The following is a 57,540-nucleotide window of genomic DNA, read 5'->3' as shown; positions in this document are numbered from 1 at the left end:
CTCCGATCCGGCAAGCGGAATTCAGACGGCGATGGAAGATCTCGTCTCCGCGCTGAACACGATGGTTTCGGAACTCAACACCGACACCGATCCCACATCCGGAACGCTGAACAACAATCCCGGCGCGCGCGAACTGCGGCGTCAGCTCAATTCGCTGGCGCTCAGCAAGGTCATGCCGAATGCCGCAACGGGCGAACCTTCCACCCTTTCCGACCTTGGCCTCAAGACCAACCGTGACGGCACGTTCACGCTCGACAGCACGCGTCTTTCCGCAACCTTGTCGAGCAGCCCCGCCGGTGCGGCCAAGATGTTCACGACGGGCCTCTATGGTGTCTACGCAACGCTAGATAAGATGTCTCGCGCGGTAACATCGACCTCCAGCGCCAACTCGCTGGGCGGTTCGATTACCAGCATGACGGCTCTGCAGAGCAAGCTTGCAACGCAGAAGAGCGACATCGAGACCAAGCAGGAAGAACTGCGCCAGAAACTGGTCACGCAATACGCTGGGCTCGATTCAAGGCTTTCGAGCTCGAAATCGACACTCTCCTTTCTCCAGGCCCAGATCGACGCCTGGAACGCCAAGTCCAACTAACCCGGAGAGGGAACGATGCTGCTCCACCGCGACCCTTGCGAAGCCTATCGCCGCGTCGATTTCGATGCACGGGTCAAGGGCGCGACGTCGTTGCAGCTGGTCGACCTGTGCCTCGAACAGCTTACCGGCTCGATCGGCCGGGCGATCTATGCCGAAGCCCATGGCGACAATGCCGCCAAGAGCGCTGCGCTCACCCGCGCCACCGCGGCGCTTACTGCACTGCAGCTGGGCGTGGATCCCGAAAACCCGACTGGCCCTGCGCTGATCCACATGTACCAGACCGCGCGCAAGAGCGTGCTCGACAGCGCGGTGCGTTTCGACGCTGCAACGCTTCAGGCGATCCGCGCCGATTTCATCGAGATCCGCGCCGCCATGCTGGGCAGCGCCGGCTGACGCCAGCCCCGGTTTCTCCACACATCTGAATCCCGCGCACAAAAAGGTCCGGAACCGCACGACGAGCGGTTCCGGACCAATAAGACGACGCGTCCAAGAAGGGGGGATAGAAACGCGTCGTCCGGGGTATTCCTGCGACCTTCAGGGCTCCCTCAACTCTGATTGCAACTGGAGAGGATTGCGGCACCGATATCGTCGAGCGGGACTTCGCGCGAAGCGGCATCCAGCGCGATCACGGCGTCCGGCGTTTCGGCAACGAGTGCCGTCTTGCGATCCTGGACGAAGGTCTCCATCCCGGAATCACGCAGCAGCTTCAGTCCCTTGGCGCCGTCCGCGCCCATTCCGGTCAACACCGCGCCAACCGACATGATCGCGGCGCGCGCGATCGAGCCGTAAAGCAGGTTCGCACTCGGCCGCGCACCTTCGACCGGGTCGCGCTGCAGCAGTCGCACCTTGGGTGGCTGACCGGCTTCGACCACCACGTGGCTCTGTGGATCGGCGGCGATATGGATCGTGCCCTGCGTCAGCGCTGCGCCATCGCGTGCAGCCTTGACGTTGCACTTGAGGTCGGTGTCGAGCCGCTTGATGAAGGTTTCGACCAGCATCGGCTCTGCCTGCAGGCACACCACGGTCGGCGGGCAGTTCTGCGGAAAGCCCGAAAGGATCGTGGTCAGCGCGTCGATGCCTCCCATCGAGGCGCTGAACGCCACGATGCGGCCGTTCCATTCGAAGGTCGCACCAGCATCGACATGCTGGCGCTGCCCAGCCTTGCGGTCCTTCACGTTCGAGTTGGCCGCAGCCAGCACGATTTTGCCGAGCTTGCCGACCGTTTTGGCGAACTGTTCGGGCGTCGCCTTCAGCGGCTTGGGGAAGCACTCGACCGCGCCCAGCTCAAAGGCCTTGAGCGACGTTTCGGTGCCGGCCTGCGTCAGCGAGGACAGCATGACAACCGGAAGCGGGTTCTTCTCCATGATCTCTTCAAGGAACTCGATCCCGCTCATGCCCGGCATTTCGACATCGAGCGTGATGACGTTGGGCTTCAGTTCCTCGATCTGTTCACGCGCATCGTCGGCGCTGCGGGCAGCGCCAACGACGCTGACGTTCTTCGCCTGATCGAGAATATCGGAGAACAGGGCGCGCATCGCCGCGGAATCATCGACCACCAGGACGCGTGCATCGTGCATTGGTTACAAGCCCTTGCTTTCAAATCAGTTCAAGGACGTCTGGAGCGACGCCCATGTCCTGCTGATAGCGCTCAACCGCCCAGCAAATTCCATCCCGCCTGATAGGTATCTCACCCTAAGCGGCGGGCAATCCGACCTTTGCCGCTTGGGCGCTAGTCCGCTGCTTCGAAGTGCCGCTCCACGCCAGCCGAATCGTCGGAAGCGTTCGCGGTTGAGGTCTCGCAAAGGGGGAACCCGAACCAATGCCGACGATCACCCTCCCGTCGAGGTGCGACCGCGCCGCAGCCGAAGCGCTGCTGCCCGAGATGGTCGCCGCGCTCGGCTCCGGGCCGCTCCACATAGATGCGCGCGAATGCACGCAGATCGGCCTGGCCATGCTCCAGGTCCTGGTCAGCGCGCGGCACACCGGTGAAGGCGCCATGATCGATCCTTCCGCCAGCTTGCGCGACACCGCCCGTCAGCTGGGGCTTGATGCGGAACTGTTCGATGGCGATCTGCGCGGAGGCGCGCTGTGAACGCCGAAGAAATTCAGGCCATCTTCTTCGCCGAATGCGAAGAATCGCTCGCCGCTGCCGAACAGGGTCTCGCGGCCTGCAAAGCCGGCACACAGGACGCCGACACCGTTAACGCCGTGTTTCGCGGCGTCCACTCGATCAAGGGCGGCGCCGGCGCTTTCGGTTACATCGCGCTGCAGGGTTTCACCCACACGTTCGAGACACTGCTGTCAGACGTTCGTGACGGCACCGTCGCGATCACCGCGCCGCTCGTGGACCTGCTGCTGCGCGCGCTCGATACGCTGAGCGATCATGTCAGCGCTGCCCGCGGGCAAGGCGATACGCCCGACGATGCGGCCCTCCAGGCCGAACTCACGGCCGCCATGGCCGCCAACGCCGGCAGCGCGGATGCACCCGCCACGCACGGTGCCGACGTCGAACCGGAAGCCGCGCCGGAAGCGGAAGCGGGCGCATCGGCAAGCGCGGACGATGATTTCGGCTTCGATTTCGATGCCATGCTCGACGACATTACCGGCGCCGTTGGGGGTTCCGCATCGGGCGGAGAAACGTCCGGGGAAGTGCCGGCCGATCAGGGCGGGTCTGCCGAACCCGCCGTCTGGCTGTTTAAGGTCCGGCCGCACGCGGGATCGATGCGCAACGGCAGCGAACCGCTGCTCATGCTGCGCGAGATGATCGCCCTGGGTGGCGCCTGCATCGAATGCGACATCGACGCGATTCCCCCGCTCGATACGCTCGACATCGGCACTGGCTACCTCGGCTGGACGTTCGGTTTCCCGCCCGAAGCGACCGAGGATTCGGTACGCGAAATCTTCGATTTCGTCGGCGATGAATGCGGCATCGCGGTGGGCGAAAGCGCGCCAATGCCGGCCGTCCAGCTGCCCGCGCCGCGCGCTGCTGCGCCAGCACCGGCCCCTGCCGCGCCTGCACCGGCAACGGCGGCCGCCCCGGCGGCGGCAGCGGCACCTGCCCCGCAGGCTGCATCCCCCGCGCCGGTTACCGCTTCGGTCACCGATCCGGCGCCCTCGCCGAGCGCCGCCCAGCAGGCAAGCGTTCCCGCTCCGCCGGCTCCAGGCCAGTCGATCCGCATTGAACTCGGCAAGCTCGACAAGCTGATCGACGCCGTGGGCGAGTTGGTCATCGCGCAGGCGATGATGGCCCAGCGCCTTGCCGGCGATGGCCTTGCCGTCACCGAAGAACTCGCCGTGCTCGAAGGCCTGACGCGCGACATTCAGGAATCGGCCATGGCGATCCGCGCCCAGCCGATCGGCTCGGTGTTCAGCCGCGTGCCACGCATTCTGCGCGAACTGACCGCCAGCACCGGCAAGCACGTCCGGCTCGAAGTCTCGGGCGAAAGCACCGAGCTCGACAAGACCGTGATCGAGCGCCTCGGCGAACCGCTCACCCACCTCATCCGCAACGCGGTCGACCACGGCATCGAATGCGCGGAAGACCGCATCGCGGCCGGTAAGTCGGCCGACGGCACGCTGACCTTGTCGGCTGAGCACCGTTCGGGCCGCATCCTCATCCGCATCGGGGACGATGGCCGCGGCATCAACCGCGAACGCGTACTGGCCAAGGCGATCGAAAAGGGCCTCGTCGCGCCCGACGTGCAGCTGTCGAAGGAGGAGATCGACGCGTTGATCTTCGCGCCGGGCTTCTCCACCGCGCAGCAAATTTCCAACATTTCCGGTCGCGGCGTCGGCATGGACGTGGTGCGCCAGAACGTGAAGGATCTGGGCGGCCGCATTACTATCGAATCCGAAGAAGGGCGCGGCACCACCTTCACTCTCACGCTACCGCTGACGCTCGCCATCTCCGACGGCATGATCGTCAACGTCGGTGACCAGACCCTGGTCGTGCCGCTCGCCAACGTCGTCGAAAGCCTTCGCCCCGATCCCAAGGAAGTTCAGGGCCTCGGCGCGGCGCGCGCAATGATCAACGTGCGCGGGCGCTTCATCCCGGTCGTGCCGCTGCACCTTGCGGTCGGCGCGCGGGGCGCGGTCGAAAAGGCCGACGAAGGCGTGCTGATCGTGGTCGAAACCGAACGCGCCGGGCGCGCCGCGCTGCTCGTCGACGCGATCTGCGACCAGCGCCAGGTCGTGATCAAGAGCCTCGACACGCATTACCGCTCGGTCGAAGGCGTCGCCGGCGCGACCATCCTCGGCGATGGCCGCGTCGCACTCATCGTCGATGTCGATGGCCTCGTCTCGCGCTCGCTGTCCGGCCAGTCGCTGGCGGAGGCCGCGTGAACCTGACCGCGACCTTCTCCGAGACGCTGCCGGGCATCAGCCCGGACGTCTACGGCCCCGCTGATTTCAAGGCGGTGAGCGATCTTGCGCACCGTGAAGCGGGGATCGTCCTGCCGCAGGGCAAGGCGATGCTGGTCTATTCGCGGCTGGCACCGCTGGTCCGCGCCTCGGGCTGCCAGACCTTCGGGGCCTACGTCATTCGCCTGCGCGAGGATGCGGCCGAGCGCAGCAAGGCGATCTGCGCGCTCACCACCAACCACACGTTCTTCTATCGCGAGGCGCATCACTTCGAACATTTCGAGCAGGACGTCCGCCCGCACCTCTTGTCGCGTCTCGAACGCGGCGACAAGGTGCGCCTGTGGTCGGCGGGCTGCTCCAGCGGCGAAGAGACATGGTCGCTGCTGATGACGCTGCTCGGCCCCGACCGCACCGCTGGTCAGGCAATCGCCCGGCGCGACGTTCGCCTGCTTGCCAGCGACATCGCCACCCACGCCATCGCCAAAGCCGAAGGCGGGACGTACCGCGCCGAAGATCTCAAGCCCGTGCCCGAGCCGCTCCGCCGCGCGTGGACCTCGGTCAGCGGCGAGGACGCCAAGATTGCGCCCGAAGTGCGCGGCCTTGCCCGGTTTCGCACGCTCAACCTGCTCGGCGATTGGCCGATGCAAGGACGTTTCGACGTGATCTTCTGTCGCAACGTGATGATCTATTTCGACAATCCCACAAAGGAACGGCTCGTCGCCCGCTTCGCGCAAATGCTGGTGCAGGGCGGCTGGCTTTACATCGGACACAGCGAGCGGGTCACCGGCCCGGCGCTCTCCGAGCTGTCGCCCATGGGCCCCACGATTTACCGGAGGAATGCGGCATGACCATCCGCGTCATCATCGTCGACGATTCGCCCACCATGCGCGCAATCCTGATGAGCCGCCTCGCCAAGGAGCCGGACATCGAAGTGGTTGCCGCTGCGGCCAATGCCGCCGAAGGTCGCCAGGTGATCCGCGAGTTGGACCCCGATGTGGTCACCCTCGACGTCGAGATGCCGGGGATGAACGGCCTCGATTTCCTCGAAAAGATCATGCAACTGCGCCCGACGCCAGTGATCATCGTCTCGGGTGCGACGCAGAAGGGTGCTGAAACCACCGCCCGTGCGCTCGCGCTGGGCGCGGTCGATTGCTACGCCAAGAGCGACAACAGCACCGGCCTGCCGATGGACGACAACGGCAAGCTTGCGCAGATGATCCGCGAGGCATCGAAGGTTACCTTCCATGCGCGTCCTGCCGCATCGGCCACGCCGGCGGCAGCCGCGGCGCAGCGCCAGTCAGTCCAGCGTATCACGACCGAAGCTCGCGGCTCCCTGCGCGAACGGCCACGTGTCATCGCAATCGGCTCGTCGACGGGGGGTGTGGAAGCGCTGCAAACCCTTCTCGGAGCATTCCCCGAAAACTGCCCGCCCACGCTGGTGGTCCAGCACATCAACGCCCGCTTCGCGCCCGCCGTGGCGCGCACGCTCGATGGGTCCTGCCCGCCCAAGATCGTCGTCGCCGAACCCGACATGCCGCTCAAGGACGGCCACGTCTACATCGCCCCGGGCGATGACCGGCACCTTCTGCTGGGCGGCGCCAACGCCCTGCTGACGACCAAGCTTCGCAAGGGCGAGCCGGTATCCGGCCACCTGCCCAGCGTCGATGTCCTGTTCGGTTCGGTTGCGGAACTGGTCGGTCCGCAGGCCGTGGGCATCCTCCTGACCGGCATGGGCAGCGACGGCGCGCGCGGCCTCCTCGCAATGTCGCAGAAAGGCGCGCACACCATCGCGCAGGATGAAGCGACTTGCACCGTGTTCGGCATGCCGCGCGCCGCGATTTCGCTCGGCGCGGCGGGTGTTGTCGCCCCCATCGGCCACATCGCGCGCCACGCGCTGAGCAAGGCTGCCTGACATGATGATGGAACGCCCCATCGCCGGCGCAGCGGCACGCCCGGTTGAGCGGGTCACCGTGATGCAGGGCCAGGCTGTCGCCACCAGCGATCCCTCGACCGAGTATTCGACCGTGCTCGGCTCCTGCGTCGCCACCTGCCTGTTCGATCCGGAAGCGCGGGTCGGCGGGATGAACCATTTCCTTCTGTCCGAACCGCCGGCCGGATGCGGCAACACTACGGTGGACGAACATTACGGCGTCTACCTGATGGAGCTTCTGGTCAACACGATGCTCGGCAAGGGCGCGCGCAAGGGGCGGCTCAAGGCGCACCTCTACGGCGGCGCCAACGTCAACCGCAACATGATGCGCATTGGCACCGCCAATGCCGAATTCGCCCGAGCCTTCCTGCAGAGGGAAGGCATCGAGCTGGTCCGCGAGGACCTTGGCGGCACTTGTGCCCGCCGCGTCGACTTCCGCCCGGCCTCCGGCCAGGTGCGCTGCCGCACGGTCGAGGATCGCCTCGCACCGCCCGTCCAACCCACCGGCCGTCCGGACAAGTCCACCGGCGACGTCGAACTCTTCTGAGCCTGAAGCGAGCCCGAGAAATGAGCAACACCACCCGCATCCTGACCGTAGACGACAGCCCGTCCATGCGCGCGCTGCTCAACCATGCCCTGACCACCCAGGGGTTCGACGTGGCCCAAGCCGAGGACGGCGTCGCCGCCCTCGACTGGCTCGCATTGAACGAAGTCGACGTGGTCATCACCGACATCAACATGCCGCGTCTCGATGGCTTCGGCCTGATCGAGAAGCTGCGCGAAGGCAGCCGCCACCGCGACCGTCCGATCCTCGTACTGACCACCGAAAGCAGCGAGGAAAAGAAGGCCCGCGCCCGCGCAGCCGGCGCCACCGGCTGGATCGTTAAGCCGTTCGATCCCCAGAAGCTCGTCGCCGCGGTCCGCCGCGTCGCTCACTGACCCATCCACCCGTTGCAGGAGGCCCGCGCCATGATCCGCGAACTCATCACATTCGAAGTCGAAGGCCAGGTCTTCGGGCTCGACATCATGTCGATCCGCGAGATTCGCGCATGGACGCCGACGACGCGGCTGCCACGTGTGCCGCACTATGTGGCGGGCGTCGTCAACCTGCGCGGCACCGTGCTGCCGGTCGTGGATCTGGCCGCGCGTCTCGGCTGGTCGGCAACCGAGCCGACCCCGCGCCACGCGATCATCGTTACTCAGCTGGGTGCGCAAGTGGGCGGCTGGATCGTGGATTCGGTGAGCGACATCGTCACCGTGCCCGACGAAGCGATGCAGCCGCCCCCGCCCACCGCCGGCCACGACACGGTGGTGCCGTTCCTCGAAGGCCTTGCCGCGATCGAGGACAAGATGGTGATGGTGCTCAATCTCCAGGCGCTGAGCGACGGCGCCCAGCTTGCGGAAGCCGCCTGACGGAACGGAAGGAAAAGCCGATGGCCAATCAGGCCACCCACCGTCAGATCGCGGTGGTGCTGGAAGAACTCGCGCAGGAAGTCGAAGCGCTCGGCGCGAGGCTGTGCACCGACATGGACATCGCCATGCGGCATATGGATTCGCTCCAGGGCATCGACCTGATCGCCCAGAAGCAACGCTCGCTTGCGGCGCTGCTCGATGCCGACTGTCCGATGGAGCAGATCGAAAAGATCGCCATCGACGTCCTGCGCGAACGCATGCGGATGCTCGGCACCGCCCACTGACGCGGGCCTCAGGATCAGCGACGGCCCGCTATGCGGGCGTCGTCGCATGCGCGCCTCATGGTTGCGCCCCGACTGTTTTCCTCTTTGCCAGGCTACGGCCCAAAGCGATCATCGGCTTTTCGATGTAAACGTACGAAAGCGAAGCCAAGATCGTCACCACGGCTCCGATCGTTGGCAGGATGCCGATAAACAAAGGCGATCCGAAGTACGACAACAGGCCATGCTGTTTCAACGCGTACAACGTCCCGTAGAGTATCAGTCCGTGGATCAGGTAGACGCCATAGCTGATATCGCCCAGCCACACCGCACTCGGGCGCTTCAGAATGCCAAAGATCGACAGGCCCCCGATCGAAGCCAGAAAGATCAACAGCGCCACCACCAGGGCAAGGGCGTTGTGTGAGTTGGGCACAAATCCGAGCAGGATCGCGGACGAGGCCGCCACGAGATGAAACATCCGCGAGGATATCACCGCTCTTCCCAGCTTATTCTCGTAAATGAAGGCAGAGGTGATCCCGCACAGGAAGTGCAGCATGTACAGCGGCGTCCCATCAAGCTCGCCGCGGATGCCCACCAAGACGATCGCAGCTGCGAGCAGGCCGAGCGAGCCGACGAACATTGATCCCCGGCTCAGCACACGCGACACGGCAAACAGCAGCGGCACGCCGAACAGGTAGAACGCCCATTCGAACTTCAGCGACCAGTTGACACCGGCAATCAGGGTCCAGCTCATCGCCATGCCGTTGATGTCGGGTCGGCCAAGGCAGACAAAGGCCAGCCATTGGACAAACTGCTTCAGCAACTCGGCCGGCGGCACTCTCAGCGTAAAGTCCGACAAGGCGAGCACCGCGGCGAACACGATCACGACGACAATGCTGTACAGCGGCGCCAGACGCGCGATGCGCGAGATGTAAAGCGAGCGCCAATTCAATGATCTGGCCGTACATTTCTCGGTGAACAGAAAGCCGGTGATCATGAAGAAAATGGCAACGGTGGTTTGCCCGAGGTGATTGAGAACCGGATTTCTGCTCCAGTCCCACGCGCCCGTCGTGAAATAGATATAAGCCGTCAGTGCATGATGCGTGACCACACCAAACGCGAGAATTCCGCGCAATCCATCCAGCGAGCCATACCGATCACTGGATACGGTGGTGCTTTGACGAAAGATGTCGATCTTCTGGATGACTCCGGAAAAAATCAGGAGAAATCCGAAAAAGGCAACGAACATCGCCGCCGAAAGCAATGCCGATTCATGGATCGTCTCGAGCGTGTTCACAATCTGGATCTTTTCCATTTTCAATCGCGGCGCATTCGGTACAGCCATCCTGACACGGTCGACCTACTGACCGGGTCCATCTCCACCGTGATGGAGTGGATGAGACTGGCCGGATGAGGCCTCGGCCGGATCGTGACAATGGCCATTGGTGCTTGGGCCACGCACACGTGGTCGCCTGCGAAGCCTACCTCGCTCAGAGCACCGGTTGAACACCATGAATGACGGCCTCCCGTCCCGCTGTGGATCAACTGTGGCGGTTGCACATCGAGCCGCAGCAAAAGGACGAGCTACCATTGTTGCACTGCGGCAGACTAGCAAGGCCCTTTCGATATTTCAGGAATTTTAGCCCCATGTCGTTCGGCCGCCGGTCGGGCACGGTTTGTCGCTCGTCGATGACCACACCCGCTGCCACCGCGAGCAAGCCAATGATTGCCAATGCAATCTTTCCGCAATCTGGCCGCGCCGCTGCTGTTCTCCTCGGCCCTTGCCACACCCGCCTTCGCTGCGGGTGATGCATCGACGAGCGCGCCGGAAACGGAAGCGCCGACCCCGGCGCTCGAATCCGGCAGGACCGTCTTTACCCCCGCTGACTTCGCGCGCTTCGCACCCCGCAACGCGCTCGACCTGCTGCGCGTCGTCCCCGGCTTCTCGATCCGCGAAGCCGAACAGGCGCGCGGCCTTGGTCAGGCGAGCGGCAACGTGCTGGTCAACGGCCAGCGCCTCTCGTCGAAATCGGATGACATCTACACCCAGCTCTCGCGCATTCCGGCAAGCACCGTCGAACGCATCGAGCTGGTCGATGCGGCCACGCTCAAGGTGCCCGGCCTGTCGGGCCAGGTCGCCAACATCATCGCCCGGACCGACAGCTTTTCGGGCCAGTTCCGCTGGGAGCCGCAAGTGCGCCCGCACTATGCCCACCCCCGGCTCTACGACGGCGAAATCTCGGTCAGCGGCCGGCAGGACTGGGTCGAGTATACCATAAGCCTCGTCAACGACGCCAACCGCGGCGCCGCCGGCGGCCCGACCACGATCCGCGACGCAGGCGGCAGGATCGTCGAACGCCGGCACGACGAACTGACCAGCGACGAAGACAATCCCAAGCTCGCCGGCCGCTTCGTCATCGATGGCCCCGGCTCGTCGGTCATCAACCTCAACGCCTCGATCCAGAAGATCTGGTCGCATTACGACGAACGCTCGCAGCGCACCCGCCTGCCCGCCGAAGCGCCGTGGGGCGGTCCCGATCGCCTGCGCCTGATCAAGGTTCGTAACGATACGTGGAACTGGGAAATGGGCGGCGATATCGACTTCGCGCTTGGCCCCGGCCGGCTGAAACTGATCGGCCTCAACCGCGAAAGCCACGAACCCTACCTGCAGACCGTCGTCACCTCCTATGCCGACCAGAGTCCCGCCGATGGCGATCTCTATGCCCAGGTCGGCGATACCAGTGAACGCATCGCCCGCGCCGAATACAGCTGGAAGATGTTTGGCGGCGATTGGCAGATCGCGGGCGAAGGCGCGTTCAACCGCCTCGACAACGTCGCCTCGGTCGGCACGCTCGCCGATGACGGCAGCTTCACCCGCGAACCCTTCCCCGGCGGCACGGGCGGCGTCGCCGAAGACCGCTACGATGCCAGCCTTTCGGTCAGCCGCCCGGTCTCGAAGACGGTCACGCTGCAGTTCGTCGGCGGCGCCGAATGGTCGACCTTGCGCCAGACCGGAGCCGACGGTCTGCAACGCCGCTTCTTCCGCCCCAAGGGCTCGCTCTCGCTCGCCTGGAAGCCGGACCCGACGTTTGACCTGTCGGTCCGCGTCCGCCGCCGCGTCGGGCAACTTTCGTTCTACGATTTCCTAGCCCGCCGCTTTCTCGACAACGGCAACGCCAACGCCGGCAATGCCGAGCTCGTGCCGCAGCAGGACTGGACGCTCGAGGTTGAGGCCAACAAGAACCTCGGCCGCTGGGGCTCGACCAAGCTGCGCTTCATCGGGCGGCAGGTGGAAGACTACGTCACCGTGGTGCCCGTGGGCCCCGACGGCGAATCCGTGGGCAACGTGCCCAGGGCCCGCGTCCGCATCCTGGAAAGCAACACCACGCTGCAGCTAGAACCGCTCGGCTGGAAGGGCGCGCGGGTCGATGTGCACCTGCTGCTGCAGCACACCCGGCTGACGGACCCGGTCACGCTGCGCACCATCACCTACAGCAACATTACCGACCGGCTTGCCGAGATCGAACTGCGCGACGATCTGCCCGGCACCAACTGGGCCATTGGCGGCTCGTTCAACTATTCGCACCAGTCGCTCGGCTACCGCGTCGGCGAATTCGGTCGAGACTGGGAGGGCCCTGTCTTCGCCGGGCTCTATGTCGAGAACAAGAACGTGTTCGGGCTCACCGTCCGCGCCTCGGCCGACAACCTGCTCAACGCCCGCCGGCGCTGGGACCGCGTGGTCTATGCCGGCCGCCGCGACCAGTCGCCGATCCTGTTCACCGAAACACGCAACCAGCTGATCGGACCGCTGTTCACGCTGCTCATCAAGGGCAGCTTCTGACGGGCTGCTGCGCTTTCCCCCTTCGCCCCACCCTGCTAGGGGCGCGCGATGCTTTCGATCCAGTCCCTTACCGTGCGCCTTGGCGGGCGCGAAATCCTGTCGCGCGCCTCGGCTGCCATTCCGCCCAAGGGCAAGGTCGGCCTGATCGGTCGCAACGGCGCGGGCAAGTCCACGCTGATGAAGGCGCTGATCGGCCAGATCGAGCCCGACGACGGCGAGATCGAGATGCCGCGCGGCACCCGCCTGGGCTACATCGCGCAGGAAGCGCCGGCCGGCGATGCCACGCCCTTCGAAACCGTGCTCGCCGCCGACAAGGAGCGCACCACGCTGCTCGAAGAAGCGGAAACCTGCACCGATCCCAACCGCCTGGGAGACGTGCACGACCGCCTGATCGCGATCGATGCCTACACCGCGCCTGCCCGCGCCTCGCGGATTCTCTCCGGCCTCGGCTTCGATGAAGAGATGCAGGGCCAGCCGCTCGACAGCTTCTCGGGTGGCTGGAAGATGCGCGTCGCGCTCGCCGCGCTGCTGTTCAGCCAGCCCGACGTGCTGCTGCTTGACGAACCGTCGAACCACCTCGATCTCGAAGCGACGCTCTGGCTCGAAAACTTCCTCAAGTCCTACCCCGCCACGCTGCTGGTGATCAGCCACGAGCGCGACCTGCTCAATTCGGTGTGCGACCACATCCTCCACCTTCAGGGCGGCAAGGTCACGCTTTACCCCGGCGGCTACGACAGCTTCGAACGCCAGCGGGCCGAACGCGCCGCCCAAGTCGCCGCCGCGCGCGCCGCACAGGAAGCGCAGGCCGAACGGTTGCGCGACTACATCGCCCGCAACAGCGCCCGCGCCTCCACCGCCAAGCAGGCGCAATCGCGCGCCAAGATGCTGGCCAAGATGCAGCCGATCGCGGCGATGATGGAAGATCCCTCGCTGTCGTTCGATTTCCCGGACCCGGAAGAACTGCGCCCGCCGCTGATCACGCTCGATCTGGCAGCCGTCGGCTATGCCGAAACGCCGATCCTGCGCCGGCTCAACCTGCGCATCGATCCCGACGATCGCCTTGCCCTGCTGGGTCGCAACGGCAACGGCAAGACCACGCTCGCGCGTCTGCTCGCTGCGCAGCTGGCGCCGATGGAAGGCGCCATGAACGCGGCCGGCAAGATGCAGATCGGCTACTTCACGCAGTATCAGGTCGAAGAGCTGGCGGGCGATGCCACCCCGCTCGAACACATGACCCGCGCCATGCCAGGCAAGACGCCCGCTGCGGTGCGCGCGCAACTGGGCCGCTTCGGCTTTTCCGGCCCGCGCGCCACGGCGCAGGTCGGCACGCTATCGGGCGGCGAACGCGCCCGCCTCGCCCTCGCGCTCGTCACGCGCGATGCCCCGCACATGCTGATCCTGGACGAGCCGACCAACCACCTCGACGTCGATGCGCGCGAAGCGCTGGTCCAGGCGCTCAACGAGTACAAGGGCGCCGTCCTGCTGATCAGCCACGATCGCCACATGGTCGAACTCACCGCCGATCGCCTCGTCCTTGTCGACGAAGGCACCGCGCGCGAATTCAACGGTTCGATGGAGGATTACATCGACTTCGTGCTGGGCCGCAACCAGCCGAAGGCCGAAGGCAGCGCCGGCGGCAAGGGCGGTAGCGGCAAGCAGGATCGCCGCGCCAATGCCCAGCTGCGCGAACAGTTGAAGGGCCTCAAGAAGACCGTGACCGAGGCGGAAACGCGCGTGGCCAAGCTCCAGGCCGAACTCAGCGAGCTCGATCGCGCGATGTTCGAGCCCGGCAGCGTCAAGGGCGATCTCGCCAAGCTGACCATGGGCCAGCTCTCGGAACGTCGCGGTCGCAAGGCTTCGGAACTGGAATACGCCGAAACCGCTTGGATGGAAGCCAGCGAAGCCTACGAACTGGCGCAGGAGCAAGGTGCATGAGCGTTGCCTTCCGCCGCGAAAGCGACGACGAACATCTCGAACCCAAGTTCGAAGTGCCGATCCCGCCCGGTCCTAACTGGGTCACGCCCACCGGCCTTGCCCTGATCGAAGACCGCGTCGGGCAGTTCGAAGCCTTGGTCGCCGCCGACCCCGACGAGACCGCGCTCGCGGCCGCCAAGCGGGACTTGCGCTACTGGAAGGCCCGCCGCGCCAGCGCCGAGCTCATCGCGCCTGCCGATGGGTCAAGCGTCGCCTTCGGCACGCGCGTCACCTTCCGCATGGGCGGGCAGGAGCGCACCATCGCCATCGTCGGCCATGACGAGGCGGACGCCGGCGAAGGCAAGGTCGCCTTCACCGCCCCGCTCCCGCGCGCGATGATGGATGCGGAAGCGGGCGAACGCGTCGATTTCAACGGCAAGGCCGAAGCCATCGAAGTCCTGAAGGTTGAGCCGATCTGACAAGCGGGCGCACGTCCGCCCCCCTATCCCCGTTCGCCCCGAGCCTGTCGAAGGGCCGCCGTACCCTCAACGGCACAGCGCGGCCTCGCAAACTCAAGTACGATCCTTCGACAGGCTCAGGATAAACGGAAAGAGTGAGCGTCCCGAGGTTCGCGCACGAACCTGACGGCCGAGCCACAGACCTCGCAAATCGATAGGGCTAAAACGCTCCGCAATCAGAACCCCGCCCGCCCTGAGCCTGTCGAAGGGCTGCCCTTCCCCTTGCGGAACAGCGCAGCCCCCAAGCCTCAGAGCGAACCTTCGACAAGCGCGGAAGGACGGGAGCATCAGCCCCCAGCCGTCCTCAGCGCTCGAAGCGCTTGGCCTTGTAGACCTTCTTGCGGAACGGCGCCCCTCCACTGGGCCGTTCGCCGCCGGGACGGTCCCCGCCGTGCGAGCGATCGCCATAGGGACGCTCGCCACCATGCGGACGGTCGCCGTTTGCGCGCTCACCGCGATGCGGCGGGCCGGCGCGGCGGTTGTCGCGGGCCATCTCGCGCGGCGGTTGGGCCGAATGCTCAATGGTGATGCCGCTCTCGTCGTCGCCTTCGACACCCGCCGTGCGGGCCACGGCATGGGCAAAGCGGTCGGCCGCCGCGCGCGGGATCTGGACGAAAGTCTCGTTGGCCGAAATGCGGATCGCCCCGATCTCGCCGCGCGTCACGTGGCCGCGACGGCAAAGCAGCGGCAGCAGCCAGCGCGGATCGGCGTTCTGGCGACGGCCGACGTCGAGCCGGAACCACACCACGTCCTCGAACCCGGGACGCTTGCGCTCGGCCCGCGCTTCGGGGCTGTTGCCGATCAGATCCTCGGGCTGCGGCAGCGCGGCCGAATGCGCGCGGACCAGCGCGATGGCCAGTTCCTCGGCGCTCTTGTGCGCCAGCAGTTCCTGGACCAGCGTGGCGTCGGCCTCGTCGGCCTCCACCGGCTGCAGCAGCGTGCCGAGCAGGCGTTCGCGGTCGGCGGCGCGGATTTCCTCCGGCCCCGGCGCATCGATCCACGCCGCTTCGATCCGCGCCCCGCGCAGCATCATTTCGACGCGGCGACGACGCGGGAACGGCACGACTATGACCGCGGTGCCCTTCTTGCCCGCGCGGCCGGTGCGGCCCGAACGGTGCTGCAGCGTTTCGGCATCGCGCGGGATTTCCACGTGCACCACCAGCGAAAGCGACGGCAGGTCGATGCCGCGCGCGGCCACGTCGGTGGCAACGCAGACGCGGGCGCGGCGATCGCGCAAGGCCTGCAGCGCGTTGTTGCGTTCCGACTGGCTGTGTTCGCCCGACAGCGCCACGGCAGCAAAGCCGCGTTCGACCAGCAGCGCGTGCAGCCGCTTGACGTTGTCGCGCGTCGCGCAGAACAGGATCGCGGTTTCCGCTTCGTGCAGGCGCAGCAGGTTGACCACGGCGTGCTCTATGTCGGCCGGCGCCACGGTCACCGCCTGGTAGGCGATGTCGCCATGCCCGCGCGCCGCATTCATCGTCGAAATGCGCAGCGCATTGTCGGTGTAGCGGCTCGCCAGCATCTCGATCGGACGTGGCATCGTGGCCGAGAACAGCAGCGTGCGGCGGCCCTGCGGCGTCGCGTCGAGCAGTTCCTCCAGATCCTCGCGGAAGCCCATGTCGAGCATCTCGTCCGCCTCGTCGAGCACCACCGCGCGCAAGCTCGACAAGTCGAGCGCGCCGCGTTCGATATGGTCGCGCAACCGGCCCGGCGTGCCGACCACGATATGCGCGCCGAAGTTCAGCGTACGGCGCTCGCGCATCGGGTCCATGCCGCCAACGCAGGTGGCGATGCGCGCACCGGTTTCGGCATAGAGCCACTCGAGCTCGCGGCTGACCTGAAGCGCCAGTTCGCGGGTGGGCGCAATCACCAGCGCCAGCGGCGCACCGGCCTGGGGCAGCACGCCTTGCTCGCCCAGCAGCTCGTCGCTCATGGCCAGGCCGAATGCCACGGTCTTGCCAGAGCCGGTCTGGGCAGAAACGATCAGATCGCGACCCTTGGCTTCGGCCTCGATCACGGCGGCCTGCACCGGCGTCAGCGCCGAATAGCCATGGCCGGTCAGCGCCCGGTCGAGCGCGGAATTAAGTCCTTCGAATGTCATAACAAATGCCTATGGAGCGGGTGTGCGGCCCGATCTTTTCTTGTCGTTGTCGTGGATGCCGCTCCCACCGCGGCAGTGATGCCCTTTGCGCACACGCCCGGGCCATCGTTGCGCTGCCCCCTACAGCAAGTCAGGCGGCTTGGCTTGCACTTTTTTCGGCGATTACAGATCAGGGAGCGTCTGGCTGGCAAAGCCCCAGCCGGCAAGGCCCTTGCCCTTGGCGCGCCGCAGCAGCGTTTCGGCATCGCGGATCGAGTAGGGATGCGCGCTGTCGAACTGGTGGAACTCGCCCCACGCAATCGGCAGCGCGACCGACGCCCCGGCCCGCGCCCGCGCCGAATAGGGGGTGACCGCCGTCGCCCCGCGCTGGTTGCGCAAGTAATCGATGAAGATCTTGCCCACGCGCTTCGCCTTGCTCATCGTGGCGATGAAGCGGTCGGGCTCGGCCATCGACAGCGCCTCGGCAAAGCGCCGCGCGAAGTCCTTGTGCGCCTCCCACGAATGGCCCGGCATCAGCGGCACCACCACGTGCACGCCCTTCCCGCCCGACAGCATGGCAAAGCTGGCAAGCCCGATGTCGGCCAGCCGGTCGTGCAGGTGCCTTGCCGCGCGGCGGACCTCGTCCCAGCCGAGCCCCTCGTCGGGATCGAGGTCGAAGATCATCCGGTCCGGCGCCTCGACATCGTCCACCCGCGCGCCCCAGGTATGGAACTCGATCGTGCCCATCTGCACGCAGGTCAGCAGCCCCGCGGCATCCTCGACGTAAATGTAGTCCTCGGCATGCCCATCCTTCTCGGCGATCGGCACCTGCCGCACGTGATCGCCGAAGCTGCCGCTATCGTGTTTCTGGAAAAAGCACTTCTTGCCGCGCCCTTGCGGACAGCGCACCAGACTCACCGGACGGCTTCCCACGAACGGCAGCATCAGCGGCGCCATCTGGGCGTACCAGTCTGCCAGCATGCCCTTGGTTTCGCCGCTTTCAGGAAAGATCACCCGGTCGCGATTGCTGATCTTCACCTCGGCGCCCGCGTCCCCCTCCTCGGGCGCTGCCTCCACCCGCTCGGGCACGACTTGCGACGCGGGCTTGTCGCCCCGCAGCCCGACGAAACTCGCGTGGCGCACGGATCCCTCGGCGGTGAATTCGGCAAAGGCGATTTCGGCCACCAGCTCGGGTCTGATCCATGTCACCCCGCGCCGGTCTTCGCGCGGCACTTCGGCAGGGGGCGTCTCCACCACCAGCTTGCCCATAGCTGCGGCCAGTTCCTCCATCGCCCCGCCGCCGAAGCCGGTGCCGACATTGCCCTTGTAGACCAGCCGCTTGCTCTCGTTCTGCGCCAGCAGCAGCGAAGCAAACGGCCGTCCCCGCGCGCTCGACTTCTTCCAGCCGATGATCACGAACTCCTGCCGCAGGATGCACTTCACCTTCAGCCAGCTCTTGCTGCGCCGGTTCTGGTACGGCGCGTCGATCCGTTTGGAGATCACGCCCTCCTGCCCTGCGGCGCACATCGCCTTGAACAGCTTTTCGCCCGCGCCGATCACGTGGTCGGCCACGTGGATCGGCGGCTTGGCCTGCGCCAGCAGAGCGTGGAGCCGCTCCTTGCGCTCGATATTGGGCAGCGCGGCCAGATCCTCTCCATCCAGCTCGAGCAGGTCGAAGGCGTGGAACGAAAGCGGCGTCGTCTCATCCTGCGCGCCGTGGCCGCGCTTCAGCACTTTCTGCAGGCTCGAAAAGTCGGGATTGCCCTTGTCGTCATAGGCGACGATCTCGCCGTCGATCAGCGCAGGCGGCAGTTCCAGCCTGGCAAGCTCGCGCACCAGCGGGGCGAACTTGTCGGTCCAGTCGAGCCCGTTGCGGGTATAGACGCGGACCTCCGCGCCATTGGTCGCGACCAGCGCGCGATAGCCGTCGAACTTGATCTCGTGCATCCAGCCATTCCCGGCCGGCACGCTGTCCACCAGCGTGGCCAGCTGCGGCGTGCGAAATGCGGGCAAGCCCCCCGCGCCCTGTGCCGCCCTGCCTGCCTTCTTGCGCGCCGGCGCAACCTTGGCGTTGCGCTTGGCCGCTGCCTCCATCTCGGCGGCAAAGGCCTTGCCCTTCTTGCCTTTCAGCGAATGCGCGCCTTTCACGTCGCCCTCGATCTCGGCCATCGTCCGCCCGGTCAGTACTGAGGTCAACCCGCGCTCCACCAGCACGTCGCCCTTTTCGGCGAAGGCATCCTCCACCTTGCGCAGCAGCCAGTTTTCGCGGGTTTCCTTCCCCCTCGGCTTCAGCCGGAAGATGATCCACTCCCCCTTCATCCGCTCGCCCTCGAGCGTGAAGTGCAGGTGCCCCTTGTCGAGATCCTTGGCCGACTTGCCCGCGATCGGCGCCCAGGTGCCCCGGTCCCACAGCATCACGGTGCCGCCGCCATATTCGCCCTTGGGGATCGTCCCCTCGAACTCGGCATAGGACAGCGGATGGTCCTCGGTCCGCACCGCCAGCCGCTTGTCGTCCGGGTCAGGGCTCGGCCCGCGCGTCACCGCCCAGGACTTGAGCACGCCGTCGATTTCCAACCGGAAATCCCAGTGCAGCCGCGTTGCATCGTGCTTCTGCACGATGAAGCGATTGCCGCCCTTCCCCGCCGCGCGCTTGCCCGCGGGCTCCGCGGTCTTCGCGAAATCGCGCTTGGCGTTATAGGCTTCAAGCGGATCGACCGGCTTCTTCGCCATGGCTCAGGCCTTCTTCCGCCGCGGCGCAGCGGCGGGCTTTGTCGTCGAACGCTTGGGCTGCGCGGCCTTCTTCGCGGCGGGCTTCTTCTCCGCGCCGCCGCCATCGCCCGAACCCAGCGATTTCTTCAGCGCCGCCATCAGGTCGATCACGTTGCCACCGCGCGGCGCCGGTTCGGACACATCCTCCAAGATCTTCTTGCCCCGCGCCTTCACCTTCTTTTCCACCAGCCGGTGCAGCGCATCGACATAGCGGTCGTGGAATTCCTCGGGCTTGAACGGCGCGGTCTTCTTCTCGATCAGCGTGGTGGCCAGGTCGAGCAGGTCTTCGGACGGCGCATCGTCGGGGATCTCGGCAAAGAACCCGCGCGCCTTGTGCACCTCGTCGGCATAGCGCAGCACTTCCAGCACGATGCCCCGCCCGCACGGCTTCAGGCTCACCAGCTGCTCGCGCCCGCGCACCGAAAGCTGCCCCAGCGCCACCTTGCCCGCCGCGCGCAAAGCCTCGCGCAGCACGACATAGGCTTCTTCGGCCAGATCGTCCGCCGGCACGACGTAGTACGGCTTTTCATACCACAGCGGCTCGATCTCGTCGGCGCCCACGAACTGCACCAGCTCAAGCGTCTTGCGGCTCTCGATCTTGACCGCCTCGATCTCGTCATCGTCGAGCAGCACGTATTCGCCCCGGCTCACTTCATAGCCCTTGACGATCTCGTCGCGATCGACCGGGCCGATCCCGGCCACCACCTTCTCGTAATTGATCGGCTTGCCGCTTGGCTCGTGAATCTGGCGGAACGCGATCGCCGCCCCCGATCGCGTGGCCGAATAGACCTCGACCGGAATGGAAACCAGCGCCAGCCGGATCTGCCCTTGCCAATATGCCCTTGCCGCCATGATCGCCTGCCTCGCTTCTCGCCGTGCAAGGTCTAGAATCCGGCTGGCCACACAGGTTCCCGGTGCAAAACTGTGGTGCCTCTTGCAACGGCGCTGGACTTGGCCTGCCGCCATCGTCCATTGACGGCATCATCATGTGGCAACTCTATCAGTTCCCCCTCTGCCCCTTCTCGCGCAAGGTGCGCCTGCTGATGTCCGAAAAGGGCATCGCCTACGATCTCATCCGCGAAAACCCGTGGGAGCAGCGCGACGAATTCCAGAATCTCAACCCCGCGCTGCGCACGCCGGTGATCCACAATCCCGAACGCCAGATCACCATCGTCGACAGCCGCGCGATCTGCGAATATTTCGAGGAGACCGTCGACAAGGCGCCGATGATCAACGGCACGGCCACCAACCGGGCCGAAATCCGCCGCCTGATCGCGCTGTTCGACGAAAACTTCTTTGCCGACGTCACGCACCCGCTGCTCGAAGAGCGGATGAAGAAGCGGCTGGTCTATCGCCAGTCGCCCGACAGCCGCATCCTGCGCGAAGCGATGCGCATGGCGAACCTGCACCTCGATTACATCGATTACCTGATCGACCATCGCCCCTGGCTCGCGGGCGCGACGATGAGCCTTGCCGATCTTGCGGCGGCAGCGCAGATTTCGGTGGCGGACTATCTTGGCGGGATCGACTGGTCGCAGCACGAACAGGCAAGGGGGTGGTACTCTGTGTTCAAGAGCCGCCCCAGCTTTCGACCGCTACTTTCCGAACGGATGGACGTGATCCACCCGCCGACGCACTACGCCGACGTCAACGCCTGATCCCGCGCAGCGCGTGATGGAGGGCTAGCCGCCCGCCCTCAGGCGAGGCGCGTCTTCGCCCCGAACCGGCCATACTTGCGATAGCGCACGGCCCAGCGGTCAAGGAACAGCTCGAGCGGGCGCGGATGGACGCCCAGTTCCTTCAGGCCCGGCAGCGTGCCGCTGGCGACGTTGCCTTGGGCGAGCAGCTTCCACTGGTCGCGGCTGAGCGGCGCGCCCGGCAGCCAGCCGGTGAACGTGGCGATCGCCGACGAAATGCTGTCCGGCAGATCCAGGAACACGCGGCCGCGATGCTCGGCCTTGGCGATGCGGCGGTTGAGGTCAGCCATGGTGATCTGCTCGGGACCGGCAATCTCGTACGTCTTGCCGGCGTGGGCCGCAGGCGCGGCCAGCACGTTGCCCACCGCTTCGGCCACGTCGTCGACGAACACCGGCTGGAACTTCGCCGCAGGTCCGAACACCGGCAGCACCGGGAAGGCCGCGATCAGTCCTGCAAACATGTTGATGAACTTGTCGTCCTCGCCGAACATCACCGACGGGCGCAGCACGGTCACGCCGGGGAACGCCTCCTGCAACGCTTCCTCGCCCTGCGCCTTGGTGCGGGCATAGGCCACGTCGCTTTCGGCATCCGCGCCGATGGCGGAGATGTGGACCAGCGCCTGCACGCCCTTGGCGGCGGCGATCTCGCCCAGCCGGCGCAGGCCCTTGCCCTGCACCGCGTCGAGGTTGCCGGCAAACGCGCCGACCAGGTTCACCACCGAATCCACGCCGGTCAGCGCCACGTCCAGCGTGTGCGGCTTGGCGATGTCCACCGCCACCTGCTGCACCTGGCCCAGCGTGCCCAGCGGCTTGACGCGGAACGCGCGCTCGGGATGGCGGCTGCAGACCCGCAGCCGCGCGCCGCGCGCCAGCAGTTCCTGCGCCAGATGCGTGCCGAAGAAGCCGCTGCCGCCGATCAGCGCCACCAGCCGTCCTTCGAGATCGCGCGTCCTGCCCTTGCTCATATGCCCTGTTCCGCCCGCAATTGGTGTGAACGTGAATGCCTTGCCCTGCGGGGACTCCGGATGGGCCCCACAAGTTCCGGCTGCCGCCTTTGGCACAGAGAGCCATGCCCGTTCAATGCCGAAGAAAAAGAGTCGGCTGCTTTCGACAAACCCTTGTTGACACCCTGCCAGACCCGCTCTAGAGGCGCGCTCCTACCCGGCGAAACGGCGCTTTGCCCTTCGCCTCCGTGCCCAGATGGCGGAATTGGTAGACGCACCGTCTTCAGGTGGCGGCGCTGGAAACGGCGTGGAGGTTCGAGTCCTCTTCTGGCACCATTTCTTCTTCAAATCAGCGAGTTACCCGCATTTGAGGCAGCCTTCGGGCGGCCTTGCGGTTGACGTTCCGGCGCGCTCGTTTCATCTGCAACCGGCGCGTCCAGCCACGCGCGGGGAGTTTGCATCTTGCGCCACGGTCTCGTTCTCGCCCTCGCCTTCGCGGCCACGCCTGCCTTTGCCCAGAATCAGGCCATGGACCATGGCGCGATGGATCATGGGGCCATGGACCACGGGGCCATGAACCATGGGGCAATGCCGGGCATGGACATGGCCACCCCTGCAGCGCCTGCGGAGCAGACGGACCACGCCGCCATGGACCATGCCAGCATGGACCACATGGACATGGGCGGCATGGTCGGCGCGCTGGGCGGCTATTCGATGATGCGTGATGCGTCGGGCACCAGCTGGCAGCCGGATTCGGCGCCGATGATGGCGATCATGGGCCGCCTCGGCGGCTGGGCGACGATGGTTCACGGCAACCTCACCGTCGTGCAGGACTGGCAGGGCGGCCCGCGCGGCGATGACAAGGCGTTTGCCGCCTCGATGCTGATGGGCATGGCGCAGCACCCGCTGGGCGGCGGCACGCTGACGTTGCGCGCGATGGGCAGCCTCGATCCGCTGATGGGCAAGCGCGGCTACCCGCTGCTGCTCGCCACGGGGGAGACCGCCGACGGCCGCACCGAACTGGTCGATCGCCAGCACCCGCACGATGCCTTCATGGAACTGGCCGCATCCTACAGCCACCCGTTGGGCGATCGGGTGTCGGGCTTCGTCTATTTCGGCCTGCCGGGCGAACCGGCGCTGGGCCCCACCACCTTCATGCACCGCTTTTCGGGCATGGCGAACCCGGAAGCGCCGATCTCGCACCACTGGCTCGATTCCACCCACGTCACCTTCGGCGTCGCCACTGCCGGGATCGTCGCCGGCAACGTCAAGCTCGAAGGCTCGCTGTTCACCGGGCGCGAGCCCGACCAGAACCGCTGGGACATCGAACGCCCGCGCTTCGACAGCTGGTCGGCGCGCGCCAGCTGGAACCCCACGGCCAACCTTTCGCTGCAGGTCAGCCACGGTTTCCTCAAGAGCCCCGAGGGCCTCCACCCGGACGAGGACGTGCACCGCACCACCGCGTCGGCCACCTGGAACCTGCCGCTGGGCCAGCGGCGCAACCTGCAGACGACACTCGCCTGGGGCCGCAACGCGCCGACCGGCGGCGATCACCACGCTCATGCGACCAATGCCTTCCTGCTCGAAAGCGCGCTGCAGTGGGGCCGCTGGACCGTGTTCGGACGCGGCGAGAACGGCGACAAGGGCGAGCTGTTCGATTCCGGCCCGCTCGAAGGCCGCGTGTTCAATGTCTCGAAGCTCAGCCTCGGTGGCTATCATTCGGTGCCGATCGGCAAGGTCGCGCTCGATTTCGGCGGCCTGGTCAGCGCGATCGGCCTGCCCGCCACGCTCAAGCCGGTCTATGGCGGCGAGCCGATCAGCGGGATGATCTTCACCCGCCTGCGCATCACCGGCTGACCGGCGCCCGCCTCAGGCCGCCTCGGCGATGCGGTAGCCGAAGCCGCGCACGTTCTCGATCTGCGCGCCGCATCCGCTCAGCTTGCGGCGCAGGCGGCTGATGTAGACCTCGACGATGTTGGTCAGCGGATCGTCGTCCATCGTCCACACCGAGCGCAGGATCTCGTGGCGCGAGAACACCTTGCCGGGCGACAGCACCAGCAGCGTCAGCAGGTCCAGCTCCTTGGCCGTCAGCGTGAACGGCTTGCCGTCGACGGTCGCCTGCTTGCGCACGTGGTCGATGGTGATCGTCCCGAACGACACCGGCCCGGTCGCCGCGGCGAGCGGACTGCCGCCGGTCGCTTCGGACGGCTGGGCGCGGCGCAGCACCGCCTCGATCCGCGCGAGCAGTTCCTCGAAGGCGAATGGCTTGACGATGTAGTCGTCCGCCCCGGCGCGCAGGCCCGCGACGCGGTCCTTCACCTCGTCGAGCGCGGTGACCATGATCACCGGCACCTCGATCCCGCGTTCGCGCAGCGTCTCGGCCACGTCGAACCCGCTCATGTCGGGCAGCATCAGGTCGAGCAGGACGAAGTCGAACGTCTCGCGGGCGGCAAGGTCGAGCGCCGCCGCGCCCGTGCCGACGTGGCTCGCGCGGTAGCCTTCGGCTTCCAGCCCGCGCGCAAGCGTATCGGCCAGCTTCACTTCGTCCTCGACTATCAGCAACCGCATTCGCCGTTCCCCTCCTTGCTCTCGTCGCCCAGCGTCGCCGCCGCGGCCAGCGCGCCCGTCGTTCCCGCAGGGCCGCCATCGCGCGCAGGCAGCGCGCCCTCGCACGGCAGGCGCAGCGTCACCGTCACGCCAGAGCCGGTTTCCGAAGCAATGGCAATGGTGCCATCGTGCGCTTCCATGATCGTTGCCGCGATGGTCAGGCCAAGCCCGTGCCCGTCCTCGCTGCGCCGGCGCGGCCATTCACTGCGGTCGAGCAGGTTGGGCAGCAGGCCCGGATCGATGCCCTCGCCGCAATCGGAGATGCGCACCACGGCAAAGCCCGCCTCCAGCCGCAGCTGCACGCACACGCACAGCGCGTCGCCGCCATGGGTGACGGCATTGTCCAGCACGATGCGCAGCACCTGCTGGATGCGCAGCGGGTCGACCCGCACCGGCAGCGGCGTGCCAAGGCCGGCAAGCGTGATGCTGCCGCCGTCGGCCTCGATCACCGGGCGGAACTCGGCGAGCGCGCGGCTGACAAGATCGCCCATGTCGACGCTCTCGCGCTCGTAGGACAGCACCGGGGCATCGGCGCGCGCCACGCGCAGCATGTCCTCGATCAGGCGGCCGAGCGTGCCCGCCGTGCGCACTACGCGGTCAAGACTGCCGCGAAGCCCGGCGATGGTCGGGCGCGCCTCGCGCAGCGCCACTTCGGCATCGGCGCGCAGCACCGCCACCGGCGTGCGCAGTTCATGCCCTGCGGTGGCGATGAACCCGCGCCGGCGATCGTCCATCTCGCGCAGCGATGCGTTGGCGGCCAGCAGGTCGGCGGTGCGGGCGCGCACTTCGTCCTCCAGCCGGCGATTGACGGATTCGAGCCGCGCCTGCGCCCGACCGATCTCGGCGGCCATGGCGTTGAACGACCGGTTGAGCGCGCGGAATTCGCGCGGGCCCTTGTCGGGCAGGTACACGCCGAAGTCCTGCCGCGCCACGCGGTGGGTCGAACTCAGCAGCCGCTGCAACGGTTCGACGATGTTGCCGCGCGCCCACACCGCCACGCTCACCGCCGCGATCACCAGCACCAGCGACGTCGCGAAGAAGGCGATCTGCGTCTGCTCCAGCGCGACCACCGCGCGCATCTGCGCCGCGCGCACTTCGGCTTCCTCGCCCTGCACGCCATAGCGGATCTGGCGCCACCATTCGTCCTCGTAGAAGCCGGTCAGCACTTGCGGCGCCATCGCGCGCAGCATCGCCGTGCGCTGGCGCTGCTCCTTCTCCTCCTCGTTCATTTCCGCCGTGCGCTCGGGCGTGAACGCCCCCTTGCGGATCACCGCCAGCTCCGCGCTCGTCGCGCGGTCGATGCGGGCGATCTGGGCCTGCATCCGGTCGACCACCATCCGCCGCGTAGCCTCGTCCTTTACCCGCCCGCTGCGCACTTCGGCCAGCGCCCAGTCGGCCAGCGTTCCGATCTCGAGGTATTCGCGCAGGGCCGATGCGGAATAGCCCGCGCGCTCGCTTTCCTGGCGCACGGTCACCAGCGAGCGTTCGGCAAGCACGCCGGGCACGAACACCAGCACGCTCACGGCCAGCGCGATCAGCGCCATGCGCAGGGGCAGGCTCGATGAATTCGGGCTGATCGTCATGCGTCCGCCTTGCGCCCTCCTGCGCCGATGCGACCTGTTTGCAGGCGCGATGGCACGGATTGCAGCGCCACACGACCGCGTAAGGGCATACACATACAGGTTTTTCGCAAGAATTGTACAGACAGCGTACCGAATCCCTTCGTTCCGCTTGCCTCTGCGCGGCTTGGCGGCAATATTGCGGCCGCGAAGAACGCCCGCATGACGTAAGGTTTCGGATGACGCCACACCGGCACAGCATGATCCCGCCCGTCGCCCGCAACGCTCTTTCGCACCGTCGGGCGGCCCTGCCCGCCGGGCGCACCACGCGATGGTTTCCCTCAAGCATCCGGAACGTTCCATGATCCAGCCCAAGTCTCTCGTCCTTGCCCTTGCCGCGGTCAGCGCGCTTGCCGGCGGCGTCGCCTCGGTCTCCGCGCTCACGCCGCAGCAGACCGTCAGCCTGCGCCACGCCAACTATGAAAAGATGGGCAAGGCGATGAAGGCCATCGGTGGCGAACTGAAGTCGGGCGCGCCGAACAAGGGCGTGGTGCTCGCCAATGCCAAGGTCATCGCCGCGGTCGCGCCGCAGCAGGGCAAGCTGTTCCCCGCCGGCACGGGTCCGTCCTCGGGCCTCAAGACCGACGCCCTGCCCGCGATCTGGACCGACCGCGCCACGTTCGATGGCCTCAACGCCCGCCTCGTCACCGAAGCCAACAAGTTCGTGGCCGCTGCCGGAACCGGCGACGCTGCGGCGATCGGCGGCCAGATGAAGGCGCTGGGCGGCGTTTGCGGCGAATGCCACCGCAAGTTCCGCAAGGAAGACTGATCCAGCGATGAGCGCGACGGACGCAACTCAGCCGCCAGCCGGCAAGGTGCCCTTGTGGGACCTGCCGACGCGTGTGTTTCACTGGGCGCTCGTCGCGCTCGTCGCCTTTTCGTGGTGGAGTGGCGAAAACCACGACATGGATCGGCACCGCCTGTCGGGATACACCATCCTCGGCCTGCTGGTGTTCCGCCTGTTCTGGGGCTTCTTCGGCAGCCGCACCGCGCGCTTCTCGCAGTTCCTGCGCTCGCCGGGCGCCGTCGCCACCTATGCCCGCGGCCTGTTCGCGCGCCGCCACACGCCCAGCTTCGGCCACAACCCGATGGGCGGCTGGAGCGTCGCGGCGCTGCTCGTCACGCTGTTCACGATGGTCGGCGCCGGGCTGTTCGCGGTTGACGTCGATGGCCTCGAATCCGGCCCGCTGTCCGATTACGTCAGCTTCGAGGCCGGTCGCCAGGCCGCCGAAATCCACGAGGCGACCTTCACCGTCCTGCTGGCGCTGATCGCGCTGCACGTGCTCGCGATCCTCTACTACCGCTTCGTGCTCAAGACCAACCTGATCACCCCGATGGTCACCGGCAAGGCCGTGCCCGGCGAAGGCGCAAAGATCGAACCCGTCCGCGCCCACCCCCTCGCGGCCCTGATCGGCATCATCATCGCCGCCGCCGTAGCCTGGGCGATCTCACGCGGCCTGAGATTCTGAATTACCGAATAAAGACAGACGCTTATCACCCCCTCATGGTGGTGGAGGTGTGCGAGCGCGGCGCGCGGCCCAAAGAAAAGAACAGTCCTTCGACAAGCTCAGGACGGACGGGGTGTGGGAGCGCACAAAACGTCATCCCAGCGATGGCTGGGATCGCTGGCCAGCAAGCGCCTCCCAACCGTTCCGCAAACCGCCAGCGATGCCAGCCTACGCTGGCATGACGGTTGAGGAACGAACACCCCCTACCCCACACCGCCTGCCCTGAGCCTGTCGAAGGGCTGCCCTTGTCCTTCAAGCGCAACAGCGAGATCGAACGCAACACCGCCCCACAGCGCAACGAACGCGCCGGAAGACGTCCCGGGAGCGCGAGGGGGTGACCCCCTCGCATCTGTCCTTTTCTTTGGCCTTCCCACCCCAACCTTGACAAAACGTACCATATAGGTTATACACCCGCCCACGGACCGGGAGCGGCATGGCCGGCTTGCTCTTCGCTCCTTCGGGCCAATCTCCACGCTGGGAAAGGCCCGACGCGACCGGCGCGGGTCGGCGCTGCGGGAGCCGCATTCCTTTCGGGGGATACGGCAGCGAGGGCGTTAAGCCCCAAGTCCCTCAGGGCAACCCAACGCCACTGCAACGGACGGGCGGATGTGGTGCGGTGGTTCAACCGCGTGTATGCGCCTCCCTGAAGTCACAGTGCCCCATGACCTGCCAAGATGGCCCTAGCGCCGATCGAGGCCGTCCGGGCTGATCCTTCAGGGACTTATCGCTACGGACCGGGCCGCCTTGCGAGCCGCCGCCCGGGTTTCGAGCCCCCGTCCGAATTCAGGCTGAGCCGATCCGGGATAGCCAACGCCCCGCCGGCCACTCGCCACAGCGTTCCTCTTGCCCTCCCACGCGCAAGCGCCATGCATGGCGCCCGCGCCGGTCGCGCAGGTCCGTATACTTCCCAACGGCGTTATCGTCCGGGCTCGCCGCCGGATAAGGCGGCGTGCCCGCCGCCCGGTCACTCCTTCGCGACGTAATGATCCGCCAGGTCGCCCGGCAGGAAGCCGTGCGTCTGCGAAGCCGGGTCGAGCGGCAGCATCGTCGCGTCCCACGCCTTCCACTCGTTCACCAGCGCGCGATAGACCTCGGGCTCCCGGTCCTTCAGGTTGGCGCGCTCCTGCGGATCGGCCTCGACATCGAACAGGAAGGTATTGTCGTTGATCTTCAGGTACTTGTACCGCCCGCGCCGCGCCGCCTGCTGCGCGTGGTTCTTGTAGCGCCAGAACAGCGTGCGTTCGGGCAGGGTGCCGCCGGTCAGCGCCGCGCGGATGTCGATGCCATCGCTCGGCACGCCGGGCGCGGGCGCGGTACCGGCAGCCGCCAGGAAGGTCGGCAGCCAGTCCATCGTGATGATCTGCTGCGCGCTCGTCGCACCGGGCCTTGCCACGCCCGGCCAGCGCACGATCGCGGGAATGCGCAAGCCGCCTTCGAGCAGTTCGGTCTTGCGCCCGGTGAAGGGGTAGGTGTCGGCAAAGCGTTCGCCGCCGTTGTCGCTGGTGAACACCACGATGGTGTTGTCGGCCTGGCCCGTGGCATCGAGCGCGGCCAGCACGCGGCCGATCTGTTCGTCCATCCGCCGCACCATCGCGGCATAGGTCGCCAGCGAACCGCCATCGAAGTCGAACAGCGCCTGCGGGTCCTTCTTCGCGGCGATGCGCGCGGATTCGGCCTCGTCGCCCGGCGCTTCCCACGGCCAGTGCGGCGCGGTGAAATGCAGGCTGAGGAACCAGGGCTTGCCCTCCTTCGCGCCCGCCCGCACCTCGGCCACCGCGCGATCGCCCAGCAGGTCGGTCATGTAGCCCGCCTGGTCGAGCGGAGTGCCGCCGTCCCAAAGGTCGGGCGTGCCCGCGTTTGTTGCGTGGGTGTAGTAATCCACCCCGCCGCCGCGCAGGCCATAGAAGTGCTGGTACCCGCTTTTCAGCGGATCGAAATCGGGCAGGCTGCCCAGGTGCCACTTGCCCACCAGCGACGTGCGATAGCCTGCCTTGGCCAGCAGCGACGGCAGCGTCGGATGGCTGGGCGGCAGGCCGATGTTCTGGCGGTTGGCGAGCGGCTCCTCCAGCCCGATCGGCAGTCGGTACTGGTACCGCCCGGTGATCAGCGCCACCCGCGTCGCGGTGCACACCGCGCTGTTGGCATAGGCCTGGGTAAAGCGGATGCCCTGCGCCGCCAGCGCATCGAGCACCGGGGTATGGTAATCGCGCCGGCCATAGCACGACAGGTCGGCATAACCGAGGTCGTCGGCCATGATGTACAGCACGTTGGGCCGCCGCGCGGGCGGGCTTGCGGCCGAAGCGGCGGGCGAAAGCGCGAGCGAGGTTGCGGCAGCGGCGGCCCCGGCCAGCGCGGCACGGCGGGTCACCCCGCGCGAAGCGGCGATATCGGTCATGTCCGTAATCCCTGAAAGCAAGCCGCCCGCGCGTGGTCGCGTGGGGCGCGTCGGGACGGACTGATATCCGCTCTCGCGATTTTGTCTATCGTTTAAATAGACTTTCCGCCGCTACCGGCGCCTGCGCGGCTCAGCGCTCGACGACGTCCTTGTCCATCGGCGCCAGCTTGGCGAGCAGGCGGTTCTGCGCGGCGAAGGGCACCTTGCTCTCGCGCATCGCGCGCTGCAGGTTTTCGACCAGCGCGTTCATGTTGCCGCGCGTCACGCCCAGCCCCTTGTGCGAACTCTTCATGTCGCGCCCGGAATAGGTGCAGCCGGCATCGAGCAGGTAGCAGAACTGTTCGAACAGCGTGCGGCGCAGGCGGATCATGTCGTGGTTCTTGAAGATGTCGGCAATGCGCGGATCGGCGATGTTGAGATCGACGAAGCGGCCCACGATGCGGCGGATGCCCGCCTGCCCGCCGAACGCCTCGGCCATGCGCGCGCCGGCAAAGGGGGTGGCCCCGGAATTGGCAGGGGCCTGGGTATAGGGATCGACCGGAAGTTCGCCGGTCACGGGATCGGGCACCTTCTTGGCGACCCCGAATTCCTTGGCCCAGTCGACCGCGCCGGGCTCTTCCTGCGCGGCGGATTCGGGCGGCGGCGCAGCGGGTTCGGAAGTGGCAGGATCGGCGGCAACGAGAGCGAGAGCGAGAAGCACAGACACGGGCAAGTCCTTCAGAATGCCAGCTGGAGCGAGACGAGCGCGCCGCGCTGCCCATCGAAGGTCGCCACCGAGCCGACATCGACATAGGCGGCGGTCACCGTGGCGTGGCGATCGAACGCCCAGGCCACGAACAGGTCGTGCGCATCGTCCTCGCGCGCGATGCCCAGGTTGTCGGGCCGCGTGCGCACTTCCCCGCCGACGACGAGGCGCGAGGTGAGCATGTAGGCGAGCGAGCCTTCGAACTGCAGCGTGCGCGCACTGCCCTTGGGCCCGCCGAAGCCGAGCAGGCCGAACTGGTTGGCACTGGTCCACCGCGCGGTTGCGTTGACCAGCACGCTTTTCGACAGGATCAGCTTGGTCGCGCTGGCGCTGAAGTCGGTGCCGCTGGCGGATTTCGCGCCCACCGCGCGGACGATCGCGCCGTCGAGGCTGCGCTTGTGCTGCACCCCGATGCTGATCTGCGGCAGCCACGGCGATCCGTAGACGGTATCGCCGATAAGGCGCAGCTTGGCGCCGAAGATGTCCTGATTGAAGCGGAAGCCCTCGCCCAGCCCCAGCGCCGCGCCCACCTTGCGCGTGTCGAAGTTCTGCCGGGCATAGGACAGCTCTACGCGGTCACGGATGCCCACCGCAACGCCGTGGCTTTCCCAGCCATAGTCGGGCAGCGCGATGCCGGTGACATGGGCGGACAGACCGATGCCGCGATCGGTTTCCATCCCCGCGATGGTTGACCAGCTGGCCAACCCGCCCCCGCTCGCCCCTTCGATCGAGGCAATGCCGTTGGTCAGGATCAGCTTGTCGCCATCGAGCAGCGGGTCGGCCTGGGCGGGCGTGGCGCCAGCCAGCAGCGCGGCGGCGACGGCAGCGCCGGCGACGGCCAGGCGGCGGCGGGTCCGGGCGGATGCGCCGGATGAAGGGTTGAGCATGAAAGGGGTCACGAAGATCGCACCGAATTCGAAAGAGTTCGGATGGAATTAACCAGAATTTCTTAGGAATTTCTAAAGCATGCATCCGGATCGGTTTCGAGTTTCTTAGGAGTTTTCGGTCAATCGAAGCGCCATGCGCCCCTCGTCCAATATCCGATTCGTCCGCACCGCCCCCCGTCGCTGCGCCCTTATCGGCATGCTGCTTGCCGCACCGCTGCTGGCCTCGGCCGCCCCGCTCGCGACGCTGCCGGTGCAGGTGGTGGACCAGGCCGGAATGCCGCTGCGCGATGCGGTGATCGAGATCAGGCCCCCCGCCGGCGACACCCGCCGCCCGTCCTTCCCGTGGCGCAACGCGATGGCGCAGAAGAACCAGACCTTCGTTCCCGGCACGCTGATCGTGCCGCAGGGCGCGGTGGTCGCCTTCCCCAACTTCGACACCGTGCGCCACTCGATCTACAGCTTTTCGAAGCCCGGCCCGTTCCGCATCGACCTGTACGGGCAGGACCAGACGCGCACGCAGCAGTTCCGCATCGCCGGCACGATCGCGCTTGGCTGCAACATCCACGACAAGATGCGCGGCTATATCCGAGTGACCGACACGCCCTATGCCGCGCGCAGCGATCTCAACGGCCTTGCCAGCATCGATGGCCTGGCCCACGGCAGCTACGACATCGTCGTGTGGCACCCGCGCATCCGCGGGGCAAACGGCGAATGGCGCGGCAAGCTGGTGCTCGATCCGGGCAAGCGCGCCCGCATTGCCGTGGCGGTGCGGCCGGACAACGGCGCGTGAACCGGCGGGCGGGCTCGCCGCTAGACAGGCTGGTCCGCGCGGTGCGCGGCTTCGTCGCCTTGCGCGTGCGCACGCTCGGCAGCCGCATCGCCCTGCTCTATGTCGCCCTGCTCGCGGTGGTGATGGCGGTGACCATCGCCGTCGCCAGTTCCGGAATCGCCCGCTTCGCGCGGGAAACCGCCGAGCGCGACCTTGCCGCCAATGCCCGCGTGTTCGACCAGATCATCGCCACCCGGCAGAAGCAGCTGGCGGATTCAGGCGAAGTCGTCGCGCATGACTTCGGCTTCCGCGAAGCCTTCGCCACCGGCGATGCGCCCACGCTCGTTTCCGCGCTGCAGAGCCTGCGCGATCGCGCCGGGGCGAGCGAGGCGGCGATTGTCCAGCTCGACGGCAGCGTGATCGCGTCCGGCCCGGGGCACCCGATCAACGGCGCCGCGCTGCTCAACCGGCTTGAAAACGGGGCCGATCGCGGCGTCATCCGCCTTGGCCGCGCGCAGGCGCTCGCCGCTGCCGTGCCGATCGAGATGCCTGACCTTGCCGGATGGCTGGTGCTCGCCAAGACGCTGGGACCGGCCGACATGGCGCAGCTTGCGCGGCTTTCGGCCGTCCCGGTCGAAGCGCGCGTGGTCGATCGGGCGGAGCTCGGCAACGGGCTCGGCGCCGTCGCGCTCGGCCGCATCGCCGAAGTCGAAGGCAGTCGCGGCGGCAAGCTCGTGCGCGTGTCTGCGGTCGCCAGCCTGCAGGACGGCAGCGCGCCGCGCCTTGTCCTTGCCCATTCGCTCGAAGCGGCCATGGCCCGCTACACCATGCTGCGCATCGTGCTGGCGCTGATCGGCATGATCGGCCTGATCGCCGGCGCCATCGCCGCGATCCGCCTGTCGCGCGGGATCGCCCGCCCCTTGCGCTCGCTGGCGGACGCCGCGCGCGCCTATGGCGAAGGCGCGGTGTCCAAGGTCCGGGTCGAAGGCGCAGCCGAAGTGCGCTCGCTCGCGCTCAGCTTCAACAGCATGGTCGATGCGGTGGAAGAGCGCGAACAGCAGATCATGCACGCCTCGCTCCACGACGTGCTGACCGGCCTGCCCAACCGCCGCTTCTTCATCGAAAAGCTGGACCGCGCGGTCGCGCGCCAGAACGCCCAGCACCGCACGCTCGTCGCCTTCATCGACATCGACGATTTCAAGGCGATCAACGATGCGATGGGCCACCCGGTGGGCGATGAACTGCTGCGCACCGTTGCGCTGGCGCTGCAGGACCGCTTCCCCGATGCGATGGTCGCCCGCTTCGGCGGTGACGAATTCGGCCTGCTGCTGCCCGGACTCGATCCCGCGAGCGACTGCACCGCGCTGGCCCGCGTGCTCGAAACCGGGCTCAATCGCGAAATGGTGATCGACGGGCGCAGCATCTTGGTTTCGGCCAGCGTCGGCATTGCCATCGGCCCGCAGGATGCCGACACCGCCGATGCGCTGCTCAAGTGCGCCGACCTTGCGCTCTATCGCGCCAAGAGCGACGGCAAGGGCGCCTACCACTTCTTCGAGCCCGAGCTCGATGCCGAAGCGAGCCGCCGCCGCCGGATGGAGATCGACTTGCGCCACGCGATCCGCGATGGCGACTTCGAGCTCTATTTCCAGCCGCTGTTCTCGATCTCGCAGAACCGGGTGAAGGGCTTCGAAGCGCTGATGCGCTGGCCGCACAAGGAACACGGGATGGTCAGCCCTACGGTGTTCATCCCCATCGCCGAGGAATCCGGGCTGATCGTCCAGCTGGGCGAATGGGCGCTGCGCGAAGCCTGCCGGCAGGCGGCGCAATGGCCCGACGACATCTCGGTGGCGGTCAACATCTCGCCGCGCCAGCTCGTCGCCGATGGCCTTGCCACCTGCGTCACCCAGACGCTGGCGCAGACCGGCCTGCCCGCCGCCCGGCTGGAGCTTGAGATCACCGAGAGCGTGTTCATCGGCAATGTCGAAAAGACGCTCAAGATCCTCCATTCGCTGCAAGCGCTGGGCGTGCGCGTGGCGCTCGACGATTTCGGCACGGGCTATTCCTCGCTAAGCTATCTGCGCTCGTTCCCGTTCAACAAGATCAAGATCGACCAGAGCTTCGTGCGCGCGCTGGGCGAAGGGGACAGCGCCCGCGCCATCGTCCGCGCGATCACCACGCTGGCCGATGCGCTCGACATGGAAACGCTGGCCGAAGGCGTGGAAACGCAGGAATGGCTCGACACGCTGCGCAGCGAAGGGTGCGACATGATCCAGGGCTACCTGATCAGCCGCCCCGTTCCCGGCCGCGACGTTGCCCGCCTGCTCGCCGTGCAGAACGGAAGCGAAGCAAGGCGCGCAGCGGGCTGACCGTTCTCATACCAAGGTGCGCGGACCGTGGTATCAGGCCGCTTCCAGCAGGGCGTAGCGGCGGCAATGTTCGAGATAGCCCGCCTCGTGCGAGGCGGTGAGGTCCACCACGCTGTCCCACAGCCATGACGGCGCATCCAGTTCGCTGCGCGCGCGCTGCGCCAGCGAACGGCGCCATTCGCGCCGCTCAGCCAAGTCCATCTGCCGGGCATGGGCGACGCCGACCACATAGGCGAGATAGCGCGCCGCCCGCGTCGCCTCTGCCCGCGTGAACTGGTCCACTTCCAACTTCAGGTCCTGCGGCATCAGTTCGCGCAGCACCACCGGCTTGTCCATCACGCGCGTTGCCAGCATGCGATCGCCAAGGTTGGGCGAAAGCGCGCGGGCACCGGCGACCACCCGCTCCGCCGGATCGGAAGGAATGCGCGCGGCGGCGGCGGCGGTTACCGGCGCGACAGTCGCAACCGCCTCCTTCAGGTCGATCAGCGCATAGCCGCCCGGGTCCTTCTTCGACCCGCCGATGGCAACCAGCGCGGCGTAGCGCAGCTTGCCCAGCGAACTGCAGCCCTTGCGCCAATAGGCGGCATCGATCAGCCGGACGCGATCGTCGGCATCGCGCCCTTTCAGCGCCAGGATCGCGCCGCACACTTCGGGCCGGGTGAACAGGCGTTCCAGCTCGGCGCGTTCCGCATCGGTCAGCGCCCAGAACTTCCTGCCCCGCGGCAGGCGCAGATCGACATCGCCCAGCCGTTCCTGCGCAAGGTGCCGCCAGCGCCGGCCGAGCGCCCGCCTGCGCACCGTGCGCACGACGTTGGGTTCGGGGGTTTCGTCCTCGTCGCCCAGCGACAGGGCGTGGTCATAGCCCACGACCATTGCCTCGATCATGTGCGCGGTGGTCACGCCCGGAAGGTCCGACCCGCGCGCCGCCGTTGCCAGCGACAGTCCCAGCCGGATCAGGTCATGCGCGGGGTTGCCGATCACCGTCTGGTCGAGATCGCGGATCATGACGTCGACATCGCCTTCGGTGCTGGCGACCGGGCCCAGGTTGCCCAGATGGCAATCCCCGCAGATCCACACCGCGGGCGCTTCGGGCAGGTGCGACGATGCGGGCGAACTTGCAAGCCATTCGTAGAACTTCTGCGTGTTGCCGCGCACGTAGGCATGCGTCGAGCGCGCCATCTTGAGCGCGCGAAGCCGCTCCAGCGTTGGACCACGTTCAAGAACCCGCTGCGTCATCATCCACCTTTGTTGCTGGATCGTAACAACGCGTGACACGGATTCCGGCACCGATGCCGGCGAAAATTAGCCCAACAAGGAAGCTCGGCGCACGATCAGGCTGCAGCGGGGGCCGTGGCCACGTGCCTCTGCGCTTCGGCCAGCAGCGCCTCGCCCGTCGGTTCGAGCACGCCCTGGGCGACAAGGTCGGCCAGCTCGTCGTCGGTCAGGCCGAGCCAGTCGCGCATGGCCTCGAGCGTCTGCTCGCCGGCAAGCGGCGCCGCCACGTTCGGCGGGGGCGGCACGTCGTTGCCGTGGACCACGAAGCTTTCGCCCATGACCTTTTCCACCAGCCAGGGATGATCCTCGACGCGGAAGAAACCGCGTTCGCGATACCAGCGATGTTCGGGCAGCTCGGCCAGCCGCAGCATCGGCGCCGAAGGCACGCCCGCGCCCTGCAGGACCGCCACGGCATCGTCGCGGGTATGGCCGGCGAGCCACTGTTCCAGCGCGGCGCGGATGGCATCGCGCGCGGCGTGGCGCTTGTCTGGCGTATCGAGCGCGGCGGCATCGGGATAGCCGATGAGCGCGGCCAGCGCCTGCCAGTCGGCCGTGCTGCGCACGGTGACCGCGATCCAGTCATCATCGCCCTTGACGCGATAGGCGCCCCACGGCGCCTCGCGCACCGGCGCGATCTCGCCGCTCGCGAGGTAGTCGGCAAAGTGCCAGAGCATGACTTCGGCCTGCGATACGCAACTCAGGCCCCCTGCCCCGGTGCGCAACCGGCGGATCAGCAGGGCCACCACCCCCATCGCGCAGATGCGCCCGGCGACGTGGTCGGGATAGACGGTGATCGCGTCGCTGAAGCTTACCGGATCGTCGGCATAGCGCCAGGCGAGCGTGAGCCCGGTCGCGGCGCGGACCAGCGGGCCATAGCCCATGCGCCCGCTCCACGGCCCGCTGTCGCCGAAGGCTGAGCTTTCGGACAGGACAATGCGCGGATTGGCAGCCTGCAGCACCTCGCGCCCCAGCCCCAGCTTTTCGAGCGTGCCGGGCTTGAAGTTGGAGCACACCACATCGGCCTGCCGTACCAGGTCGAGGAACAGCGCGCGGCCCCGCTCGGAGCGCAGATCGAGCCCCACGCTGCGCTTGTTGCGGTGGCCCGCCCCGAAGCTGACCGACATGCCGTGCTTGAGATAGGATTGCCGGCTGCCGTCAGGGAAGGCCTGGCTTTCGATCTTGAGCACATCGGCGCCCAGGTCGCCGAGCAGACGGCTCTGTTCCGCGCCCACCACGATCACGCCGAAATCGAGCACCTTGAGACCGGCCAGCGGCAACCCGTCCGAGGTCTTTTCCCGCACGGTACCGAAGCTTGCCGCAACCGGTTCGGCAAGCGGCCCCATGCGCGCGCCATCGACCGTGCTGGCGCCATCGACCAGTTGCCGCCCATCCGCCGCGGTCACCACGGGCTTGCGCGCCGCGGCGTGGTCGGAGGCAACGAATTCGGCCATCGAGCGCAGCCCCGCGATCGGCACGCCGTGCGCCTGGCCTTCGCGCTCGCATTCGGCGCGGGTGCGCGTGGCGAAGAAGGCGGCGAGGTACGGGATGAGATCGGGCGAGGCGTAGCGCGCGGCCATCGTATCGAATTCGGGAGCGGCGAACTGCGCAGGCTCGCCCATCCAGGCGAACATGCCGCGCCACTGCCGCTTGGCGAGCAGGCAGATGCGGACGTAGCCATCGGCGCATTCGAAGATCGGGTAGAGCTGGCCCTTGGGCGGGCGGGCGCGGTCTAGCAGGCCGACAGGCTTGCCTAGCGTGGCGCTGCCGTTGATGCCGAAGCCGGGATCGAGCGCCTGCACCGCGCCTTCCAGCACCGAGAAATCGAAATGCGCGCCCCGCCCGCTGCCCAGCGCGCGATAGAGCGCCGCGGTCAGCGCGAAGGCGGCCTGCGCCGCGGCGCAAAGCTGGGCGAGATCGCCCGGCGGCAGCAGCGGATCGCCAAGCCCGATGCCCGAGCGCGAGAGCATCGCGCTCATCGCGTGGATCACCGGGCCGGTCGCCTGCCAGTGGGACAAGCACGTGTCCGAACCGAAGGGGCTTACCGCCATCGATATGAGTTCGGGCCGCCTGCGCCGCCAATCGGCCAGCGACAGCCAGTCGGCCGCATCGACCACCACGACATGCGCGGCGGCGATGGCGGCATCCGCCTCGGCCGAACCGATCGCGCCGTCATGCAGCACCTTGCCCGCCTGCCACGGTGCATCGCGGCCTTCGTCGCCGGCGAAGCGATCTACGCGGGCGCCAAGGTCTGCGAGATGGCGGGTGATCGCGGCGAGCGGCCCGCCGACGGCATCGACGATGCGGATGCCGGCGAGCGGGCGGTCAACGGGCAGGGTCATGGGTGACAGGGCTTCCTAATCGATCGATTAAACCGCTTCATTCCACGCGGCGCGCGCGGAATCCAGCGCGATGTGCCGATCAGGGCAGGTAGCTGTCGAGAACCCCGTAATAGGTGGCGATCGAGGCTTCGAGCCCCGAATAGACGCACGTGGCGAGTGCGCCGGTGGACAGCCCCGCCTGGCTGATCTCGGCCGCGCGGAAATCCTCGTTGCCGAAGACGTTGAGGATCATCTCGTACGAGCGGGCGTAGAGCTCCTCCGCCTTGGGATTGTCGGGCTTGCTGCGGGTGAGCATGTGGTATTCGACCGTGGTGTGATCGACGCTGCGCGGCTGCAGCAGCATCACCGAGATGTACCACGGGCTGGTGATGACCACGCAGTTGGGGAACATGTTGTAGACCGTAGTGACGGTCTTGTGGACGTTTTCGCCTTCGATATCGAGGTCTTCGGGCGTGAAGTTGGCCTTGCCGGACAGCTGACGGACCGTCGGGCCGAGCAGGTCGACCACGTTGGGCACATCGGCGAACATCGGCCCTACGGTCTGCGCATGGAGGCGCTGGACGTGGTAGCCTTCGAGGAAGGGTTCGAGCACCAGCTTCCAGTTCGCGGCGATTTCGAACCGCTTGCGCCCGTAGACATGCATGCGCGGCAGATCGAGCGCTTCGAGATCGTCGGCGAGTTCGGGCACCAGCGGCGAGAAGTCCGGCTCTGCATGGCGATCGAGCATCACCCAGATGATCCCGCCGTGTTCGCGCGCGGGCAGTTCGGCCAGATTGCGAGCGGTCTTGTCCAGATTGATGAAGGTTTCGGCGCGCGCGGCGGCGAGCAGCTTGCCATCGAGCCCGAAGCTCCACGCGTGATAGGGGCAGGTCATCCGCCCGGCCTTCACCGGATCGCAGGTTTCCAGCAGCTTGGCGCCCTTGTGCTGGCACGCGTTGAGGAAGACGTGGACCTGGCCCTGCTTGTCCCGGCTGATGATCAGCGGAATGCCCAGCGCATCGTGGCCCATCGCGGTGCCCGGCTCTGCCACCAGCGCCGAAATCGCCAGCGGCACGGCGCGGGCGCGGAACAGGTGCTCCTGTTCCAGCGCGAAGCGTTCGGGCGAGGTGAAGATGGTGGCCGGCTTGGTGAATTCGATCTTCGGAACGACCGCTTCGTCATGCCGCGCGATCCGCTTCATCGCCAGGCGCTGGCCTTCGCTGAGGTCCGCGAACGTCTGGATCAGGGGCAGCGCCGGGGCGGCGGCGAGCGCAGCGGGAGCGTTCATGGACATATCCTCTTCCGTATTTCGATTCGAACGAAGGCGTATCATCGCCTAAATCTACGATCAATAGATATATGCGCCTCTGGCCGCAGCAAAGCCCTTGTCGCGGGCCTTATCTTATGGTGTTAGATTATAGGTCGGCGCCAAGCCGCCGAGCATGGGAGAGATTTTCGATGACCACGATTTCCGCAGCGTTGGCGCGCGTGTCCCAGCCCGATCGCCTGTTCATCGGCGGACGCTGGATCGATGTGGCGGGAAGCGCGCGGCTGCGTCCGGTCAATCCGGCGACCGAGCAGCCGCTGCAGGATGTTGCGGCAGCCGGCCCTGCCGAAGTGGACAAGGCGGTGTCCGCCGCCCGCGCCGCGTTCGACAACGGACCTTGGCCCCGCATGAGCCCGGCCGAGCGCGCCGCCGGGATGCGCCGCCTGTCCGCAGCGCTGGCCCGGCGCGGCGCGGCGGCCGATGCGTGCTGGCTGGGCCAGGTGGGCGTGCCCGCATGGATGGCCAGCGGCGCCAGCGCCGGCGCTGCCGGCCTGCTCGACATGTATGCCGCGATGGCCGAATCCTACGCCTTCGAACGCGTCGGCCCGGCGCAGGGCATCGCGTGCGACACCGCCGTGGTGGTGAAGGAGGCGGTGGGCGTGGTGGCGGCGATCGCGCCGTGGAACGGGCCGCTCGCCTCGCTGCTGGTCAAGCTCGCGCCCGCGCTGGCCGCTGGCTGCACCGTCATCCTCAAGCCTTCGCCCGAGACCCCGCTCGAAGCCTTCCTGCTGGCCGAGGCGGCCGAGGAAGCCGACCTGCCGCCCGGCGTGATCAACCTGCTGCCCGCCGACCGCGAAGCGTCCGACCTGCTGGTGCGCCATCCCGGCGTCGACAAGGTGGCCTTCACCGGATCGACAGTGGTGGGCCTGCACATCGCGCAAGTCTGCGCCGCCCGCATGGCGCGCTACACGATGGAACTGGGCGGCAAGTCCGCCGCGATCGTGCTCGACGACTACGACCCCGCCGCGCTCGGCCCGGCGCTCGCCCCGCTGATCACGCTGCTGTGCGGGCAGGTCTGCATCAACTTCAGCCGCGTGCTGGTGCCCCGCGCGAAACATGACGCCTATGTCGAAAGCCTGGCCGCGGCGATGAAGGCGGTGGTCGTGGGCGATCCCGAAGCGGCGGGCACGATGATGGGGCCGCTCGCGATGGCGCGCCATCGCGACAAGGTGTTTTCCTATGTCGAGCAGGGCCTGGCCGAAGGCGCCCGGCTGGCGACCGGCGGGGTGCGCCCGCAGGCGCTCGAACGCGGATACTTCATCGAGCCGACCGTCTTTGCCAACGCCACCAATGCCATGGCCATCGCGCAGGAGGAAATCTTCGGCCCGGTGACGGCGGTGATCCCCTACGACAGCGAGGAGGAAGCCATCGCGATCGCCAATGCCAGCGACTTCGGCCTGTCGGGCGGGGTGTTCACCCACGACACCGACCGCGCCTATGCCGTGGCGCGCCGCATCCGCACCGGCACCTTCACCCAGAACGGGCGCGAGTTCGACCTGACCAATCCGTTCGGCGGGTTCAAGAAATCGGGCATCGGCCGCGAGGGCGGCGTCGAGGGGCTGGAAGCGTTCTGCGAGACCAAGACGGTGTTCCTGCCCAGGGCGCCGGCCATCCTGCAGGGCTGAGGGCGCGCCGGGAGAAATGCCAATCGGCCCCGGGGATCGGCGATCCCCGGGGTGCGACCCGAAAGGCTTCAGAGCACCGCGTTGGCGAAGATCGCCGAGCTGACCGTGGGCGCGCCCGGCCCGCCCGCCAGCAGGCAGGTGCGTGCGCCGGCAACAGGGTTCGCGCTTTCGCCGCGCAATTGCCGCACCGCTTCGATGGGCAGGCCGATCCCGTGGATGAACCCCTGCGCCAGGTTGCCTCCGGCGGTGTTGACCGGCAGAGCGCCGCCCTGGGCGATGAGGTTGTCGAAACGGATCACCTCCGCGGCGTTCTCGTAGGTGCAGAAGCCATGGTCGATCAGCGACATGACGCCTTGCGCGTCGAAGTTTTCATAGAGCTGGACGCAGTCGATGTCGGCCGGCGACAGGCCGGTCTGCGTGTAGAGGTCGCGCGCCACGGCGCGGAAGCCGCCGGTGGCGTAGAGGTCGTCGGCGTCGTTCTCCATCAGATCGCCCCAGCCCGCTTCGGCCCCTTGCGCGCAGCCGAGCAGGTAGACCGGCGGCTTGGCAAGATCGCGCGCACGTTCGGCCGAGACCAGCAGCAGCGCCCCTGCCCCGTCGTTTTCGCGGCTGCAGTCGTAGAGGCGGAAGGGTTCGGCGATCCAGCGGCTGGTGCGCAGCGTTTCGATGTCGAAATCCTGCCCATAGGCGACGGCTTCGGGATTGGTGCGACCGTGGTGGTAGGACGCGCGTACCAGATCCTCGACCAGCGCGGGATTCACGCCGTGGTGTTCGAACAGGCGCTGGGCGCGGATCGCGCACATCTGCGCGGGCGCGACGAGACCGGCCGCAAGCAGGTGATCGTTGAGGTGGTGCGCCATGACCGCGGCGGACATGCGCCCGCTCGCCCCTTCGGCAAGGGCACGGAACACGATGACCGCGCTCGCCTGGCCGGACAGGATCGCCGCCGCCGCGACGCCGAACGCGCCGGCAATGCCGCCGCCGCCTCCGCCCCACACCGCCGCCGAATAGGACAGGCGGCGCGTGCCGAGATCGGGCATCAGGCGGACGGGTTCGTTCTTGTCATCGCCATAGGAGACGAAGCCGTCGACCTCGGCCGGATCGAGGCCCGCTTCGGCGCAGGCATCGAGGATCGCTTCAACCAGCAGGCTGCGTTCGGGCAGCGGCGCGGCGCCGCGCTTGAACTGGCGCAGGCCGACGCCCGCAACCGCCGTGGTGCCGTACAACGGATGGCTGGTCATGCGGTGCGGCTCCAGATGATGGCGGGGATGCGGTCGTCACCGACCAGAGTTGCGTCGATCCGGCCGGTCAGCGCTTCGCCGATGCGCGGATCGGCAGGCGCCGGATCGTCCATCCGGCCCATCAGTCGCACGCCGCAGTCCGCGACCTCGGCGACGATGCTGACATAGGGCACGTCGAGGCTTTCGGTCATGCCGAAGCGGTGCCAGGTCCGCGTCCACGAATAGAGCGTGGCCTTGAGCGGACGCTCTTCCCAGACGACACCGATGTGCCCGCACGCGGCGCAGCGATGCCCGGCAGGCCAGGCCCAGCGCGCGCAATGCGCGCAGCGCGGCAGGAGCAGGCGGCCCTGTTCAAGGCCCTGCCAGTAGGGGGCGTCGGCCCCGTCAAGGCGATGGTTCATTTGGGTTCCCAGGCAATTGGCAGCGATTCGAGCGCCATGACCGTGCCGGTGCGGAACGGCCGAGGATCGTCGCTCGCCAGCCGGAACGACTTGACGCGCTTGAACCATTCTTCGGCCAGCACGCGGATTTCCGCGCGCCCCAGCACATGGCCGATGCACAAGTGCGGGCCGGTGGAAAAGGTAACGTGCGCCGCCTTCTTGCGGTCGATGTCGAACACGTTGGGAGAGGCGAACTTGCGGTCGTCGCGGCTGCCGCAGGGCAGCAGGTTGAGCACCATCTCGCCTTCGCGGAAGGGCACGCCGAGCAGGTCGATGTCCTTGACGACAAGGCGCGGGGTGTTGACCACGCCGAACAGGCGGACGGCCTCGTCGGCAAACGCGGTCGACAGGCCGGCCGGATCGGCGGCGAGGCGGGCCTGCAGATCGGGCATCTGCGCCAGCTGCTGGAAAGCGAATCCGGTGACGTTGGTCACCGTGTCCATGCCGCCGAGGAAGAGCACGAAGCTCATCGCGAGGATCTCCTCCTCGCTCATCCGGCGGCCGTCTCCCATGTCAGCCTCGATGAAGTGGCTCATCAGCTTGCCATCGGGTGCGCTGCGCTTTTCATCGACGAGGCCCTTGAGGATGCCGAGGATCTGGCCGCTCAGCGCCTCGATCCTCGCCGCATCGTGCTGGTTCTCGAAGAAGGCCTCGGCAATCGCGCGGAATTCCTGGAGGCGCGACAGGTCCATGCCCATCAGTTCCATGAACACGCTGACCGGGAACACCTTGGCGACGTGCGCCATGAAATCGAACTCGCCCCCGGTGGCGAGCGCATCGTCGATGATCGTGGCCGCCCATTCGTGCAGGCGGGGCTCCATCGCCTTCACCGCGACCGGGCCGAACAGCGGCGACATGGCGCGGCGATAGGGCAGGTTTTCGGGCGGATCGAGGCTGAGCGGGATGAAGAAGGGCGGATTGGGCACGCGCGGGATCTGCATCTCGCGCACCGAGAAGTGTTCGGGATCGCCCGCCACGGCGGCAATCGCATCCATGCGGCGCACCATCCAGTGCCCGCCGTTGAGCGGGGTCCAGAAGATATCGGGCGCCTGCGCCAGCGCCGCGGCATAGGTGCCCTGGACATCGCTGCCGACGCGTTCATCGCCATAGATGTCGAAATCGAACACGAGATCGGCGGGTACGTGCGGCGGGATGGCCCGCGAAATCGCAGCAGTTTCGGTCATGGTTTCGCTCCTTGGTCGGAGATGATCAGCGAACTTTGGGAAGGCGTTCGTGCGCGCCGGCATAAGCCTCGCGCACCGCCGGCTTGGACAGCTTGCCGGTGGCAAGGCGCGGCAACGGCTCTGCCGAGAAGGCGACGTAGCGCGGTACCTTGTAGTTGGAGAGGTTGGCGTCGCAGTGGCGGATCAGCGCCGCGACATCGACTTCGGCCGCACCGTGGTAGACCACCAGCGGGGTTTCGCCGAACTTCGGGTCGGGCGCGGCGATGGCCAGCGCCTCGGTCACGCCCGGGAATTCGCACACCACGCGCTCGACCTCGGCGGCGGAGATGTTGAGGCCGCCGGAAATGATCAGGTCCTTCATCCGGTCGACGAAGGTCAGCAGGCCGTCCTCGTCCAGCACGCCGATATCGCCCGACCAGAGCCAGCCGTCGCGCAGGGCCTTGGCCGTCTCGTCCGGGTTGCGCCAGTAGCCGACCATCATGCCGGGCGAGCGCATCACGATTTCGCCCTGTTCGCCCGGCGCGCAGTCGGTGCCGTCGGGGCGAACGACGCGGATGTCGATGAACGCGCCGCCCCAGCCGCATTTTTCCGGGCTCGCGAGGGCCAGATGCTCTGGCATGATCGTGGCGTTGCCGCCGACTTCGGTCTGGCCGTAGATCTGGCGGATGACGATGCCCTTGGCGCGATACGTTTCGAGCAATTGCCGGCTGACCCGCGCGCCGCCAGCGGTGGCGAGGCGGAGCGAGGACAGGTCCGCCTGTTCGAACTGGGGCAGCGCGGCGATGAATTCGAAGAACGCCGGGACCGCGCCGAAGCAGGTGATCCTCTCGTGCTGGATCAGGTCGAGCGCACGGGCCGGATCGAACTGCGGCTCCATGTAGAGCGTGCAGCCGAGCGTGGTGTAGTGCATCAGCTGGACGAAGCCCGCCGAGGTGTTGAGCGGGGCGAGCGTGATGACCCGGGACCCCGCCGCCGCCGAGGTTTCCTCGACCGACCAGTTGGCGGCATAGGCCGTCATCGTGCGGTTGGTGAAGACCACGCCCTTGGGCTTGGCGGTGGAGCCGGAGGTGGCGATGATCACCACCGCCGCATCGGGTTGGGGATCGTGGGCGACGGCGGTGCGCGCGCCGTGGCGCAGCGCCAGCACATCGTCGAGCGGGCGCGGATCGAGCCCGGCTTCGCGCACGGCGTCCGCCTGGTCGGCCGCTGCGAACACCAGCCGCGGCTCGGTCGTCTCGGCCAGCTCGGCGATCTCGCGCGGCTTGTAGCGGAAATTGATCGGGCTGACGATGCCGCCGGCGCGGATCGTGCCGAAGATCAAAGCAATGTAGGCGAGGCTGTTGGTCGAGCATACCGCGACCCGGTCGCCGGGCTGCAAACCGGAATCCAGCAGCATCGCCGCGACACGTTCGGACCAGTCGCGCAGATCACGATACGTAAGAACGTCGCCATGGAGGATGACCGCCGGCTGTTCGCCGCGCATCCGCGCCCACCAGGCAATCGCATTCGACAAGGTCTGCGCCATCATCTCCCCTCTTTCGCGGTCCTTCACCCTTCGCGGGCCGACCATTCCTGCTGACGAACGGACGCTAACGCGGGCGATACCTAATGACAATAGATTTTGTTGCGGCCAGAGCAAACTCCACTTGCGAAGCGCTGCGCAAGCTGTCAATCTATGGTCATTAGATAGATCGTGCAGGCGGCACGGCGCGTGGGGAAGAGATCGCGTGAAGAGCTTTGATTACATCATTGCCGGTGCAGGTGCGGCTGGTTGCGTGCTGGCCAACCGCCTTTCGGCCGATCCCTCGATTCGGGTCTGCCTGATCGAAGCGGGTCCGCGCGACACGCACCCCTTCATTTCGATGCCCAAGGGCCTGGCCAAGGTGATGAACGATCCCAAGCACCTGTGGGCCTATGCCAGCGCGCCCGAAGCGTCGACGGCGGGCGCTTCGGAGACGTGGGTGCGCGGACGCGTGCTCGGCGGGTCAAGCTCGATCAACGGCATGATGTACGTGCGCGGACAACCCGCGGACTTCGACGCCATCGCCGAGCTGACCAGCGACGACTGGTCGTGGCGGCACATCGGCGCGGCTTATGCCGCGCTGGAAAGCCACGAGCTTGGCGCGGGCGACACGCGCGGCGATTCGGGGCCGCTCAAGGTATCGATGCCGACGTTGCAGGACGAACTGTCCGAGGCGCAGATCGCGGCCGGCGCGGCGCTGGGCTGGCCGCGCAAGGCCGACGTCAACACGCCCGACAACGGCGAGGCGATCGGCTATACCCCGCGCACCATCTACAAGGGCAAGCGGCAGAGCGCGGCCACGGCGTTCCTGCGCCCGGTCGAAAGCCGGCCCAACCTGACGGTCCTGGTCGAATCGACCGTCGATCGCGTGGTGTTCCGGGACGGGCGCGCTGTCGCCATCGAGATCCTGCGCAACGGCAACCGCGAGACGATCGACTGCCATGGCGAGGTGATCGTCTGCGGCGGCGCGATGGCGAGCCCGGCGATCCTGGAGCGGTCCGGGATCGGCGACCCCGCCCGGCTGCGCGCGCTCGGCATCGCGCCCGTGCACACCGCGCCCGAAGTCGGCGAGAACCTGATCGAGCATCGCGGCCTGATCATGCAGTGGAAGCTGAAGCGGGACATATCGCAGAACAAGGAGTTCGGCGGGTGGCGCCTGCTGCGGTCGGCGCTGCGCTATTACCTGACCAAGAACGGCCCGATGGCGGCGGCCGCCTATGAGCTTGGGGCCTGGTTCCGCACCCGCCCCGGCCTGAACCGCCCAGACGCGCAAATGCTGATCGCGCCGTTCTCGTTCGACTTTGCCAAGAACCGGCAGGACGTCGAACGTCACCCGGGCATGCACGTGGTGGTCTATGCGCTGCGCCCGACGTCGCGGGGTTCGATCCACATCAACACCACCGATCCCGACGCCGCGGCCACCTTCAGCCCGAACTATCGCGCCAACGATGCCGATCGCACGGCGATGATCGGCGCGGTGCGCGTGGTGCGGCAGTGGGCAGCACAGCCCCCGCTTGCCGCGCTGATCGAGGAAGAGACGATGCCCGGGCCCGCCTATTCCACCGACGCGGAGATCCTGGCCGCCTACGACCGCTTCGGCACCTGTGCCTATCACGCGGTGGGATCGTGCCGGATGGGCAAGGACGAAGGCTCGGTGGTCGATCCACGGACCCGCGTGCGCGGGGTGGAAGGACTGCGCGTGGTCGATACCTCGATCATGCCGGTCATCCCGGCGGGCAACACCCAGGGGCCGACGATGGCCATGGCCTGGCGTGCGGCCGACCTGATCCTTGCAGACCGGAGGCAGCTGGCCCGCGCAGCCTGAGGTTTTGCGAGGCCGCAAGAGCCGATCTGCGTCCAGATTTTTATCCTATGAATGTTAGATTATTGGGGAGGAATGAAAAGATGACCCGTCCAACTATCGGCCGCACACTGACGCTGGGTTCGGCGCTGGCGACGACGCTGGTGCTGCTGGCGCCAGTACAGGCGCTGGCGAGCGAGGATCAGGCCGCGCCTGCACCGGTCACGACCGCCGCCGCGCAGGCGCCTGACGACAACGTATCCACCGACGAGATCATCGTCAGCGCGCGTCGCCGTACCGAACGCCTGATCGACGCGCCCGTCGCCATCACTGCGGTGACCGGCCAGACGCTGAGCCAGTACCAGGCGACCCGCGTGTCCGACATCGCGACGATGGTGCCCTCGCTGATCGCGGGCAAGGCGGCATCGGGCTCTTCGGCGTCGATCTTCCTGCGCGGCGTCGGTTCGACCGCGCTTTCCGCCGGGTTCGACCAGTCGGTCTCGTTCGTCATCGACAACATCGCGATGAGCCGGGGCCGTGAAATCAGCCTGCCGCAGTTCGACATCAAGGGTGTCGAAGTGCTCAAGGGCCCGCAGGCGCTGTTCTTCGGCAAGAACACCACCGGCGGCCTGATCTCGGTGACCAGCAATGGCCCGACCGACCATTTCGAAGCGGGCCTGAAGGGCGGCTATGGCTTCAAGGCGCGCGAACGCTATGTCGAAGGGTTCGTCTCGGGCCCGGTCACCGAAGGAATCACGGCGCGTCTTGCCGGCCGCTATTCGAAGAGCGACGGGGCCTTCACCAACACCGCTGCCGACAGCTACACCAACTATATCCCCGGCCAGTTCCGCACGCGCAATTCGGACCGTCGCGGCTTTGCCGAAAGCTATGGCGTGCGCGGCACGATCGACGCGCAGGTGACCGACAGCTTCAAGCTCGAGCTCAAGGCCGGCCTGACCAGCGTGGTCGACGGTGGCCCGACCGATACGCTTGAGCGCATCTGCGGTGGCGGTCGCACCACGCCGCTGCCGGCCAACGGCATTCCTTCGAGCCCCAACACCGATTGCCGGATCGACGGCCGCGCCGACAGTTCCGCCCTGCCCGTGCAGGTCGCCACGACCGGCATGCGCTATGCCCGCGACGGCAAGCTGTATGGTGATTTCAAGTCGCAGTACGCGGTGCTGACCGGGACGATCGAAAGCGATCCGTTCGACGTCACCTCGATCACCGGGTACTACCACTTCAAGCAGACCGACCTGAACAACGTCAGCGGCGAATCCTACCCCGCCAGCTTCTCGCAGCTCGCCGATTTCAAGCAGTTTTCGGAAGAGATGCGCTTCCAGTCGAAGTTCGACGGGCCGTTCAACATCCTGTTCGGCGCGTTCTATGCCCACGGCAAGTTCGTGTTCAACACCGATGCCTACATCTTCCCGGTGCCGCTCGATCCGATCAACAACACGTATACCACGTTCAAGCGCGACAACGGCTTCAGCACGGATTCGCTGTCGTTCTTCGCCGAAGGCACGCTCAACATCTCGCCCAAGCTCGAGCTTTCGGGTGGTGCGCGCTACAGCCGTGAATCGCGCGACAGCTATCAGCGCTCGCTTCCCGCGCACATCGCCTTTGCCGGCGCGTTCCCGGGCGGGATCTCGCTCAAGGACAAGTACGACGAAGGCAACCTGTCGCCGCAGGTCACGCTGCGCTACAAGCCTTCGAGCGACCTGACGCTCTATGCCGCGTACAAGCAGGGCTTCAAGGCGGGCGGCTTCAACATCTCGCAGGCCCTGACGCCGGCAGCCTCGGTCGCGGCCGGCCGCTACAAGTCGGAAACCGCAGAAGGTGGTGAAGTGGGCGTGCGCGCCTTGCTGCTCGACCGGCACCTGAGCTTCAACCTGACCGCCTATCGCTATGTCTATTCGGACCTGCAGGTGCAGTTCTTCGATCCGGTCACCGTATCGCTCACCGCGGGCAACGCCGGCAAGCTGCGCACGCAGGGGATCGAGGCGGACTTCAACTTCCGCGTGCCTGGTCTCGACGGGCTCTCGCTGCGTGGTTCGGCGGCGTATAACGATGCCGAGTACCAGGACTTCATCGGCCAGTGCTATCCGGGGCAGACGCTGTCGCAGGGTTGCAACCTGCTGCAGGTGGGCGGCGTGGGCAACGCGCAGGACTATTCGGGCCGCACCCCGCCCAAGGCGCCGCACTTCGCGGGCCGCGCCGGCTTCACGTACGAGACGCCGGTCGGCGGCGACCTGTCGCTGCGCCTGAACGGCGACGTCGGCTATACCTCGAAGTACAACTTCACCGACGCGCTGCGCCCCGATGCGGTGCAGAAGGGCTATGCCAAGGTCGACGCCTCGATCAGCCTGTCGGGCAAGGACGGGCTGTGGACCGCATCGCTGATCGGCCGCAACCTGACCAACAAGCTGGTGGTGACCGCGGCCAACGACATCCCGTTCGCCGGCGGCACGGGCACCGGCACCGCCAGCGGTACCGTGGCCGACATGTCCGCCTTCGTCGACAACCCCCGCGAGATATTCGTGGAAGTCGGCTTCAAGTTCTGAATTTCCTCTCCCGGAAGAAGCTGGGGCGGCGCCATTGGCGTCGCCCCTTTTTCGTGTCTGTTCCTAGTTGCGGCCGTAGCGCGTGCGCAGCCCATCGAGAATCACCCGCAGCGCCTCGACAAACACGGTCTCCTCGTCGCTGGGCGCTGCATCGAGCGCGGCGGCGAGCACCGGGAACTGCTCGCGATCGGGCACGGGAGTCGAGGGCGTGTGGTGGCTCGCCGCCGCTGCCGCGAACAGGGTGAAGCCGAACGTGAAGCGCTCGATCGCCTCGAGCACGACGACGTGGGTTTCGGGCGGATAAGGACACGTCGCCAGCGTGCGCTCGTAAGCCGGCAGCACGACCTGACGGGGAAAGAAGCGCAGCGCCAGCGGCGCGGCATTGGGATGGCGCATGGTGACGCGGTAGGTCGCGAGCGCCAGTTCGATCGTGCGCGTCTCCCAATCGTCGGACCAGGTGTCCTGCTCGACATTGATCTTGTGCAGCAACAGCCGCGCCACCTTGACCAGCAGCGCCTCCTTGTCGCGGAAATGGTGGTAGAGCGAAGGCGCCCGGACCCCCATCTGCTGCGCCACCGCCTGCAGGCTCAAGCCCTCCAGCCCCTGGCGATCGATGATCTGCAGCGCCGCCTCGGCCGCTGCCTCGCGCGTGATGAGGGGGGAAGCCGGCCGCCCGGCGCGCGGTACCCGCTTGGCAGGTTCCGCCCCGCCCGGCCCGGATTTCGCCTTCACAGGCTTTGCCACAAGCTTCGCTTCCATCTTCGACCGGTACCCACACAGTTAACTCGCGCCATTTCTAAACACCGTCGATTTCGCTCCTTCAAGCAAGTTCGGGCGCAGGAGGCCGTTCTTTGTAAGGAAGTACTGCTTGCGACCCGCCCATTGCCTTCAGCCGGGCGCCTGCTGCGCCAGCCGGGTCAGGTCGAGGGATTCGAAAACCTCGGTGATGCCCTGTTCGCCATGGCGGGCGAACAGGGTGTATTCGTTCTCGTACGGCAGATCGTTGGCGCGGAATCGCGCGCGGTAGATGAAGCGAACCGCGCTGCATGTGGCCGACCCCGTTTCGTCGAGGATCTCGACCGAGCAATCCGGGTAATAGACCTCGCCCCAGACCGAGCGGTTGAACGCGGATACCGCGTCGATCCCCTTCATCGGCACGGGAAAAGGCAGCGACGGCGGCAGGCTCCATTCCACGTCGGGCGCATAGAGGCCGGCCATTGCCGAAGGGTTGCCGAAATTGCGCACAAGCTGGCCGGCAAGCGTTGGTTCAGTGGCCATCGTTTCCTCTCCACGATCTAGGCGGACAGACTGAAGCAATCCTGCCCGCTGCGCCAGTCGGGACCGAAAACTGCCCGTTCTTTGCCGCGCGGCATTGCAGGGCGGGTTTCGCCGCGAGCCGAACGCGCTCAATCAGGCGGGCAACGGCTGGTGTTCGTGCAAAAGGGCGATCAGTTGCTCCCCCGCCTGAAGCAGGCGCCCATCCGAAAAGCGCGGCCCGACGAGGCTGAGGCCAAGGGGCATGCCGTGGCTGGCGCGGTAGAGCGGCAGGTTGAGGACCGGCAGGTGCAGCAGCGTCCAGTGCTGGTTGAACAGGGGGTTGCCCGGGCCGCGTCCCAGCGGGGCGATCCCCGGCGCGCTCGGTACCAGTACCGCGTCGAACTGCGCGAACAGCGCTTCCACCGCCACCCGCAATTGCGCGACGATGTCGTACGATCTGCGCAGGACGTCGTCATCATAGCGCTCGGGGCTCGCCACGCGCTGGTGGAAATCCTGATGCAGCAGTTCGGGCGCGCGGCGTGCGAGATCGAGAAAGGCTGCCCCGCCTTCGCGATGGAGGATGGCGTGGAAGGCGGGTTCGAGCGCGTCGCACCCACCCGGCAAGTCGATGGCCGCGGTCTCGACGCCACTTGCGGCAAGCCTTCGGGCAGCGTCGGCAAGTGCCGCTCGCGTGTCGGGCTCTGCCTGCTCGAACCAGGGCGTGCGGCAGATCGCGATGCGCAGGGGCCCATTCGGCAGGGAGGCGCGGGCAAATCCGAAGACGTCGGCGACGCACTGGAGCAGGCCGAGGTCGCGCGCGTGGAAGCCGACGGTATCGAGGCTGTTGGCATAGAGCTTCACCCCTTCCCGCGAGATCAGACCCCAGGTCGGCTTGAAGCCGTAGATGCCGCAGAAGCTCGCCGGCCGGATTGTCGACCCGCCGGTCTGCGTCGCCAAGGCGAGGTCGACGTGGCCATCGGCAACCGCTGCGGCAGAGCCCGACGAGGAGCCGCCGGGGGTGCGGGCAAGGTCGTGCGGGTTGGCCGTGGCGGCATCGCGGCCCGCTGCGGCAAATTCGGTCGTGTCGGTCTTGCCGACGATGATCGCGCCGGCAGAGCGCAGCACCGAAACGCAGGGCGCGTCCAGTACCGCGGGCAAGCTTGAGCCCAGCGGCGAATTGTGCCGGGTAGGCATGCCCGCCACATCGATCACATCCTTGACGCCGACAGTCACCCCTTCCAGCGGTCGCTCGCCTTCGCCACTGCCTCCTTCGGAGATCTTCCCGGCCGCATCCGGATCGAGATGTGTCCAGGCGCGCACTTGCGCGTCGCGCACGCCGATGCGCTGCATCGCCGCGCGCAAGGCGTCCTGACGCCCTGGGCGTGTGGAATTGTGTGAGTCCACGGATGTCGCTCCTTTGCACTGGCCCCTGCAGCATCACGGACGACACCCTTAATGTAAAGCTTTTCATTAAGCGGTTGCATTGCCGTGTGCCTTGCTGCAACCGGCGGTCGTTTCCATCCGGTGAGCACCCGACAGCGATGCACAATTCGAGCAAGCATGACGCCCCACTTCTCCGCGTCCTCGTGCTCACCACGCTGGTGCAGGTCATCGCCACGGCGGTGGCGCTGGCGCTCGCGCCAATCGCGCCGCGCGCCGCACTGGGCTTCGGCATCGATGCGCATTATGTCGGCTACCAGATCAGCCTGATCTACATGGCTGGCGCGCTGGGATCCGCGCTCGCCGGGACACTGCTGCAGCGCCACGGCGCCTATGTCATCGAGATCGTAACCCTGCTGCTGTTCGCGGCGGGACTGGTGCTGCTGGCCACCAGCACGCTGTGGATCGGCATCGTGGCATCGCTGCTGATCGGGCTCGGCTACGGCCTGCAGAACCCGGCATCGTCCCAGATCCTCAATGCCGCGTGCCCGCCCGCCAAGCGCAGCGTGGTGTTCTCGATCAAGCAGGCGGGCGTGCCGCTGGGGGCCGTGCTGGCGAGCCTTTCCCTGCCCGCGCTCGATGCCGCATTCGGATGGCAGCGGACGCTGGCTGTGGCGGCCATCGTGCCCGCAGCGCTTGCGCTCAAGCTGTGGGTGGATCATCGCGACGCCCCCCACGCACCGGCCGCTCGCCGGTCGTTCCGGGCGAACTTCCTGGCCGAGCAGCGCCTCGTCTGGAAGTCGCGACCGCTGCTGGTGCTGTCGCTGGTCGGCATGGTCTATTCGGCCGCGCAACTTTCACTGTCGGCCTTCATCGTGCTGATGCTGGTGGAGGATCAGGGCTGGAAGCTGGCGACTGCCGCGGCGGTGGGCGGCGCGCTCCAAGCCAGCGGCGCTGCGGGCCGCGTCAGCTGGGGCTGGCTGGCCGACCGGGCGGGATCGGGCTTCGCGATCCTGGCGCTGATCGGTCTGCTGAGCACGACCGGGCTTTGCGCCCTGCCCTTCCTGATGCGGTTGCCGGTATTCTTGCAGGTGGGCCTGCTGGTGGCGCTGGGCTTCAGCCTGTCGGGCTGGAACGGGGTCGCTATGTCGGAAATCGCCCGCTTCAGCCCGCCCGGGATGACCGGGCAAGTGATGGGCGGAGCGCTGGTCTATACCTTCCTGGGGGTGATGATGGGCCCGTCGAGCTATGCCCTGCTCTACGAGGTGACGGCCCGCTATGACATGACCTTCGCCTGCATCGCGGCGCTGACCGCGGCGGGCGGCCTTGCCAGCATGGCGATGGCCCTGCAGCGCCGGACCATCGCCAAGGGGTAGATCAAAGCAGCTGGCAGGCTTCCTCGAAGGCCAGGCGCGGCAGGCGGTCGAACGGGGTGTCGACGCCGTGTCCGATCGCGCAGAGGAAATTCGATGAAACCGCCGTGCCGGCAAAGAAATCGGCATCGAGCGCCTTCTGGTCGTAACCCGACATCGGGCCGCAATCGAGGCCTAGCGCCCGCGCCGCCAGCATCAGGTAGGCGCCTTGCAGCGTGGCGTTGCGGAAGGCGGTGTCGTGACGCACCTGCGGATCGCCGAACCAGTGCTGCGCGCCGGGATTATGCGGAAACAGCTGCGGGATCTTCTGCGCGAAATCGAGATCCTGCGCGACGATGACGATCGCTGCGGCGTCGATGCTCTTGGCGGCGTTGGTTCCGGACATGTGCGCCGCGACCCGCGCCTTTGCCTCATCGCTCACGCAGAACACGAAGCGCGCGGGGCTGACGTTGGCCGAGGTCGGGCCCATCTTGACCAGATCGTAGAGGTCGCGCCAGGTGGCTTCGGGCAGGGATTCCTTCTGCCAGGCATTGCGCGAACGGGCCTGGGTGAAGAGCTGCGCGAGGGCAGCCTGATCGAGTGGCGATGACACGGGACTTGGGTCTCCTTGTTGGGGATCGGCAAAAAAGGGCAGGCCCGCGCGGTGAAGCGACGGACCTGCCGAGGGCCGGGACAAGCCCGGGTGGATCTGTGTGCGCCTTGAGCCTCAGGCGTTTTCGGAGACGATGTGCGCGCGGCACTCCATCAGCGGCTGAACGCGTTCGGCAAATTCGTCGAGCCCTTGCAGGAAGTCATCGAACGTCAGCATGATGCCCTTGGTGCCGGGGATCGAGGCCGCTTCGTCGAGCAGGCGGGCGACCGTCGCATGGCTGCCGATGAAAGTGCCGATGTTGAAATTGATCGCGCCTTCGGGAAGGTTGATGTGGCGCGCGGTGGAATTGCTGTCGGAGGTCGTGTCCTTCGATCCCTGGTCCGCCATCCAGGCGAGCGCGCCCATGTCGGCGCCGGCCTTGTAGTGCTCCCACTTGGCCATCGCTTCCTCGTCGGTTTCGCCCATGATGACCATGCACAGGATGTAGGCGCCGACGTCGCGGCCCGACTTGCGCGAGGCCTCTACGAGCTTTTCGACGACGGGGGCGTGCTGGCGCGGCTGGTTGATGCCGCCGCAGGTGACGAAGTTGTAGTCACCGTAGTTGGCGACGAAGTCCATGCCCCGGTCGGACTGGCCGGCGCCGACGATCTCGATCTTGCCCTGGGGCTGCGGACCGAGCTTGCAATCGCTCATCTGGAAGTACTTGCCCTGGAAGTCGGACTTGCCGTCCTGCCAGAGGTCCTTGAGGACCTGGACATACTCCTCGGAATAATCATAGCGGTATCCGAAGTAGGCGTCGCCGGGCCAGAGGCCCATCTGATCGTATTCGCCCTTCGCCCAACCCGAGACGATGTTGATGCCGAACCGGCCGGGCGCGATCGAATCGATCGTGGCGGCCATGCGCGCGACGATCGCAGGCGGCAGGGTCAGCACGGCCGTGGTCGCGAACAGCTTGATCCTCGTCGTCACCGCCGCGAGGGCGGACATCAGCGTGAAGCTTTCGAGGTTGTAGTCCCAGAACCTGGTCTCGCCGCCGAAGCCGCGCAGCTTGATCATCGAAAGCGCGAAGTCGAAACCATACCCTTCCGCCTTTTGGACCACCTCGCGGTTGAGATCGAAGCTCGGCATGTACTGTGGCGCGTTCTTCGAGATCAGCCAGCCATTGTTTCCGATGGGAATGAAGACTCCGATTTCCATGTGCACGGTCTCCTTCAGAAAATCTGCGGTTCAGGGGGCAGAAGGGGGTCGACGATCGAGGTGGCGGGTGGCTGCTTCGAAGCAGGCGCCGATCGTGAGGAGGCTCTGCTCGTCCTGTGGGCGAGCGATCAGTTGCAGGCCCATCGGCAGGCCGCGGGCATCGTGCCCCATCGGCGTTACCAGCGCGGGCAGGCCGAGATAGGACACCGGGCGGGTCAAGGCGGACAATCCGCCGACGACGCGGTCCATCGCCGGGCCGGAATCGGCTTCAACCGCACTGGCGATCGGCGTCACCGTCCGCATCGCGGGGGTGGCGATCACGTCGCACAGGCTGAACGGCCCGGCGAGGACGGCAGCGAGATGCGATCCGCGCAAGCGCCGGGCAAGGACATGGTGCACCGCCGGAATCGCGAGCCCGTGCAGCAGACGGTTGCGCACCTGCGGGCCATAGTCGCCGGGTCGGTCGCGCAACCACGAGAGATGCTGGGCGGCCGCCTCCGGCGCCCAGACCAGCGCGGCCATCTCGGCGTATTGCTCGCCGTCCGGAAAGGCCACATCGACAACGCGCGCGCCAAGGTCGGCCAGGCAACGCAGGGCGTCATCGAAGGCCGTGGCCACCGGCGGATCGAGATCTTCGGCAAAGTAGCCGGTCGGCCTGCCGATGGTGATGCCGCGCAGGTCCTGCGCCAGCGCGGCTTCATAGTCGCATGCGCCGCCCGTCAGCACGCCTAGCAGCCGCGCGACGCTGCGCGACGAGCGCGCCAGCGGGCCGGCGGTGTCGAGGCTTTCGGACAGCGGCATCATTCCGTCCTGCGGCAGCAATCCGTGGGTCGGTTTCAATCCCACCACCCCGCAAAGGGCGGCGGGCAAGCGAACCGAACCGCCCGTATCGGACCCGAGCGCGCCCGCGACGATGCGCGCGCCCACCGCCGCGCCCGATCCGGACGATGAGCCGCCGCTGATGGCCGCAGGGTTCCAGGGATTGCCGCAGCGGCCGAGATGGGCGTTGTGCCCCGTGGGTCCCATCGCGAATTCGGCCATGTGGAGCTGTCCGATCTCGATCGCCCCTGCGACATCGAGCCGCTCGAGCAACGAGGACGTGGTCGTCGCCACGAAGTCGCGACGGATGATCGAGCCGCACCCGGTGACGCGGCCGGCGCGGTAGAACATGTCCTTATGCGCCAGCGGCACCCCATGCAGCGGCCCGCTGACGCCCGAGGCGGCGCGGCGG

The 57,540-nt window shown here is 67.1% G+C and carries 47 protein-coding genes and 1 tRNA gene (2 of these 48 running past the window's edge); 24 read left to right on the top strand and 24 right to left on the bottom strand.

The genetic code is table 11. The features are described 5' to 3' along the window. A protein-coding gene (gene fliD / locus HHL27_RS04525; RefSeq protein WP_169492209.1) for a flagellar filament capping protein FliD crosses the window boundary here: on the top strand, positions 1 to 592 show its 3' portion. 875 nt of this gene lie to the left of the window's left edge; only the last 592 of its 1,467 coding nucleotides appear in the window; its start codon lies off the left edge, out of view; the stop codon is at positions 590 to 592. A gap of 15 nt (positions 593 to 607) precedes the next feature. Then, positions 608 to 985, top strand: coding sequence for a flagellar protein FliS (locus HHL27_RS04520; protein ID WP_169492208.1), 378 nt, complete (start codon positions 608 to 610; stop codon positions 983 to 985). 152 nt (positions 986 to 1,137) lie between these two features. Here HHL27_RS04520 and HHL27_RS04515 read toward each other — a convergent pair whose 3' ends face one another. Further along, positions 1,138 to 2,169, bottom strand: a complete 1,032-nt coding sequence (locus tag HHL27_RS04515; RefSeq protein ID WP_169492207.1) for a chemotaxis protein CheB — start codon at positions 2,167 to 2,169, stop codon at positions 1,138 to 1,140. 242 nt (positions 2,170 to 2,411) lie between these two features. Between HHL27_RS04515 and HHL27_RS04510 the strand changes: the two genes are divergently transcribed. The 8 genes from HHL27_RS04510 to HHL27_RS04475 are packed head-to-tail and all read left to right on the top strand — an operon-like array spanning position 2,412 to position 8,578. Next, on the top strand, positions 2,412 to 2,684 hold the full coding sequence (locus HHL27_RS04510) for an STAS domain-containing protein (protein WP_169492206.1): 273 nt from the start codon (positions 2,412 to 2,414) through the stop codon (positions 2,682 to 2,684). Further along, a complete protein-coding gene (locus HHL27_RS04505; protein WP_169492205.1) occupies positions 2,681 to 4,933 on the top strand; it encodes a chemotaxis protein CheW in 2,253 nt (750 codons plus the stop codon). The genes HHL27_RS04510 and HHL27_RS04505 overlap by 4 nt, the downstream gene beginning before the upstream one ends. Continuing rightward, a complete protein-coding gene (locus tag HHL27_RS04500; RefSeq protein ID WP_169492204.1) occupies positions 4,930 to 5,799 on the top strand; it encodes a CheR family methyltransferase in 870 nt (289 codons plus the stop codon). Before HHL27_RS04505 ends, HHL27_RS04500 begins: the two co-directional genes overlap by 4 nt. After that, a complete protein-coding gene (gene cheB, locus HHL27_RS04495) occupies positions 5,796 to 6,863 on the top strand; it encodes a chemotaxis-specific protein-glutamate methyltransferase CheB (protein ID WP_169492203.1) in 1,068 nt (355 codons plus the stop codon). The genes HHL27_RS04500 and cheB overlap by 4 nt, the downstream gene beginning before the upstream one ends. Before the next feature lie 4 nt (positions 6,864 to 6,867). Further along, positions 6,868 to 7,428 (top strand): chemotaxis protein CheD, encoded by a 561-nt coding sequence (locus HHL27_RS04490; protein WP_169492779.1) that lies wholly within the window; start codon positions 6,868 to 6,870, stop codon positions 7,426 to 7,428. Positions 7,429 to 7,448: 20 nt separating this feature from the next. After that, entirely contained in the window at positions 7,449 to 7,820 is a 372-nt protein-coding gene (locus tag HHL27_RS04485; RefSeq protein ID WP_169492202.1) for a response regulator, read from the top strand. Positions 7,821 to 7,850: 30 nt separating this feature from the next. After that, complete coding sequence (locus HHL27_RS04480) at positions 7,851 to 8,294, top strand: chemotaxis protein CheW (protein ID WP_169492201.1); 444 nt, start codon at positions 7,851 to 7,853, stop codon at positions 8,292 to 8,294. 20 nt (positions 8,295 to 8,314) lie between these two features. Then, positions 8,315 to 8,578, top strand: a complete 264-nt coding sequence (locus HHL27_RS04475) for a hypothetical protein (RefSeq protein WP_169492200.1) — start codon at positions 8,315 to 8,317, stop codon at positions 8,576 to 8,578. A 55-nt stretch (positions 8,579 to 8,633) separates the two neighbouring features. Here the strand turns inward: HHL27_RS04475 and HHL27_RS04470 are convergent, their stop codons facing one another. Beyond that, positions 8,634 to 9,851, bottom strand: a complete 1,218-nt coding sequence (locus tag HHL27_RS04470; RefSeq protein WP_169492199.1) for an acyltransferase family protein — start codon at positions 9,849 to 9,851, stop codon at positions 8,634 to 8,636. A 435-nt stretch (positions 9,852 to 10,286) separates the two neighbouring features. Here HHL27_RS04470 and HHL27_RS04465 point away from each other — a divergent pair, with 435 nt between their 5' ends. From HHL27_RS04465 to HHL27_RS04455, 3 genes are read left to right on the top strand one after another with little or no spacing between them, the layout of a single operon-like run. Further along, entirely contained in the window at positions 10,287 to 12,395 is a 2,109-nt protein-coding gene (locus tag HHL27_RS04465; protein WP_169492198.1) for a TonB-dependent receptor plug domain-containing protein, read from the top strand. A 48-nt stretch (positions 12,396 to 12,443) separates the two neighbouring features. Further along, positions 12,444 to 14,330, top strand: a complete 1,887-nt coding sequence (locus tag HHL27_RS04460; RefSeq protein ID WP_169492197.1) for an ABC-F family ATP-binding cassette domain-containing protein — start codon at positions 12,444 to 12,446, stop codon at positions 14,328 to 14,330. Continuing rightward, the gene (locus HHL27_RS04455; protein WP_169492196.1) at positions 14,327 to 14,788 is read left to right on the top strand and encodes a GreA/GreB family elongation factor; all 462 of its coding nucleotides are present in this window, start codon (positions 14,327 to 14,329) and stop codon (positions 14,786 to 14,788) included. Before HHL27_RS04460 ends, HHL27_RS04455 begins: the two co-directional genes overlap by 4 nt. A 343-nt stretch (positions 14,789 to 15,131) precedes the next feature. On the opposite strand, the gene HHL27_RS04450 is transcribed toward HHL27_RS04455, so the two are convergent. From HHL27_RS04450 to ku, 3 genes are all read right to left on the bottom strand, one after another. Continuing rightward, entirely contained in the window at positions 15,132 to 16,928 is a 1,797-nt protein-coding gene (locus HHL27_RS04450) for a DEAD/DEAH box helicase (protein ID WP_169492195.1), read from the bottom strand. Between the two features lie 162 nt (positions 16,929 to 17,090). Next, a complete protein-coding gene (ligD, locus tag HHL27_RS04445) occupies positions 17,091 to 19,637 on the bottom strand; it encodes a DNA ligase D (RefSeq protein ID WP_169492194.1) in 2,547 nt (848 codons plus the stop codon). A 3-nt stretch (positions 19,638 to 19,640) separates the two neighbouring features. Beyond that, a complete protein-coding gene (ku, locus tag HHL27_RS04440; protein ID WP_169492193.1) occupies positions 19,641 to 20,528 on the bottom strand; it encodes a non-homologous end joining protein Ku in 888 nt (295 codons plus the stop codon). A gap of 134 nt (positions 20,529 to 20,662) precedes the next feature. Here ku and HHL27_RS04435 point away from each other — a divergent pair, with 134 nt between their 5' ends. Beyond that, complete coding sequence (locus HHL27_RS04435; RefSeq protein WP_169492192.1) at positions 20,663 to 21,334, top strand: glutathione S-transferase family protein; 672 nt, start codon at positions 20,663 to 20,665, stop codon at positions 21,332 to 21,334. Between the two features lie 38 nt (positions 21,335 to 21,372). Here the strand turns inward: HHL27_RS04435 and HHL27_RS04430 are convergent, their stop codons facing one another. Further along, positions 21,373 to 22,338, bottom strand: a complete 966-nt coding sequence (locus HHL27_RS04430; protein WP_169492191.1) for a complex I NDUFA9 subunit family protein — start codon at positions 22,336 to 22,338, stop codon at positions 21,373 to 21,375. A 229-nt stretch (positions 22,339 to 22,567) separates the two neighbouring features. Here HHL27_RS04430 and HHL27_RS04425 point away from each other — a divergent pair. Then, positions 22,568 to 22,653 (top strand) — tRNA-Leu (locus HHL27_RS04425). 126 nt (positions 22,654 to 22,779) lie between these two features. Continuing rightward, entirely contained in the window at positions 22,780 to 24,174 is a 1,395-nt protein-coding gene (locus HHL27_RS04420) for a hypothetical protein (RefSeq protein WP_206069400.1), read from the top strand. A 12-nt stretch (positions 24,175 to 24,186) separates the two neighbouring features. On the opposite strand, the gene HHL27_RS04415 is transcribed toward HHL27_RS04420, so the two are convergent. Then, entirely contained in the window at positions 24,187 to 24,885 is a 699-nt protein-coding gene (locus HHL27_RS04415; RefSeq protein WP_169492190.1) for a response regulator transcription factor, read from the bottom strand. Further along, on the bottom strand, positions 24,873 to 26,507 hold the full coding sequence (locus HHL27_RS04410; protein WP_169492189.1) for a sensor histidine kinase: 1,635 nt from the start codon (positions 26,505 to 26,507) through the stop codon (positions 24,873 to 24,875). Before HHL27_RS04410 ends, HHL27_RS04415 begins: the two co-directional genes overlap by 13 nt. Before the next feature lie 337 nt (positions 26,508 to 26,844). On the opposite strand from HHL27_RS04410, the gene HHL27_RS04405 reads away from it, so the two are divergent. Further along, positions 26,845 to 27,312 (top strand): c-type cytochrome, encoded by a 468-nt coding sequence (locus HHL27_RS04405; RefSeq protein ID WP_169492188.1) that lies wholly within the window; start codon positions 26,845 to 26,847, stop codon positions 27,310 to 27,312. A 7-nt stretch (positions 27,313 to 27,319) separates the two neighbouring features. Beyond that, positions 27,320 to 28,012, top strand: a complete 693-nt coding sequence (locus HHL27_RS04400) for a cytochrome b/b6 domain-containing protein (RefSeq protein WP_206069399.1) — start codon at positions 27,320 to 27,322, stop codon at positions 28,010 to 28,012. Between the two features lie 1,003 nt (positions 28,013 to 29,015). Here the strand turns inward: HHL27_RS04400 and HHL27_RS04395 are convergent. The 3 genes from HHL27_RS04395 to HHL27_RS04385 all read right to left on the bottom strand — a co-directional run bounded on the left by HHL27_RS04395 (position 29,016) and on the right by HHL27_RS04385 (position 32,090). Beyond that, positions 29,016 to 30,446 (bottom strand): sulfatase family protein, encoded by a 1,431-nt coding sequence (locus HHL27_RS04395; RefSeq protein WP_169492187.1) that lies wholly within the window; start codon positions 30,444 to 30,446, stop codon positions 29,016 to 29,018. 130 nt (positions 30,447 to 30,576) lie between these two features. After that, entirely contained in the window at positions 30,577 to 31,152 is a 576-nt protein-coding gene (locus tag HHL27_RS04390) for a group I truncated hemoglobin (RefSeq protein WP_420874028.1), read from the bottom strand. Positions 31,153 to 31,163: 11 nt separating this feature from the next. Then, on the bottom strand, positions 31,164 to 32,090 hold the full coding sequence (locus HHL27_RS04385; protein ID WP_338114819.1) for a DUF3034 family protein: 927 nt from the start codon (positions 32,088 to 32,090) through the stop codon (positions 31,164 to 31,166). Between the two features lie 184 nt (positions 32,091 to 32,274). Between HHL27_RS04385 and HHL27_RS04380 the strand changes: the two genes are divergently transcribed. Both HHL27_RS04380 and HHL27_RS04375 read left to right on the top strand, forming a co-directional pair. Continuing rightward, the gene (locus HHL27_RS04380) at positions 32,275 to 32,868 is read left to right on the top strand and encodes a cupredoxin domain-containing protein (protein ID WP_169492186.1); all 594 of its coding nucleotides are present in this window, start codon (positions 32,275 to 32,277) and stop codon (positions 32,866 to 32,868) included. Continuing rightward, on the top strand, positions 32,865 to 35,213 hold the full coding sequence (locus tag HHL27_RS04375) for an EAL domain-containing protein (RefSeq protein WP_169492185.1): 2,349 nt from the start codon (positions 32,865 to 32,867) through the stop codon (positions 35,211 to 35,213). Before HHL27_RS04380 ends, HHL27_RS04375 begins: the two co-directional genes overlap by 4 nt. Positions 35,214 to 35,246: 33 nt before the next feature. On the opposite strand, the gene HHL27_RS04370 is transcribed toward HHL27_RS04375, so the two are convergent. From HHL27_RS04370 to HHL27_RS04360, 3 genes are all read right to left on the bottom strand, one after another. Next, positions 35,247 to 36,449 carry a DUF2252 family protein gene (locus HHL27_RS04370; protein ID WP_240959378.1) on the bottom strand — a complete coding sequence of 401 codons (1,203 nt, stop codon included), beginning with the start codon at positions 36,447 to 36,449 and terminating at the stop codon, positions 35,247 to 35,249. 95 nt (positions 36,450 to 36,544) lie between these two features. Next, the gene (locus HHL27_RS04365; RefSeq protein ID WP_169492183.1) at positions 36,545 to 38,827 is read right to left on the bottom strand and encodes a CaiB/BaiF CoA-transferase family protein; all 2,283 of its coding nucleotides are present in this window, start codon (positions 38,825 to 38,827) and stop codon (positions 36,545 to 36,547) included. A gap of 79 nt (positions 38,828 to 38,906) precedes the next feature. Then, a complete protein-coding gene (locus HHL27_RS04360) occupies positions 38,907 to 40,094 on the bottom strand; it encodes an aromatic ring-hydroxylating oxygenase subunit alpha (RefSeq protein WP_169492182.1) in 1,188 nt (395 codons plus the stop codon). Between the two features lie 170 nt (positions 40,095 to 40,264). Here HHL27_RS04360 and HHL27_RS04355 point away from each other — a divergent pair, with 170 nt between their 5' ends. Next, entirely contained in the window at positions 40,265 to 41,758 is a 1,494-nt protein-coding gene (locus HHL27_RS04355) for an aldehyde dehydrogenase (RefSeq protein ID WP_169492181.1), read from the top strand. Positions 41,759 to 41,826: 68 nt separating this feature from the next. On the opposite strand, the gene HHL27_RS04350 is transcribed toward HHL27_RS04355, so the two are convergent. Genes HHL27_RS04350 through HHL27_RS04335 form a run of 4 tightly spaced genes read right to left on the bottom strand, consistent with a single transcriptional unit; the run spans position 41,827 to position 46,148 of the window. After that, positions 41,827 to 42,999 (bottom strand): thiolase C-terminal domain-containing protein, encoded by a 1,173-nt coding sequence (locus tag HHL27_RS04350; RefSeq protein WP_169492180.1) that lies wholly within the window; start codon positions 42,997 to 42,999, stop codon positions 41,827 to 41,829. Next, positions 42,996 to 43,400 carry a Zn-ribbon domain-containing OB-fold protein gene (locus tag HHL27_RS04345; RefSeq protein ID WP_169492179.1) on the bottom strand — a complete coding sequence of 135 codons (405 nt, stop codon included), beginning with the start codon at positions 43,398 to 43,400 and terminating at the stop codon, positions 42,996 to 42,998. The genes HHL27_RS04350 and HHL27_RS04345 overlap by 4 nt, the downstream gene beginning before the upstream one ends. After that, entirely contained in the window at positions 43,397 to 44,623 is a 1,227-nt protein-coding gene (locus HHL27_RS04340; protein WP_169492178.1) for a cytochrome P450, read from the bottom strand. Before HHL27_RS04340 ends, HHL27_RS04345 begins: the two co-directional genes overlap by 4 nt. A gap of 25 nt (positions 44,624 to 44,648) precedes the next feature. Next, complete coding sequence (locus HHL27_RS04335) at positions 44,649 to 46,148, bottom strand: class I adenylate-forming enzyme family protein (RefSeq protein ID WP_240959375.1); 1,500 nt, start codon at positions 46,146 to 46,148, stop codon at positions 44,649 to 44,651. A gap of 202 nt (positions 46,149 to 46,350) precedes the next feature. Between HHL27_RS04335 and HHL27_RS04330 the strand changes: the two genes are divergently transcribed. After that, positions 46,351 to 47,970 (top strand): GMC family oxidoreductase N-terminal domain-containing protein, encoded by a 1,620-nt coding sequence (locus tag HHL27_RS04330; protein ID WP_169492177.1) that lies wholly within the window; start codon positions 46,351 to 46,353, stop codon positions 47,968 to 47,970. Positions 47,971 to 48,050: 80 nt separating this feature from the next. After that, positions 48,051 to 50,510: a TonB-dependent receptor gene (locus HHL27_RS04325; protein ID WP_169492176.1), complete on the top strand. Its 2,460-nt coding sequence runs from the start codon at positions 48,051 to 48,053 to the stop codon at positions 50,508 to 50,510. A gap of 63 nt (positions 50,511 to 50,573) precedes the next feature. Here HHL27_RS04325 and HHL27_RS04320 read toward each other — a convergent pair whose 3' ends face one another. The 3 genes from HHL27_RS04320 to HHL27_RS04310 form a co-directional block, all read right to left on the bottom strand. Then, the gene (locus HHL27_RS04320; RefSeq protein WP_206069397.1) at positions 50,574 to 51,254 is read right to left on the bottom strand and encodes a TetR family transcriptional regulator; all 681 of its coding nucleotides are present in this window, start codon (positions 51,252 to 51,254) and stop codon (positions 50,574 to 50,576) included. A 144-nt stretch (positions 51,255 to 51,398) separates the two neighbouring features. Further along, positions 51,399 to 51,788, bottom strand: a complete 390-nt coding sequence (locus tag HHL27_RS04315; protein WP_169492174.1) for a nuclear transport factor 2 family protein — start codon at positions 51,786 to 51,788, stop codon at positions 51,399 to 51,401. A 132-nt stretch (positions 51,789 to 51,920) separates the two neighbouring features. Beyond that, positions 51,921 to 53,171 (bottom strand): amidase family protein, encoded by a 1,251-nt coding sequence (locus HHL27_RS04310; RefSeq protein WP_169492173.1) that lies wholly within the window; start codon positions 53,169 to 53,171, stop codon positions 51,921 to 51,923. Between the two features lie 137 nt (positions 53,172 to 53,308). Between HHL27_RS04310 and HHL27_RS04305 the strand changes: the two genes are divergently transcribed. Next, positions 53,309 to 54,523: an MFS transporter gene (locus HHL27_RS04305; protein WP_169492172.1), complete on the top strand. Its 1,215-nt coding sequence runs from the start codon at positions 53,309 to 53,311 to the stop codon at positions 54,521 to 54,523. A 1-nt stretch (position 54,524) separates the two neighbouring features. Here HHL27_RS04305 and HHL27_RS04300 read toward each other — a convergent pair whose 3' ends face one another. The 3 genes from HHL27_RS04300 to HHL27_RS04290 all read right to left on the bottom strand — a co-directional run. Beyond that, positions 54,525 to 55,112, bottom strand: a complete 588-nt coding sequence (locus tag HHL27_RS04300) for a malonic semialdehyde reductase (protein WP_169492171.1) — start codon at positions 55,110 to 55,112, stop codon at positions 54,525 to 54,527. 114 nt (positions 55,113 to 55,226) lie between these two features. After that, positions 55,227 to 56,309, bottom strand: coding sequence for a pyrimidine utilization protein A (rutA, locus tag HHL27_RS04295; RefSeq protein ID WP_169492170.1), 1,083 nt, complete (start codon positions 56,307 to 56,309; stop codon positions 55,227 to 55,229). A 30-nt stretch (positions 56,310 to 56,339) separates the two neighbouring features. Further along, on the bottom strand, positions 56,340 to 57,540 hold the 3' portion of the coding sequence (locus HHL27_RS04290; protein ID WP_169492169.1) for an amidase. It continues 182 nt past the right edge of the window; the window shows 1,201 of its 1,383 coding nt (coding positions 183–1,383); its start codon lies beyond the right edge, outside the window; the stop codon is at positions 56,340 to 56,342.

The organism is Novosphingobium olei (genome assembly GCF_012927405.1).
In the GTDB taxonomy this organism is placed as follows: domain Bacteria; phylum Pseudomonadota; class Alphaproteobacteria; order Sphingomonadales; family Sphingomonadaceae; genus Novosphingobium; species Novosphingobium olei.
This window is presented reverse-complemented; position numbering and strand designations above follow the sequence as displayed.

Bases quoted from the DNA above. Each gene is read 5' to 3' on its own strand.
- HHL27_RS04455 (WP_169492196.1), top strand. From the start codon at position 14,327: ATGAGCGTTGCCTTCCGCCGCGAAAGCGACGACGAACATCTCGAACCC.
- ku (WP_169492193.1), bottom strand. From the start codon at position 20,528: ATGGCGGCAAGGGCATATTGGCAAGGGCAGATCCGGCTGGCGCTGGTT.
- HHL27_RS04345 (WP_169492179.1), bottom strand. From the start codon at position 43,400: ATGAACCATCGCCTTGACGGGGCCGACGCCCCCTACTGGCAGGGCCTT.
- HHL27_RS04370 (WP_240959378.1), bottom strand. From the start codon at position 36,449: ATGACGCAGCGGGTTCTTGAACGTGGTCCAACGCTGGAGCGGCTTCGC.
- HHL27_RS04450 (WP_169492195.1), bottom strand. From the start codon at position 16,928: ATGACATTCGAAGGACTTAATTCCGCGCTCGACCGGGCGCTGACCGGC.
- HHL27_RS04325 (WP_169492176.1), top strand. From the start codon at position 48,051: ATGACCCGTCCAACTATCGGCCGCACACTGACGCTGGGTTCGGCGCTG.
- HHL27_RS04315 (WP_169492174.1), bottom strand. From the start codon at position 51,788: ATGGCCACTGAACCAACGCTTGCCGGCCAGCTTGTGCGCAATTTCGGC.
- HHL27_RS04405 (WP_169492188.1), top strand. From the start codon at position 26,845: ATGATCCAGCCCAAGTCTCTCGTCCTTGCCCTTGCCGCGGTCAGCGCG.
- HHL27_RS04340 (WP_169492178.1), bottom strand. From the start codon at position 44,623: ATGACCGAAACTGCTGCGATTTCGCGGGCCATCCCGCCGCACGTACCC.
- rutA (WP_169492170.1), bottom strand. From the start codon at position 56,309: ATGGAAATCGGAGTCTTCATTCCCATCGGAAACAATGGCTGGCTGATC.
- HHL27_RS04335 (WP_240959375.1), bottom strand. From the start codon at position 46,148: ATGGCGCAGACCTTGTCGAATGCGATTGCCTGGTGGGCGCGGATGCGC.
- HHL27_RS04415 (WP_169492190.1), bottom strand. From the start codon at position 24,885: ATGCGGTTGCTGATAGTCGAGGACGAAGTGAAGCTGGCCGATACGCTT.
- ligD (WP_169492194.1), bottom strand. From the start codon at position 19,637: ATGGCGAAGAAGCCGGTCGATCCGCTTGAAGCCTATAACGCCAAGCGC.
- HHL27_RS04485 (WP_169492202.1), top strand. From the start codon at position 7,449: ATGAGCAACACCACCCGCATCCTGACCGTAGACGACAGCCCGTCCATG.
- cheB (WP_169492203.1), top strand. From the start codon at position 5,796: ATGACCATCCGCGTCATCATCGTCGACGATTCGCCCACCATGCGCGCA.
- HHL27_RS04465 (WP_169492198.1), top strand. From the start codon at position 10,287: ATGCAATCTTTCCGCAATCTGGCCGCGCCGCTGCTGTTCTCCTCGGCC.
- HHL27_RS04380 (WP_169492186.1), top strand. From the start codon at position 32,275: ATGCTGCTTGCCGCACCGCTGCTGGCCTCGGCCGCCCCGCTCGCGACG.
- HHL27_RS04350 (WP_169492180.1), bottom strand. From the start codon at position 42,999: ATGACCAGCCATCCGTTGTACGGCACCACGGCGGTTGCGGGCGTCGGC.
- HHL27_RS04410 (WP_169492189.1), bottom strand. From the start codon at position 26,507: ATGACGATCAGCCCGAATTCATCGAGCCTGCCCCTGCGCATGGCGCTG.
- HHL27_RS04510 (WP_169492206.1), top strand. From the start codon at position 2,412: ATGCCGACGATCACCCTCCCGTCGAGGTGCGACCGCGCCGCAGCCGAA.
- HHL27_RS04355 (WP_169492181.1), top strand. From the start codon at position 40,265: ATGACCACGATTTCCGCAGCGTTGGCGCGCGTGTCCCAGCCCGATCGC.
- HHL27_RS04430 (WP_169492191.1), bottom strand. From the start codon at position 22,338: ATGAGCAAGGGCAGGACGCGCGATCTCGAAGGACGGCTGGTGGCGCTG.
- HHL27_RS04360 (WP_169492182.1), bottom strand. From the start codon at position 40,094: ATGAACGCTCCCGCTGCGCTCGCCGCCGCCCCGGCGCTGCCCCTGATC.
- HHL27_RS04480 (WP_169492201.1), top strand. From the start codon at position 7,851: ATGATCCGCGAACTCATCACATTCGAAGTCGAAGGCCAGGTCTTCGGG.
- HHL27_RS04305 (WP_169492172.1), top strand. From the start codon at position 53,309: ATGCACAATTCGAGCAAGCATGACGCCCCACTTCTCCGCGTCCTCGTG.
- HHL27_RS04515 (WP_169492207.1), bottom strand. From the start codon at position 2,169: ATGCACGATGCACGCGTCCTGGTGGTCGATGATTCCGCGGCGATGCGC.
- HHL27_RS04395 (WP_169492187.1), bottom strand. From the start codon at position 30,446: ATGACCGATATCGCCGCTTCGCGCGGGGTGACCCGCCGTGCCGCGCTG.
- HHL27_RS04460 (WP_169492197.1), top strand. From the start codon at position 12,444: ATGCTTTCGATCCAGTCCCTTACCGTGCGCCTTGGCGGGCGCGAAATC.
- HHL27_RS04490 (WP_169492779.1), top strand. From the start codon at position 6,868: ATGATGGAACGCCCCATCGCCGGCGCAGCGGCACGCCCGGTTGAGCGG.
- HHL27_RS04365 (WP_169492183.1), bottom strand. From the start codon at position 38,827: ATGACCCTGCCCGTTGACCGCCCGCTCGCCGGCATCCGCATCGTCGAT.
- HHL27_RS04475 (WP_169492200.1), top strand. From the start codon at position 8,315: ATGGCCAATCAGGCCACCCACCGTCAGATCGCGGTGGTGCTGGAAGAA.
- HHL27_RS04520 (WP_169492208.1), top strand. From the start codon at position 608: ATGCTGCTCCACCGCGACCCTTGCGAAGCCTATCGCCGCGTCGATTTC.
- HHL27_RS04400 (WP_206069399.1), top strand. From the start codon at position 27,320: ATGAGCGCGACGGACGCAACTCAGCCGCCAGCCGGCAAGGTGCCCTTG.
- HHL27_RS04435 (WP_169492192.1), top strand. From the start codon at position 20,663: ATGTGGCAACTCTATCAGTTCCCCCTCTGCCCCTTCTCGCGCAAGGTG.